The organism is Vibrio sp. 10N.286.52.F8 (assembly GCF_041468745.1).
In the GTDB taxonomy this organism is placed as follows: domain Bacteria; phylum Pseudomonadota; class Gammaproteobacteria; order Enterobacterales; family Vibrionaceae; genus Vibrio; species Vibrio crassostreae_C.
Map to the genome: position 1 here is coordinate 1 of NZ_JBFRJF010000043.1, position 57,671 is coordinate 57,671.

The 57,671-nt window shown below is 43.7% G+C and carries 37 protein-coding genes (1 of these 37 running past the window's edge); 20 read left to right on the forward strand and 17 right to left on the reverse strand.

All coding sequences use genetic code 11. The features are described from left to right. The first annotated feature begins 62 nt into the window (after positions 1–62). Entirely contained in the window at positions 63–10,583 is a 10,521-nt protein-coding gene (locus AB4133_RS18915) for a tandem-95 repeat protein (RefSeq protein ID WP_372225358.1), read from the forward strand. Positions 10,584–10,670: 87 nt separating this feature from the next. Here the strand turns inward: AB4133_RS18915 and AB4133_RS18920 are convergent, their stop codons facing one another. Beyond that, entirely contained in the window at positions 10,671–11,864 is a 1,194-nt protein-coding gene (locus tag AB4133_RS18920; protein ID WP_017059708.1) for a class I SAM-dependent methyltransferase, read from the reverse strand. Between the two features lie 128 nt (positions 11,865–11,992). Continuing rightward, the gene (locus tag AB4133_RS18925) at positions 11,993–13,396 is read right to left on the reverse strand and encodes a methyl-accepting chemotaxis protein (RefSeq protein ID WP_102319806.1); all 1,404 of its coding nucleotides are present in this window, start codon (positions 13,394–13,396) and stop codon (positions 11,993–11,995) included. An 88-nt stretch (positions 13,397–13,484) separates the two neighbouring features. Between AB4133_RS18925 and yccX the strand changes: the two genes are divergently transcribed. After that, positions 13,485–13,772 (forward strand): acylphosphatase, encoded by a 288-nt coding sequence (gene yccX / locus AB4133_RS18930; protein WP_017059706.1) that lies wholly within the window; start codon positions 13,485–13,487, stop codon positions 13,770–13,772. A gap of 59 nt (positions 13,773–13,831) precedes the next feature. Here yccX and AB4133_RS18935 read toward each other — a convergent pair whose 3' ends face one another. The 6 genes from AB4133_RS18935 to AB4133_RS18960 all read right to left on the reverse strand — a co-directional run bounded on the left by AB4133_RS18935 (position 13,832) and on the right by AB4133_RS18960 (position 19,461). After that, positions 13,832–14,161 carry a TusE/DsrC/DsvC family sulfur relay protein gene (locus AB4133_RS18935; RefSeq protein ID WP_017057205.1) on the reverse strand — a complete coding sequence of 110 codons (330 nt, stop codon included), beginning with the start codon at positions 14,159–14,161 and terminating at the stop codon, positions 13,832–13,834. 160 nt (positions 14,162–14,321) lie between these two features. Continuing rightward, positions 14,322–14,987 carry a Bax inhibitor-1/YccA family protein gene (locus tag AB4133_RS18940; protein ID WP_372126238.1) on the reverse strand — a complete coding sequence of 222 codons (666 nt, stop codon included), beginning with the start codon at positions 14,985–14,987 and terminating at the stop codon, positions 14,322–14,324. 282 nt (positions 14,988–15,269) lie between these two features. Next, on the reverse strand, positions 15,270–16,034 hold the full coding sequence (locus AB4133_RS18945) for an amino acid ABC transporter ATP-binding protein (RefSeq protein ID WP_017059704.1): 765 nt from the start codon (positions 16,032–16,034) through the stop codon (positions 15,270–15,272). Positions 16,035–16,056: 22 nt separating this feature from the next. Next, positions 16,057–17,154 carry an amino acid ABC transporter permease gene (locus tag AB4133_RS18950; RefSeq protein WP_017059703.1) on the reverse strand — a complete coding sequence of 366 codons (1,098 nt, stop codon included), beginning with the start codon at positions 17,152–17,154 and terminating at the stop codon, positions 16,057–16,059. 1 nt (position 17,155) lies between these two features. Beyond that, positions 17,156–18,361, reverse strand: a complete 1,206-nt coding sequence (locus tag AB4133_RS18955; RefSeq protein ID WP_017066316.1) for an amino acid ABC transporter permease — start codon at positions 18,359–18,361, stop codon at positions 17,156–17,158. A 71-nt stretch (positions 18,362–18,432) separates the two neighbouring features. Continuing rightward, positions 18,433–19,461 carry an amino acid ABC transporter substrate-binding protein gene (locus AB4133_RS18960; RefSeq protein ID WP_017059701.1) on the reverse strand — a complete coding sequence of 343 codons (1,029 nt, stop codon included), beginning with the start codon at positions 19,459–19,461 and terminating at the stop codon, positions 18,433–18,435. 480 nt (positions 19,462–19,941) lie between these two features. Here AB4133_RS18960 and AB4133_RS18965 point away from each other — a divergent pair, with 480 nt between their 5' ends. Then, on the forward strand, positions 19,942–20,883 hold the full coding sequence (locus AB4133_RS18965) for a bifunctional precorrin-2 dehydrogenase/sirohydrochlorin ferrochelatase (protein WP_017059700.1): 942 nt from the start codon (positions 19,942–19,944) through the stop codon (positions 20,881–20,883). A 187-nt stretch (positions 20,884–21,070) separates the two neighbouring features. On the opposite strand, the gene AB4133_RS18970 is transcribed toward AB4133_RS18965, so the two are convergent. Further along, the gene (locus AB4133_RS18970; protein WP_017063832.1) at positions 21,071–21,553 is read right to left on the reverse strand and encodes a YajQ family cyclic di-GMP-binding protein; all 483 of its coding nucleotides are present in this window, start codon (positions 21,551–21,553) and stop codon (positions 21,071–21,073) included. A 12-nt stretch (positions 21,554–21,565) separates the two neighbouring features. Then, positions 21,566–22,624: a 3-deoxy-7-phosphoheptulonate synthase gene (locus AB4133_RS18975; protein ID WP_372225360.1), complete on the reverse strand. Its 1,059-nt coding sequence runs from the start codon at positions 22,622–22,624 to the stop codon at positions 21,566–21,568. A gap of 207 nt (positions 22,625–22,831) precedes the next feature. On the opposite strand from AB4133_RS18975, the gene AB4133_RS18980 reads away from it, so the two are divergent. Both AB4133_RS18980 and AB4133_RS18985 read left to right on the forward strand, forming a co-directional pair. Beyond that, the gene (locus tag AB4133_RS18980; RefSeq protein WP_017059697.1) at positions 22,832–23,719 is read left to right on the forward strand and encodes a putative PEP-binding protein; all 888 of its coding nucleotides are present in this window, start codon (positions 22,832–22,834) and stop codon (positions 23,717–23,719) included. Positions 23,720–23,878: 159 nt separating this feature from the next. Next, complete coding sequence (locus AB4133_RS18985) at positions 23,879–24,364, forward strand: PaaI family thioesterase (RefSeq protein WP_017059696.1); 486 nt, start codon at positions 23,879–23,881, stop codon at positions 24,362–24,364. 108 nt (positions 24,365–24,472) lie between these two features. Here the strand turns inward: AB4133_RS18985 and AB4133_RS18990 are convergent, their stop codons facing one another. Beyond that, the gene (locus AB4133_RS18990) at positions 24,473–25,828 is read right to left on the reverse strand and encodes a hypothetical protein (RefSeq protein WP_017063834.1); all 1,356 of its coding nucleotides are present in this window, start codon (positions 25,826–25,828) and stop codon (positions 24,473–24,475) included. 28 nt (positions 25,829–25,856) lie between these two features. Here AB4133_RS18990 and AB4133_RS18995 point away from each other — a divergent pair, with 28 nt between their 5' ends. Then, complete coding sequence (locus AB4133_RS18995; protein ID WP_017059694.1) at positions 25,857–26,765, forward strand: S1 RNA-binding domain-containing protein; 909 nt, start codon at positions 25,857–25,859, stop codon at positions 26,763–26,765. Between the two features lie 299 nt (positions 26,766–27,064). Here the strand turns inward: AB4133_RS18995 and rsmF are convergent, their stop codons facing one another. The 4 genes from rsmF to AB4133_RS19015 all read right to left on the reverse strand — a co-directional run bounded on the left by rsmF (position 27,065) and on the right by AB4133_RS19015 (position 34,414). Further along, positions 27,065–28,486, reverse strand: a complete 1,422-nt coding sequence (rsmF, locus tag AB4133_RS19000; protein ID WP_017063836.1) for a 16S rRNA (cytosine(1407)-C(5))-methyltransferase RsmF — start codon at positions 28,484–28,486, stop codon at positions 27,065–27,067. A 149-nt stretch (positions 28,487–28,635) separates the two neighbouring features. After that, positions 28,636–31,293, reverse strand: a complete 2,658-nt coding sequence (locus AB4133_RS19005; protein ID WP_372225362.1) for an MlaD family protein — start codon at positions 31,291–31,293, stop codon at positions 28,636–28,638. After that, entirely contained in the window at positions 31,280–32,563 is a 1,284-nt protein-coding gene (locus tag AB4133_RS19010; RefSeq protein ID WP_102321147.1) for a paraquat-inducible protein A, read from the reverse strand. The genes AB4133_RS19005 and AB4133_RS19010 overlap by 14 nt, the downstream gene beginning before the upstream one ends. A gap of 54 nt (positions 32,564–32,617) precedes the next feature. Then, a complete protein-coding gene (locus AB4133_RS19015) occupies positions 32,618–34,414 on the reverse strand; it encodes an ABC transporter ATP-binding protein (protein WP_017059690.1) in 1,797 nt (598 codons plus the stop codon). Between the two features lie 89 nt (positions 34,415–34,503). On the opposite strand from AB4133_RS19015, the gene AB4133_RS19020 reads away from it, so the two are divergent. From AB4133_RS19020 to rmf, 14 genes are all read left to right on the forward strand, one after another. After that, positions 34,504–34,995 (forward strand): GAF domain-containing protein, encoded by a 492-nt coding sequence (locus tag AB4133_RS19020; RefSeq protein ID WP_372225364.1) that lies wholly within the window; start codon positions 34,504–34,506, stop codon positions 34,993–34,995. 97 nt (positions 34,996–35,092) lie between these two features. Continuing rightward, positions 35,093–35,716, forward strand: a complete 624-nt coding sequence (gene proQ / locus AB4133_RS19025; RefSeq protein ID WP_017059688.1) for an RNA chaperone ProQ — start codon at positions 35,093–35,095, stop codon at positions 35,714–35,716. A 17-nt stretch (positions 35,717–35,733) separates the two neighbouring features. Next, complete coding sequence (gene prc / locus AB4133_RS19030) at positions 35,734–37,728, forward strand: carboxy terminal-processing peptidase (protein WP_372225366.1); 1,995 nt, start codon at positions 35,734–35,736, stop codon at positions 37,726–37,728. Positions 37,729–38,050: 322 nt separating this feature from the next. Beyond that, complete coding sequence (locus AB4133_RS19035; protein ID WP_017068918.1) at positions 38,051–38,734, forward strand: hypothetical protein; 684 nt, start codon at positions 38,051–38,053, stop codon at positions 38,732–38,734. Between the two features lie 218 nt (positions 38,735–38,952). Next, positions 38,953–41,559 carry an aminopeptidase N gene (gene pepN / locus AB4133_RS19040; RefSeq protein ID WP_372225369.1) on the forward strand — a complete coding sequence of 869 codons (2,607 nt, stop codon included), beginning with the start codon at positions 38,953–38,955 and terminating at the stop codon, positions 41,557–41,559. Positions 41,560–41,778: 219 nt separating this feature from the next. Beyond that, complete coding sequence (locus tag AB4133_RS19045) at positions 41,779–41,997, forward strand: DUF2835 domain-containing protein (RefSeq protein WP_004733645.1); 219 nt, start codon at positions 41,779–41,781, stop codon at positions 41,995–41,997. Positions 41,998–42,225: 228 nt separating this feature from the next. Further along, positions 42,226–47,067 (forward strand): NAD-glutamate dehydrogenase, encoded by a 4,842-nt coding sequence (locus AB4133_RS19050; protein ID WP_372122134.1) that lies wholly within the window; start codon positions 42,226–42,228, stop codon positions 47,065–47,067. Positions 47,068–47,397: 330 nt separating this feature from the next. Further along, positions 47,398–48,408 (forward strand): quinone-dependent dihydroorotate dehydrogenase, encoded by a 1,011-nt coding sequence (pyrD, locus tag AB4133_RS19055; RefSeq protein ID WP_372225372.1) that lies wholly within the window; start codon positions 47,398–47,400, stop codon positions 48,406–48,408. Positions 48,409–48,614: 206 nt separating this feature from the next. After that, complete coding sequence (locus tag AB4133_RS19060) at positions 48,615–49,163, forward strand: cell division protein ZapC (protein WP_017063848.1); 549 nt, start codon at positions 48,615–48,617, stop codon at positions 49,161–49,163. Between the two features lie 507 nt (positions 49,164–49,670). Further along, positions 49,671–51,791 (forward strand): bifunctional 23S rRNA (guanine(2069)-N(7))-methyltransferase RlmK/23S rRNA (guanine(2445)-N(2))-methyltransferase RlmL, encoded by a 2,121-nt coding sequence (gene rlmKL / locus AB4133_RS19065; protein WP_017059679.1) that lies wholly within the window; start codon positions 49,671–49,673, stop codon positions 51,789–51,791. 25 nt (positions 51,792–51,816) lie between these two features. Next, entirely contained in the window at positions 51,817–52,077 is a 261-nt protein-coding gene (locus AB4133_RS19070; RefSeq protein ID WP_019823251.1) for a glutaredoxin family protein, read from the forward strand. After that, positions 52,055–53,971, forward strand: a complete 1,917-nt coding sequence (locus AB4133_RS19075; RefSeq protein ID WP_017068914.1) for an ABC transporter ATP-binding protein — start codon at positions 52,055–52,057, stop codon at positions 53,969–53,971. The genes AB4133_RS19070 and AB4133_RS19075 overlap by 23 nt, the downstream gene beginning before the upstream one ends. Before the next feature lie 9 nt (positions 53,972–53,980). Next, positions 53,981–55,717: a DUF3466 family protein gene (locus AB4133_RS19080; protein ID WP_372082593.1), complete on the forward strand. Its 1,737-nt coding sequence runs from the start codon at positions 53,981–53,983 to the stop codon at positions 55,715–55,717. Positions 55,718–55,878: 161 nt separating this feature from the next. Next, a complete protein-coding gene (rmf, locus tag AB4133_RS19085) occupies positions 55,879–56,052 on the forward strand; it encodes a ribosome modulation factor (RefSeq protein ID WP_017059676.1) in 174 nt (57 codons plus the stop codon). Positions 56,053–56,304: 252 nt separating this feature from the next. Here the strand turns inward: rmf and fabA are convergent, their stop codons facing one another. Together fabA and AB4133_RS19095 are read right to left on the reverse strand one after the other, a co-directional pair. Then, complete coding sequence (gene fabA / locus AB4133_RS19090) at positions 56,305–56,820, reverse strand: bifunctional 3-hydroxydecanoyl-ACP dehydratase/trans-2-decenoyl-ACP isomerase (RefSeq protein WP_017059675.1); 516 nt, start codon at positions 56,818–56,820, stop codon at positions 56,305–56,307. A gap of 70 nt (positions 56,821–56,890) precedes the next feature. After that, positions 56,891–57,671: the end of a Lon protease family protein gene (locus tag AB4133_RS19095; RefSeq protein WP_017066880.1), read on the reverse strand. Its footprint extends 872 nt past the window's final position; only the last 781 of its 1,653 coding nucleotides appear in the window; its start codon lies beyond the right edge, outside the window — the gene reads right to left on this strand; it ends in the stop codon at positions 56,891–56,893.

Genomic DNA, 57,671 nt, shown 5'->3' on the forward strand with positions numbered 1-57,671 from the left:
TGGTGTTCACCTACACCGCAAGCGATGGCACGGTCAACCAAACCAATACCTTAACCATTACCGTGACAGGCACCAACGACGGTCCAGTAGCGATTGATGACACATATGAAACTCATAGTGAGACGCTGCTCTTCTCTGAGTCCTTTGAAAACATGACAAACACAGGTCGTTGGACTGTAGTAACTGGCGACGAACTAGATGATTGGGAAGCAACAAATGGTCTAGAGATTCAGCGTGACGGTCTCATAGCTGAAGCGACAGACGGTGACTACCTCGCTGAGCTTGATGCTCATCAAAACACCGCGATCACAACAAATATTAATACGTCAGACCAAGATAGCGTGCGTGTTGAATTTGATTACAACCCTCGACGAGACGGTAATTCATCTTCTGACATGACGTTTAAAGTCGGTGACACGTTAGTTACTGTTCACGCCGATGGATCTCTATCGGGTGCCGACGGACTTAATGTCCAAATAGGGCAACCTGACGCAAATGGTTGGTATAAGATCACGGCTGAGTTCGAAGTCCAAGGGGACGTTACGGACCTTACATTTGCAGGTGCTGGAGCTTCAGATAGCTATGGTGCGTTGTTAGATAACATTACAGTGACAGGTATTAATCAATCTAAACTTGTTACTGCTGAAGACACGTCTATCACGATTTCTTTTGATGAGTTGTTGGCGAATGATACTGACATTGATGGTGATGAGCTCTCAATTGTTGTCGGTTCAATTACCTCCGCGGCTAATGGTGAACTGTTTGTCGACTACACAGACAATACAATTACATTCACACCGGATACCGACTATAACGGTGAGGCAACTTTTAAATATAAAGTGACCGATGGGAACGGTGGGGAAGATGAAGCAGAAGTTACGCTTAATATCACTCCTGTGAACGATGCACCAGTGCTGATAGGTGATTTGTTGGGTGAAGTTGATGAAGAAGGCAGCTACACCATTACGGCTGAGGACCTAGGCTACACGGACGTTGATGATACTGACACAGGTGTGACCTTCACGGTCGGCAACGCGAGTGACGGCATAATCTTAGTCGGTGGTGTTCCGTCGAACCATTTCACTGTGGCGCAGTTGGCGGCGGGTGAAGTGACGTTCAAACATGACGGCAGTGAAACCACGTCAGCGTCGTTCGATGTGAACGTTGAAGACGGCAACGAAGATGGTAGCACACCGGTAGACAGCACTTTCAACTTGACGGTGACGCCAGTGAATGATGCGCCGGAACTAACAGGCGATTTGGCGGCGGAAGTGGATGAGGCAGGCAGCTACACGATCTCGGCAGCTGACTTGGGTTATACAGACGTTGACGATACAGACACAGGCGTGACCTTCACGGTCGGCAACGCGAGCAACGGCACAATCTTAGTGAACGGCGTCGCGTCTAGTAGTTTCACGGTGGCGCAGTTGGCGGCGGGTGAAGTGGCGTTCAAGCATGACGGCAGCGAAACCACGTCGGCGTCGTTCGATGTTAACGTTGAAGACGGCAACGAAGATGGCAGCACACCGGTAGACAGCACGTTCAACTTGACGGTGACGCCAGTGAATGATGCGCCGGAGCTGACAGGCGATCTGTTGGGTGAAATGGATGAAGCAGGCAGCTACACGATCACGGCGGCAGATCTTGGCTATACGGACGTTGACGATACGGACACAGGCGTGAGCTTCACGGTCAGCAACGTGAGTAACGGCACAATCTTAGTGAACGGCGTCGCGTCGAGCAGCTTTACGGTGGCGCAGTTGGCGACGGGGAAAGTGACGTTCAAGCATGACGGCAGCGAAACCACGTCGGCGTCTTTCGATATTAACGTTGAAGACGGCAACGAAGATGGCAGCACACCGGTAGACAGCTCGTTCAACTTGACGGTGACGCCAGTCAACGATGCGCCCGTAGCCATTAGTGATTCTTACAAAAACGTTCAAGAAACCATATTGCTCACTGAGTCATTTGAAAATATGGCAAACCCAGCGGGTTGGACGGTTGTTTCTAAAGATCCATCAGAGGTATGGGACTTTACTAATGGTATAGAGATTGAGCGAGACGGCTTAATTGTTGATGCTACCGACGGTGATTTTTACGCAGAGCTAGACCCACATAAAAATACGGTGATGACGACATCAATTGATACGTCGGATCAAGACTCTTTGAGGGTAGAGTTCGATTATAACCCTCGCCAAGACGGCAACTCGTCGTCTGATATGACTTTTACTGTTGGGAATACAACTATTACGCTGCATGCGGATGGAACAGTGACTGCTCCAGAAGGCATTTCTGTAACACTAGATGGTCCGGATAACAAAGGTTGGTATCAAGTAAATGCTGAGTTTGATGTTAGTAGTGATGCTACTTTAATCGCTTTTGCTGGTGCGGGTGAATCTGATTCGCTTGGTGCGTTTATCGATAACATTACAGTTACCGGAATAGATGCACCCAAACTCATAACGGAAGAAGATCAGGCTCTTACTATTAGTGGTAGTGAGCTGTTAGCCAATGATTTCGATGTTGATGGGGATGACATAACCATTTTTTCTGTCAACGCAACCGATGCTACAAACGGTTCTGTTCTGCTGATAGATGGCAATGTCGTGTTTGAACCTAACCAAGACTTCAATGGTGAAGCGACTTTCGAATACACCATTGTTGATACTCATGGTGAAAAAAGCACTACGACAGTGACCGTTAATGTCACACCAGTAAATGATGACCCTATCGCGAACGATGATTCAAGAGCGTTAGGTGATAACCTGATCGTCAATGGTAGCTTTGAAGACTATGAATCGGTATCAAATGCCGGTTGGGGTTCTCGAATCGACCAACTAGATGGTTGGTCCTACGATGCAAGAACTGGTGCTTTAGATTCAGTTCAAGAAGGCTATGCTGTTGATGAAACAGACGGCGATCGTATGATTGATATGGAAGGTAATGGTGACAATGTAACCCTTACTCAACAAATTCAAGGTGTAGAAAGCGGTACCTTATACCAACTGTCTTTTGATACGGCAATGTACGAAAGATTGCCGAGTGCTGAGCTTGAGGTCATTTGGAACGGCGAAGTTGTTGCTACGATCACCCCTGAAAGTAACATAATGCAAACCCAGTTATTGGAATTATTAGGTGGGAGTGGAGATGGTTCAAATACCCTTTCATTTAGAGAAGTTGGCACTGAAGGCGACAAGAGTGGGACTTATCTAGACAATATCAAATTTCAAGAAGTGATTAAAAATCTTCAGACACAAGAAGATGTAACTCTCGATATACCTAGTAGCGAGTTACTTTCGAATGACTCTGATGTTGATGGTGATACGTTAATCATTTTAGATAGTTTAGTGATTGATCCAACATACGGTCAGGTTGAGTTAGTTGAGCTACAAGATGGTTCTCAGACCGTTCGTTACACTCCAGCGGATGACTTCAATGGTATCGCTACGTTTACTTACACAGTTTCTGACGGTAAAGGTGGTACTGATTCCGCCGTGGTTACGATTAATGTCACTCCAGAAAATGATGCTCCAATATTTGTCAAAGATGGAGTGCCGATTGGCGATACTGATCAAATAAGTGTATCGACTAAAGAGGATAACTCTGTATCTGGTAAGGTTACTGCAACCGATATTGACGACACTGACCTGACTTACACGGTGAGCCAACCTACAAACGGTAGTGTTGAGATCGACCCTGAAACGGGCGAGTGGAAGTACACTCCGAACAACGAGTTTGATGGAGATGATTCATTTGTTGTTGCCGTGTCGGACGGTAACGGTGGTACAGATACGGTTGTAGTGAATGTTGATGTATTACCTGTTGCTGAGCTAACAGTTACTGCTGGCCAACCAGTGACAGAAGCAGAAGATGCTTTCTTATCATTTGAAATCAACCTAGATGAGCTTGTCTCTGAGAACGTTGGTCTTGCTCTTACACTAGGGTCGGCAGGGGATACTGCAACTAAAGGTGTCGATTACGAAGACAAGATCTACGTTAAAGATGGACAAGATTATAAAGCGCTTTCAGATCAGGAGCTTGCCGATCTTATTATTGCTAGCGGCTCTGATAGCTTAGAAGTCTTCATCAAGGTTCTTGATGATAAATTGCTTGAGGGTGAAGAGACTGTAACTCTAAATGCTAGCTCAACTAGTGAGTTTGTTGAAAATGACAAACAGGACTCAGGTACAGCTAAGATTGTCGATGAGACAGACACAAACGACAAAGATACCGTTACAGTTGGGCTGACTGGTCCCGATTCAGTTATTGAGGGTGATAAGACAAGTCCATTTACGATTACGCTAAGTGAGCAAGTGCCTGAAGATAGTGTGGTTACTCTTCAGTACTCTTACACAAATGCGAGCAATGAAGATATTGTTGAAGTTATAACTGTAAACGTAGACGCAAATACAAATACAGCGACCTTTGAGATTCAAACTGAACAAGACAACGAATACGAAGTTGGACAAGAGTTTAACGTTAGTGTTGTATCCGTAACCCAAGATGGTACCGATGTATTTGAGAAGCTAGATACTTCTAGTGCTGATAAAAATGTAGCTATTGACGATAGCCATGATAACCCGCCAAAAGCTGAAGACTTCTCTATTTCTCTCAATGCAGATGGCTCTTCGCAAGTTATTTTCGATACCGGGATGGGGACTATCGAAGGTGATGGTACAGACCATATTTCTGATAATGAAGATGATAACGATAATGACGCAGATACAAATCTCGGCGTGATCATCACAGAGCTGCCTGATTCAGGAACTCTTTACTATGTCGATGGTAATAACAAGGTTGAAGTGGTAGTTGGGCAGACGTATGCAGATCCTAACAACATCGTTTATGAAGATGACCAAGAATCAACGGGCTTCTTCTTAGGTGTTGATGATACATCCACATTAGATAAAGGCCCTCATAGCACTGCAGAGTTCCATAACTGGGGTGATGAAGTAGATGCGTATACTCGCGAACTGAAGTTTGATAATGGTGATGTCGTCACCATTACCTCGGAAGGTCGAAATAACGTTGACGCTAAGCCTTTAGTGCAAAACAACAGTCAGCAAGGCCATATGGGTTTCGGTATTGCATCGACTAATCGCGGTATTCACCAAGACGAGGCGATCAACATTGATTTCTCTTCTCGTCCAGCGGACTCAGTAACGGTTGGTCTAAGTGGTTTGGGTGGTTGGTTTGCCCCAAATGCTGATGATAGTGTTCAATCAAGAGCTGAGATTACAGTCACCTTTGATTATGGTAATGGTGTCACAGAAGACAAAACCTTCCTTTATGATGACACCCACAATAATCAAAATGTCACGATTGTCGCTCCTGAAGGTGCTGAGATTGTTTCGGTGGAAGCAAGCACACAAGGACCAGGTAACTGGGAGCTGACTTCTCTTGAAGCTAAGGCGTCAGATTCATTCGAATATAAAGCGGTAGACAGTGATGGTAACGAAAGTGAAGTTAAGACAGTTACTATCGATAAGTCTGGTGACCTGAATGCGAATAACGATCCGCAAGGCTTCGAAGTTAAACTGGGTGAGTTCAGTGAAGACAACGACTCTCCATGGTCAGCCGAAGGCGCTGAGCTAAATGCTAGCTTCAATGGCCAAGATAAAGACTTCGCACACAGCGGCATTAAGATTGGTGTTGCCGGCAAAGTAGGTGGATTGGGTGCTCAGATTGAATATGATCGTGCAGAGCAGCAATCTGAGAAGTTTGAAATCAACTTAGATAGCCCTGCTACTCAGTTTACATTTTCAGTATCTAACTTGTTTAAAAACGAAGGTAATGACGGTGATTTCACTGATAACCATGAACAAGGCAGTTGGGTAGCGTACCTCAATGGCGTAGCGGTTGCAGGTGATACGTTTATTGCTGAAGACGGTAACAATAAAGGTACTTACGAAATAACACCGCTTGGTCCTGATGGTACTCCAATCGCGTTTGATACTGTGGTATTTGAAGCAACTGAGTATTCCAACCAAGCAACGAATGATAATGATGCGTCAGATTACTTCCTAACTGGTTTTAAAGCCTCTAGTGAAGGCGCGTATGCAGTGAATCAAGGCGGCATTCTTGAGATTCCAACATCGAAGCTTGCTGGCATTATCGGTTCTGAGCTTCTAAATAACGATATCGATTCAGATGGCGACAATCTACGTATTACCTATGTATACGGTGAAACGGAAGGTAATGCGTATATCAAAGACGGCATCGTATACTTTGATTTAACTGGCGATGATTTTGTCGGTGAAACAACGTTTAAATATCAGGTTACTGATGATAATGGCCAAATCGCGAGTGCTGAAGTTAATGTTATCGTCAACCCTTTACCGACTCCTTCTAGTGTTGCGTCTGTAGACCTGCTAGCAGACTCAGTAGTTGAAGGTGATGATCTTGGCTTTAAAGTAATTCTGGATTCAAGTGCACTTGTTGAGTCTGTATTGGACGTTACTTTTGGTAAGAACACGGATGCTGCGAATGATTCGGGTGAAGAAAAAGATCTCGACTTGAGTCAGGTTCGTTTTACTAATGGCGTCACCTATGATCAGCAAAGTGGAAAACTGATTGTCCCAATTGGAGTGAAGGACTTTGCAATCTTGATTCCGACAATTGATGACAGTCTCCATGAGATCGCTGAAACCTACACCGTGACTGTTGATGGTGAATCTGCAGTGGGCAGCATTACTGATAACGATGAAGCTCCAACTATCGATACAGTGAGCAACGCGGTTAATCCAAATAATGAACAAGTAATTGAAGGCGATGTAGCTGTCTTCACCGTGAACCTAGTTAACACAAGCAGTCAAGAGACTCAATTCGACTGGTCGTTAAACTCCGGTTCTGCCGAGCTCGGTGATAACAAAGATTTCACCGACAACGTAGAGTTCACTGAGGGAGTGACGCTTGTTAATGGTCAGCTTGTTGTGCCTGCGGGAGTAACGTCGTTTGACATCAAGGTACCAACTAACGAAGACGGCATTGATGAGTTAAATGAGAACTTCACGCTCGAAGTGGGTGGTAAGCAAGGTATTGCGACGATCATTGATAACGATGAAGCACCGCAAGCACAGGACTCACATGTCATTGGCGATGAGGCACAAGCCCAAGGTTCATCGATTACGTTTAAGTGGGCCGATTTCAATGTTTCTGACGCAGATTCTAGTGAATTGTCGATTGTTATCACTAGTGCTCCAGGTGCGGGTGATATGTATCTGTACAACGAATCAACTGATGAATGGGTTCTGTTAAATACTGAAACGATTGGTACAGGAGTATCAGTAAGCCAAGAGCAGATTGAACAAGGTTTCTTGATATTCAACCCAGTAAGCTATGAATCAAGTACATTAATGTCTGATGAAGAGAATGTAGCAACTGGCAATAATCAGCAAGATTATGCGGAGTTTAACTACCACAGTTCTGACGGCATCAACATCAGCTCTAGTACGACGATGTCGATTGATATTCGCCCTGATACGACACTTGCCAAGTTAGTTGTAGAAACACCAAATGTAGATTTAGATGAAGGTTTTAAGTTAGAGCAATGGGAAAACCTAGACTTTGATTACAACAATGGTAGCGGAGTGGCTCCAGACCTTGTTGAACAAGCAATCGAGTCTGCAGGTGTTGCCAACTCTTCAGAAGTTACACAGGCGCCAGACTTTGGCACTCAGAACTCTCCAGCTATCGAAAACATTTCGAGCAAACTTACTGGTTTAGTATTCCTAGTTGCTGGTGAGTCATACGTGTTTAGTGGTCATGCAGATGATTCATTTAGACTTGAAGTCGGTGGTGAAACCATGGCCTCTCAAACTTGGGGTGGAGGTGGTACCTATGAGTCTTCAGCCTTTGTACCATCGGCATCAGGTTGGTACACAATTACTGCATTCCACGACAACGAGGCTGGTCCAGGTAATGCCACTATCAGTGTCGCAGTTGGTGGCAATGAACCCGTAGACTTTAACACGGACAACTTTGATATTGTTCCTGATGTAAGTTCGCTTGAGGATAAAGTTAATATCGGGACACAGGTTGAACATGAATCCTTAGAGGGTGGTTATTACCCAGCGTTCGATATTAATGAAGGGCTGGAAGATACCTTTATCAATGTCTCTAAGATCACTACGCAGCTTGTTGATACCGATGGCTCAGAGGCGTTGAGACTCGTCGTGTCTGGTTTGCCTGAAGGTTCAATTGTTAAACTTGGAAGCCAGGAGCTTGTTGTTAATGCTGATGGTGAAGTAGACATATCTGCTTGGCTAACCTCAAATGGTACTGCGGAAACAGTGCTCGCTGATCTGATGATTCAGGTTGATGAACCAGGCACTTATAGCGTTAAGATTGAAGCGATTTCAGACGAGATTGTCGGCGATACCAGTGAGATTTCGAACGGGGCCTTCGACCTAATTGTCCATCCAGTACCTGTTGGACCAGATGCTGAAAGTAAGGAAGCCTTTGGACAAGAAGATACTGTTTTAGTGCTATCGATTGATGATTTTGGGATTGAGTCTGGCAACGATATAGTGATAACTCATCAACCACTCGATGGAGCGTTGGTGATTAACCTTGGTACTGTTCAAGAGCCAAATTGGCAGCCACTAAACTCGAGTCAGATTACATCGGCTCAATTAATTTCAGGCGTGATCGGCTTTAATCCAGATGCTAACGAATCTGGTTATGACGGCTTTAATGTTGATGGTTTAGGCAATAAATCGAATGACTACGCTGAAATTAAGTTCAAGGCTGTAAACGAGAATGGTACGTCAGAAGAGCATACGCTTACGGTAGATATTACGCCTGTGGCTGACGCTCCTGTTGTTACTATTACTATTGGTGATTTAAAAACAATTCGAGTGGAACCTAGCTTCGATACATCTGATGAACAGGCCATTAAAGATCTATTTAATAATGGCACTCTACTAGAAATGGGTAACACGGGTAACATTGTTGAGGGGCTCACCTCTAGTGGAGACTTGATTAATAACGCTGATACTACTGATGATCGTACTGACAAAGATGATTTGTTTATCGCGAAAGATCAGCGCGATCCAGATGATGTAGCATTGTCTCCCGCCCACTTTGTCGGTGATGTATCGGCGGGTACACAGGGAAGTGATACATTTATAGGAAGTGCTTATAATGACCACTTTGACGGAGGCATAGGCTCAATCGATGATCCTAACCAAGTCGACAGTGTTATTTATACAGGGGATTTATCAGATTACGTTTTACGTTGGTTCCCTGCAGATGATCATAGCGAAGTTCCATATTGGATTGTTGAAGACAAACGTTTCATTGATACGGCCGACCAAGTAGGTGCTAGTGATAAAGAAGCTGGTGATCACCTTTATGAGATAGAGCAGATTGTATTCAAAGATACGATCGTGAGTTTGGATAATGAATCTGGTACTTATCAAATTCTAGAAGAGCAAGTTCTACCGATTGATGTGTCAGTTGCGCTTGTTGATGTCGATGGAAGCGAAACCTTAAACGACAAAGTCGAACTAACCGGGATTCCTTCAGGGTTGAAACTGTATGTAGATGGAGTACTGCAAACGCCAGTCAATGGTACAAGTAATTACATACTTGCACTTGCTGTTGATGCAGCTGGAGTTGTGGGGACGGTAAGTGCTCAATTAGTATTCCCGGCGGATTATACTGGAAATCGTGATTTTGGTATTACAGTTGAAGCAGTTAGTGAAGAGCAATATGTTACGGGAGCGGACAAATTTGCAAGCTCTACGGCAACTGCAGAAATTGAGGTTCCTGAGCCCGTAACACCAACCACGATTAGTTCTTCTGGAGATGTCACCGACACGATTACCGTAGATGGAGCTGACCTTCAATGGCAGAAGCATCAATTCTCTGCTGGGAATACAGAAAATGAGAGAACATCAACGTTTGATAATACAAACACCGATTACCTTGTTGATGTTGGCAAAGGTGGTGATTACGTTCAACTAGGAGGTGGAAACGACACGGTTTACCTTGGGGGGAGTGAGTCATTAGCCAAGAACCCTAAAGACGGTGCGGCTGAGCGTGATGATTTTGTATCGGAAGGCGATAGTTATAGACCAAGTATGAATAAGAATGACAGCATCGATATTGCTTTCACTGGTGACGGTAACGATACAGTTTACGGACAAGCAGGTATCGACGCTATCGATGGTGGTACTGGTAATGACTACTTAGATGGTGGGAGTGGTGATGACGCACTTAAAGGTGGAGTTGGTCAAGATACGCTGATTGGTGGTCTCGGAAACGATATCCTTATTGGTGGTGATGACGCTGATATATTCAAGTGGGTTGATGGTGATTTAGATGGAAGTACCGATCGAATCTCCGATTTTAGCATCGCGGAAGGAGATAAGGTTGATTTGTCTGACTTATTTGCTGATGCGCCAACTCAACAACAAGTCACTGAGTTGTTAGACAACATCGAGGTTGAAGGAGGCGAAGTTAACTCCGCCATGGTTGTAGAAAAAGATGGGCAGCAAGTTAAAATTGAATTTGATGGCCTCTCCGCTGCAGACTTGACGAATAGTTTGTCTGACATCCTAGTTATTAAAGACGATTGAGTTTGCTGATACTAATAAAAAACCGAGATTGAAGAATCTCGGTTTTTTATGAACTGTAACGCTGTTTCTTAGACTGGTAATTTGTATTTAAAGAACCTTACAAGCAAAACCTTTCAGGTAGAAACCTTCTGGGTAGGCTGTGTCTGTTAGATGATCGGCTGCTTGCTCGAAGCGCTCGACGAACTTAACCGTTCGGCCTGCATCTAATGCTGCATCAGCGATGATTTTTTGGAACAAATCAGTACCCATTAAGCCAGAGCAAGAGTAGGTGAGTAGAGTGCCGCCTGGTTTCAGGATTTGCATTGCAAGCATGTTAACGTCTTTATAGCCGTTGGCGCCTGAAGTTAGGTTATTCTTGCTTGAAACAAATTTTGGCGGATCCATAATCACTACGTCAAACTTAGTGCCTTGATCACGGTACTCACGAAGCAGTTTGAAAACGTCAGCGTTTAGGAATACAGCGCGCTTTTTCGAGATATCAAACTCATTAAGTTCAGCGTTGAATTTAGCGGTATCAAGAGCAAGTTGAGATACGTCAGCGTTGATAACACGCTTCGCGTCGCCTTTAAGTGCGTAAAGGCCAAAGCCACCTGTATATGAGAAACAGTTAAGGACATCTTTGCCTTTAACGTACTTCATCGATTCTTTGCGGCTATCACGTTGGTCCATGTAGAAGCCTGTTTTGTGGCCTTCCATAATGTTCACGCTGATTTTAACGCCATTTTCTTCAATCACGATAGATTTTGGTGGCTCTTCACCATGAAGAACGCCGACAACTTGTTCTAGGCCTTCTTTCTTACGAACTGCCACGTCTGAACGCTCGTAGATGTTGCAGTCAGGGAAGCACTCTATTAACGCTTCAACCAATACGCTTTTGTTAAACTCAGCGCCAGCACTTAGCAGTTGGCAAACAAGAAAGTCTTGGTATTTGTCGATTGTGATACCTGGTAAGCCATCAGACTCTGCGGCCGTTAGGCGGTAGCCCGTTAGACCATCACGTTCGATAATGTCTTCTCGTAAAGACTGTGCGTCTTGAATTCGTTTTACGAAGAACGCCTTGTTGATCTCTTCTTTTTCAAATGTCCAAACACGAGCTCGAATTTGAGATTCTGGTGAGTAAGCCGCTTTTGCAAGCCACTGACCATTTTGAGCATATACGTCTACAGTTTCACCTTGTTTTGGTTCGCCTTCGACCTTATCGATACCGCGTGAAAATACCCAAGGGTGTTTGCGGCGTAGTGATTTATCTCGGCCTTTAGCTAGATGAATTGAAGGAGTCATAATTTACTCTGTTTGTTGAATTTGAAGGAGGGGTATTGTCGGGGAAGTGCAGGTGAAAAGCAAATAAGAAAGGGCTGCAGAAGCAGCCCTAGTAATGATTAATCAACACATTGTGGTGGATATCAGTATTAAGCTTTAAGACCTGTCAGCAAACCTTCCATCGTATCGCTTTGTTTACGAAGTTGGTCAACATTGGAATTACTCTTACTGATCATCTCGCAGATACTGTCTGACTGATGACGAATCTCTTCAACACTCTGTGCAATGTTGTCAGCGACTACGCCTTGTTCTTCAGCCGCGGTAGCAATTTGAGTGCTGCTATCTGAAATAGACTGGTTTTTTTCCGCTAATGAACCGATCTCGACGTTCACTTCTGACATCAGTGTTTGGCCTTCGTTAGCATTGTTCACCGTGACTTCCATCAGCTTGGTCAGTGATTGACTGTTACGTTGTAATGATTCAATCATGCTTTGGATTTCAACCGTTGCTTGCTGAGTACGACCGGCAAGGGCACGAACTTCATCGGCAACAACAGCAAATCCACGACCTTGCTCGCCAGCACGTGCGGCTTCGATAGCTGCGTTCAACGCTAACAGGTTAGTCTGTTCAGAAATACCGTTGATGGTTGTGACTACTTCATCGATCTGCGCCGCGTTGGCATCCAGTTCTTCTACTGCTTGTGAAGCGGACTGGATCTCTTGAGATAGGCTAGAGATAGACTCCAGTGTATTTGAAACCTTGACTTGACCGCTCTGAGCAACGCCGCGAGCGTCCATCGTTTGTGAGCTAGACGCATGAGCAAGGGTAGCGACTTCGCGAATGGTAGCCGCCATTTGTTCCGTTGCACTTGCTAAGCTATTCAGGTGTTCTTGTTGGTTACCTGAGATGTCTGAACTTTGTTGTGTTGACTGGTTCAAGTCCGAGCTGATCTGCTGCATGAGAGCGACAGACTCTTGGATTGATAGAACCATGTTTTGTTCACGCTCCGCAACTTTATCGATTGTAATCGCGATTTCACTAAACTCGTCACGAACTAAGAAGTAGTTCATGCGACAAGTTAAGTCGCCATTCGCTAGGGTGTTCAAAGCTTTGTTCATAGAGAACATCGCGCCGCCAATGAAGGTCATAATGTAGTAAACACCTAGCGCGATAAGCGTTAGGGTTACAGCGATGATAGAAACCTGAGTCGTCGATAGAGCAGACCAAAGGTTTTGGTCATGGTTAGCAACTAGGCTGAACGCTCCATTCATCACTGAAACAGAACCAGCACCGTAGCCTAAAGAGATGGTTTCAGAGCTGCTGACAAGCTGAGCTACTTGATCTTTAGTGAGTTGACCCGCTTCGATAAGCCCTTTCATCAAGAGCATTTCTTCTTGATAAAGGTGAGCAAGTAAAGAGTCCGCGGCACTATCTAAAACGAGAGTTAATATAACCAGGGCGAGAAGAGGCAATAAGAATAGTAGATAGAACTTTTCTTGGATTTTTAGGTGAATGAGATATTTGTCAATCCAACGAAATGGGATTTCTTTCATAATCGTTATACTCGAAGTAAGTCCACCAATAAGCGGTGAATGAATAGAAACTCGACTATATCATTCATATAATTTATGAGGCAACGTTATGGAAAGTTCACAATATATTTTTGTCGTGTCAGGCGTAGTTCAATGTGTTGGGTTCCGTTACCACACCAGTAGGCAGGCGCAAGCTATGGGTCTCTCAGGTTATGCAAAGAACTTAAATGATGGTCGAGTTGAAGTGTTAGTTGTCGGAGAGAGTCAGCAAATTGAGAAGTTACATGCTTGGCTCTATATTGGCCCTTCGAGCGCAACAGTAGACAACGTTGTGATGCATCAAGTTAAAGATAGTGAGCGCCAGGACGTACGCATAGGGGCGTTTAAAATACTGTAGTTGTAGCACTACAGTATTTTATATTGAACGTAACTTAATGACCTAAAGCGGGTTAGGTTTTACAAGCACTTTGCTGGTTTAGGTAAACCGGCGAGCTTGGTCGCTTGTTTTGCAGGGCCTTTTTTGAATAACTTGAAAAGGTACTTACTATTGCCTTTTTCTGGGCCGTGAGCTTTTTCCATTGCTTTAACGAGCATGCGAACCGCTGGTGAGGTGTTGAACTCTTCGTAAAAGCTCCTTACAAAATGTACGACTTCTAAGTGTGCATCTGTAAGTTCAATCGCCTCGTCTTGAGCAAGAATTTCAATCATGCCTTCTTCCCATTGCGTGTAATCCAATAGGTAGCCTTGAGCGTCGGTTTCGATTTGCTTGCCGTTATATTCAAACATGTTTAATCCAGAATCCAATTAACTATGCGGATAGGGTACATGACCAAGTTTGTCTTTCTCAACAGAAATTGTAGCTATCCAATGAAATATCGTACTTATAGATACAAAAAAGCCCAAGAGGTAGGCTCTTGGGCTAGATATTCTTCAATGATGGGAACGATTAGTCGTCGCTGCCCATGATGCCTAGGATGCTTAGTAGGCTGATGAAGATGTTGTAGATCGATACGTACAAGCTGATCGTTGCAGAGATGTAGTTTGTTTCACCGCCACGAATGATGTTTTGCGTTGTAAGCAAGATAACACCAGTCGAGAACAGGATGAACATACCGCTCATTGCCAATGATAGTAGAGGCATTTGTAGGAAGATGTTTGCAACCATACCTACAAGTAGTACTACGAAACCCGCTAATAGCATGCCATTAAGGAACGACAGGTCACGCTTAGTTGTTAGTGCGTAAGCTGATGCGCCCATAAACGCCAGTGCTGTACCGCCAAGTGCAGTTAGGATGACATCACCCATGCCTGCGCCAACGTACATGTTTAAGATTGGACCGATGGTGTAGCCTAAGAAACCTGTAAATAGGAATGTGAAGACTAGACCCATGCTGTTGTCACGGTTCTTTTCTGTTAGGAAAAGTAGGCCGTAGAAGCCAACTAGCATGATAATAAGACTCGGGCGAGGAAGGTTCATCGCCATGGATACGCCTGCTACAACAGCAGACCAAAGTAGTGTCATAGACAGTAATGCGTAGGTGTTACGCAACACTTTATTGGTTTGCAGAGCACTTTCTTGAGATGCTGTGCGTGAAAACATAGGGCTGTTCATAATCTTCCTCGTAAGGTGACTTCAATAGTTATTAGTACATTTATGGGGGTGAAAGTTCGAAAAATCAAGTCTCTCATTCCTCTTGTATACGTAAAATAATAATCAAAATAGTCGGTTAAGTGTTTCTGAAGGTGTAACAAAGCATTTCTTAAAGTGCAGTTAAGGTTCGTTGTTCAATTTTAATCGCACTGAATCGCTGTTTATAATCTTGAAAAACTAATTATAACACTGAAAACAAAGAGGCGACCTAAGCCGCCTCTGTAGTTTATGCATCATAACACATTAGTGGTGTAAGATTTGGCTTAAGAAGTTCTGCGTTCTGTCTGATTGTGGATTTTCAAAGAAATCGACAGGGTTGTTCTCTTCTATGATTTCACCGGCATCCATGAAGATAACGCGATCCGCGACCTCTTTAGCAAAGCCCATCTCGTGCGTTACACAAAGCATCGTCATGCCTTCTTCTGCAAGCTCAACCATTACGTCTAACACCTCACGAACCATTTCTGGATCGAGCGCCGACGTTGGCTCATCAAACAGCATCACTTGAGGGTTCATACACAAAGAGCGAGCGATAGCTACACGCTGCTGTTGACCACCTGAAAGCTGACCTGGGAACTTGTCCGCTTGCTCAGGGATTTTTACGCGCTCTAGGTACTTCATTGCAATCGCTTCGGCTTCTTCTTTTGGCATCTTTTTGACCCAGATTGGAGCCAGAGTACAGTTCTCTAATACCGTCAGATGTGGAAACAGATTGAAGTGTTGGAAACACATGCCGACATCTCTACGCACGGCTTCGATGTTCTTTAGGTCTTCCGTTAATTCATTACCTGAAACGAAGATATGACCTTTTTGGTGCTCTTCTAATCGGTTGATGCAGCGGATCATCGTTGATTTACCAGAGCCTGAAGGGCCACAGATAACGATTTTCTCGCCTTTTTTAACTTCTAAATTGATGTTCTTAAGTACGTGGAATTCACCGTACCACTTGTTCATGTCTTTCAACTCGATCATAAGACCTTGAGAGTTGTTTTCTGTCTGCTGCGTCATAATACGTCCTTGATCTTGTTAATTATCGTTTGTGACCGGTGTGAAGTCTGTTTTCTAGCCATATCGAATATCTCGACATGCCAAAACAAAACACCCAGAACACTAACGCGACAAATACATAACTTTCTGTTGAATACCCAAGCCATTCAGGGTCGGTATTCGCGGCTTGGCCAATTCCTAGTACATCAAACATACCAATAATCAAAACAAGACTGGTATCTTTAAACAAACCAATGAAGGTGTTCACAATTGAAGGAATCGTGATTTTAAGAGCTTGAGGTAGAATGATAAGCCCAGTCTTTTTCCAGTAGCTTAACCCCAGAGCATCAGCTGCTTCGTATTGGCCTTTTGGTATTGCTTGTAGACCACCTCGAATTACTTCGGCCATGTAGGCTGCACTGAATAGAACTACCCCTACAAGTGCTCGAATGAGCTTATCGGTTTCTGTCCCTTCTGATAAAAAGAGTGGCAGCATTACTGAAGCCATGAATAGAACTGTAATGAGCGGTACGCCACGCCAAATTTCGATGTATACGGTACACATACTGCGAATGATCGGCATCTCTGAGCGGCGCCCAAGAGCAAGTGCAACACCAATAGGGAGTGACACTACAATACCAACAAGTGCGATGACCAGTGTAACCAGTAGGCCGCCCCATTTATGGGTATCAACAACTTCTAACCCAAAGACGCCACCGTATAGCAAGCCAGCAATGATAAATGGGTAGATGTTGACGAAGAACAACCAAATCCACGTACGTTTAGGTGTTTTTTCATAAGCCAGTAAGGCTACAAAAATGGCCAACGTTGCATAGAAGAGGCGAGGTCGCCACAGTTCAGCTTCTGGGTAGAAGCCATACATGAATTGGTCCCAACGAACGCTGATAAAAACCCAACAAGCGCCTTCGCTAGTACAGGCATCACGTGTGGTTCCTATCCAGTCGGCACTGATGAATGCCCAATCCGCTATTGCCCATAATAGGGTGAAAGCAAAGTAAGCAAGAATCACAGTGACGACGCTGTTAATAGGTCCATTAAATAGATTTTTTCTTAACCAACCGACTGGCCCAACGGTATTCGCTGGAGGCGGAAGATCAGGTTGAAATTGATGTGTACTCATCTTATCTCTCCACCAACGCTACTTTGCGGTTGTATATGTTCATTAGAGCGGACGTTAATAGGCTCAAGGTTAGGTAGACGCCCATTGTCATCGCGATTACTTCGATAGCTTGTCCAGTTTGGTTAAGTGTTGTTCCTGCAAATACAGAGACAAGATCAGGATAACCAATGGCCATCGCAAGTGATGAGTTTTTGGTCAGGTTTAGATACTGACTGGTTAGTGGTGGGATAATGATTCTTAATGCTTGTGGAATAATGACAAGCTTTAGAGTTCTAGAACGTGGGATGCCTAGAGACATCGCAGCCTCAGTTTGCCCATGGTTTACCGCGTTAATACCTGAACGAACAATCTCAGCAATGAACGCTGCTGTATAGATACTTAAAGCGAGCATCAATGCAGCAAGCTCAGGGATTATCGTAACACCACCCTTGAAGTTAAACCCTTTCAACACAGGGTAATCTGCAGAGATAGGCATGCCCATAACAAAGTAAGTTATCAACGGTAAGCCTAAAATCAACGCAGCTGCAATTCGCAACATCGGTGTTTGTTGGCCGGTCAGTTTCTGTCTGTTCTTAGCCCAGATGTTGATAATAAACGTAGCGATAATACCGACAATCAATGATGCGATGACAATGCTACTGCCTTGCTCAAAGACTGGAGCAGGGAAGTACAACCCGCGTACGTTCAAGAAAATTGCTTCACCTAGACTCATACTTTGACGAGCAGAAGGCAAGGCTTGTAGAACGGCGAAATACCAGAAAAAGATTTGTAATAGCAGAGGGATATTTCGGAATATCTCAATGTAGACAGCTGCAAATCGGCTAACTAGCCAGTTTGAAGAGAGTCTAGCGATACCCATACTAAAGCCCAGCACTGTCGCTAGCATGATGCCGAGTACTGAAACCAAAGCGGTATTGAGAAGACCGATAAAGAATGTACGACCGTATGAGAAGGTCTCGTCGTATTCAATCAGTGTTAAGCCGATACCAAAACCAGCTTCTTGGGAGAGAAAATCAAAACCAGTGGTGATACCACGGGAATCTAAGTTTGTGAGTGCATTATTTACAATCGTGTAAAAGAAAGCACAAAGCGCCCCGACGGCGATAATTTGGAAAATGATGGAGCGAAAAGTGGGGTTGTAAAATAAGTTGGCACTTTTGGGCTGTGGCTTTGCCTGAGCTGGAGAAATAGTTTCATTAGGTTTCATACTACTATAACCTCAAATCCATTTAATAAATAGGGCGGAAAACTCCGCCCTAATTGATGCTTGAAAATTTATTAACGGATTGGTGGAGCGTACATAAAGCCGCCCGCATTCCATAATGCATTTACACCACGAGAGATTTGAAGTGGAGAACCTGTACCAACAGTACGCTCAAAACTCTCACCGTAGTTACCAACTTGCTTAATTACTTGGTAACCCCAGTCGTCGCGAATGCCAAGGCCTTTACCTTTAGGACCGTCTACACCAAGAATACGTTTGATGTTTGGATCTTTTGACTTAAGCATTTCGTCTGCATTTTTAGAGGAGATGCCGTATTCTTCCGCGTTAATCATTGCTGAAAGTGTCCACTTAGCAACGTTAAACCATTGATCATCATCTTGACGAACAACAGGGCCTAGAGGCTCTTTAGAGATGATTTCAGGAAGTACTTCTGCAGATTTAGGATCAGCTAGGTTTAGGCGAAGTGCGTATAGACCAGATTGGTCAGTTGTTAGTACGTCACAACGACCTGCGTCGAAACCTTTCGATGTTTGTGCTGCCGTATCGAATACCACTGGCTTGTAAGACATGCCACTGTTACGGAAGTAATCGGCTAGGTTAAGTTCAGTTGTTGTACCTGATTGAACACATACAGAAGCGCCATCAAGCTCTTGAGCACTTGTTAGGCCAAGTTCTTTCTTAACCATGAAGCCTTGACCATCGTAGTAGTTAACGCCTACGAAGTTCAGACCTAGAGCAGTGTCACGATGTAATGTCCATGTTGTGTTACGAGATAGTACGTCGATTTCGCCAGATTGAAGCGCAGTAAAACGCTCTTTTGCTGTTAGAGGTACATACTTAACTTTAGTCTTGTCACCGAGTACAGCCGCTGCAAGAGCTTGACAATACTCAACATCAATTCCTTCCCATTCACCTTTTGAGTTAGGGTTAGAGAACCCTGGAAGACCGGTACTTACACCACAAGTTAGAAAACCTTGAGATGTGACTTTGTCCAGAGTGCTTTCTGCCGCTGATGCCGATGTTGCCATCATCGCAGTTGATGCAGCTACTACTGAAGCAAGAAGTGTTAGTTTATTTGTCATTTGTATCCTTCCTTGTTAACCAGGTGACACCTGATACTCGTGCTCGTTTGAGTTTCTCTTATGTGTTGCGTTTTCTATGACCTTGTTGTTCAAATTAAACGAGTTGCATTTTGCAAATGAAACTGTGTGCGATTTAAACAACTGTTTATAAGGTTAGGAAAGGATCCGTAGTTTCACAAATGTATAATTTAAAAAGAATTTTGAATGAAATCACAAATCCGAACACAATTAGAATGACCAAATGTTAAGTGAATGTAAATAGTGCAACGGTTCACACTGTTGGTGCAACGAGATTTAGATTTTTATATTGATAATCGACTAGATAAATATTCTGAATAAACATCACAATGATGAAATATTAAACTTAAGAAATGTTGAAATTTGGTCAATAAATATTTTTATTACACTTCGATAGTTATGAATATGCTCCAAATTTGGTAGCATGGCTGAATAGTTATTGAAGTAGTCTCAAGGAAGAACATGCGTTATTTCCCAATGTTTTTGGATGTAGAAAATAAGCCAATCTTAGTGGTTGGTGGGGGTGAGGTTGCTTGCCGTAAAGTCGATAGCTTACTACGAGCGGGAGCGGATGTGACTTTGGTGTCTCCCAAGGTAGCGCCTTACTTAAAGCAGCTTGTGGACGAGAACAAGCTTCACTGGGTTCAAAACTTTTACTCGTCACAGATCATATCGAAAAATTACTTGCAGGTTTGGGCCACAACAGACAACCCAAGCTTGAATCACCAAGTGTATAATGATGCGAAAAAACTGGGCATTTTAGTCAATGTGGTTGACGATCTTCCTTACTGCGACTTCATCACACCTTCGATGATAAATCGCGGCAGAATCCAAATTGCCATCTCTAGTGGCGGGGCATCACCTGTTTTAGTAAGAAATATCAGAGAAAAACTCGAAACGGTATTGCCACAAAACATAGGTTTGATAGCAGACTTCGGTGCATCAAAACGCAATTCAATCAAAGAGTCATTCCCAACCGTCGACGAGCGTCGTAAATTTTGGGAGCGTTTCTTGTCATCCAGCTTTATCGAGCAGGTGAATGACAGAGAGCAGTTAGAGTCTTACTACCAGCAAGCGCTAACCGAAGGCATTGATAGCGAAGGGCAGGTCACTTGGATTGAATTCGAGCAAGATGTCGAGCTGTTGTCTATGAAGGCTTTACGTTTGATGCAGGAGGCAGAGCTCGTACTTTCACCGAGCGATTGTCCATTTGAATTTATCGACCTGTGCCGCCGAGATGCAGAAAGAGAGAGCTACGCCAACAGCGGAGAGCTATCAACAAAGCTTGAGCAAGCAAGAGCAGAGAAATTACGAGTGTGTGTGTTTATTCCACCAGCAAGCGTAGAGTTTAATCTGTTGGTCGGCAAAGACCTAAAATTGTCAGCAGCCCAAGTACTCAGTTGAGGTAATTGCTTCTAGTTGAAATGAGAGCTTTCTGGTTGTTTGAAATCGGCTAGAGGCTCGGAATAAAACTAAAGCTGGACCAGATAAATAAAAAGCCACTTCAAAAGAAGTGGCTTTTTGCTATTTCAAACACGACATTGTGCTGATGAATGAGCAACCCAAATAGGCGGTCACTCAAACTCAAAAATTAGTCGCGGAAGTTGTCAAACTGGAAAGGTTGACCAAGTTCACCGCCGCGAACTAGAGCCATAACAGCTTGTAGGTCATCACGCTTCTTACCGGTAACACGAACTTTGTCGCCTTGGATAGAAGCTTGAACTTTAACTTTGTTGTCTTTGATTAGCTTAACGATCTTCTTAGCGACATCAGTTTCAATGCCTTGCTTAAAGATAACCGTTTGGTGCCAAGTGCGACCTGTTTGGTCTGCCGCTTTCGCTTCCATCGCGTTAGGATCAACATTACGCTTCGTTAGGTTGCTGCGAAGGATATCGCGCATTTGCTTCAGTTGAAAATCGTCTTGAGCAGTCAATTTTACTGATTCATCTTTGTAATCAAAGCTTGCGTCAACGCCGCGGAAATCGAAACGAGTCGATAGTTCACGGTTTGCGTTGTCTACTGCGTTACGCAGTTCTACTGCTTCTACTTCAGAGATAATGTCAAATGATGGCATTGTGTTGTTTCCTTAAGCTAAGTTTCTATCTTTAATTGCTGTTGCAAGCATGTCTAGCATTGTTGCAGTATCTTCCCAGCTTAGGCATGGGTCAGTAATCGACTTGCCATATTCTAGGTTGTTAATGTCTGTCATTGGCTGGTTGCCTTCAATAATGAAGCTCTCTGCCATAATGCCTGCAATTTGGTTCTTGTTAGATTTAATTTGCTCACAAATGTCTTGTGCAACTTCTAACTGCTTACGGTGTTGCTTCTGACAGTTAGCGTGGCTAAAGTCTACAACCAAACGTTGAGGTAGATCGAATTCAGCCAGTTGCTTACATGCAGTATCTACAGATTCAGCGTCGAAGTTAGGGCCTTTATCGCCACCACGTAGAATAACGTGACCGTATGGGTTGCCAGAAGTACGGTAAACCGTCATGCGGCCGTTCTTATCTGGAGAGTAGAAGTAGTGTGAAGCATGTGCTGCACGAATTGCATCGATAGCAATCTTGATGTTGCCGTTGGTCGCGTTCTTGAAGCCAACAGGGCAAGACAGTGCAGAAGCCATTTCACGGTGAATCTGAGATTCAGTTGTACGAGCGCCAATCGCACCCCAAGTGATAAGGTCTGCAATGTACTGACCTGTTATCATATCAAGGAATTCAGTCGCGGTAGCTAGGCCAAGCTTGTTGATATCTAGCAGAAGCTTACGAGCTTTGTTCAAGCCTGTTTCAAGTGCGTATGAACCATCAAGGTTAGGATCTGTAATCAAACCCTTCCAACCTACAACAGTACGAGGCTTCTCGAAGTAGGTTCTCATTACAACGAACAGTTCATCTTTGTACTGGTCTTGAATTTTGCTTAGGCGCTCAGCGTAATCAAGTGCCGCATCTGTATCGTGAACAGAGCAAGGGCCTACGATAACTAATAGGCGCTTATCACGACCAGTTAGGATATCTTCGATTTGGCGGCGAGAATTTTTAATGCGCTCAGCAACGTCGTCAGTAATAGGGTGTGCATTGCCTAGTTCGGCAGGAGTTGGCATAGGACCCAGAGCTTGGGTTCTCAACTCATCAGTTTTTAATGGCATGTGATAGCTTTTTTATTCTATTGCGAAGTGGTTAAGATAACGGAATTGAACAGAGGAATAAACTCTATTGAGTCAAAGTTATCTCAGTTATTGCTAATATTCTTATTTTTATCAGCAGGCCAGCGTCAAATAAGGGATTTTCACTTGTATTAACAGGCAGCTATCGGTATTTTCGTTTGAACACAACATAAAAATGCTGGAGCAGCAATGACTCAAGAAAATCAAAGCACTTTGCACCCAGAACTCGTCTTAGGTGATGTGCTGCCTTCTTACAACGATAATAATAATTCTAACCACTTATACGTTTCATTATCAGAATTAGTGATGGATCGTGTCTTCTACCACCCAAGTATCGAGAGTCACTTAGATACTTTGACTGATATTGAAAAAACGTCTTTAGAAGCGATCCTTGGCGATAAAACAGTCGATGAGCATTTTGTTTCGACCTTAGTGATTGCCATTCAAGCTGCCGTTCAGCCAAATCACACTTCTGTTCGTATCGCATTAAGCAGTGCAGACAGCTATGGATTCCGTTCGCTGCTTGGCGGGAACTGTGAAGCAGAAGAGATTAACCCTGCACTAGGTGTTCGTGGCGTTGCTCGTTACGCGACACCAGAATACAGCAAGGCTTTCGCTTTAGAATGTCAGGTTATTAAGGCATTACGTGAGCAGGGCATCAACGTTGAAGTAGTTGTGCCTTACGTTCGTGCGTTAAGCGATGCCGCTAAGATTATTGACCTGCTTGCCGAGCAAGGGCTACCACGCGGCCTTAACGGTTTGAAAGTACTGTTCTCGTGCGATGTGCCGTCTGCAGTGCTACTGAGCGAACGTTTACTGCATTACTTCGATGGTGTAGTGGTAAACGTTGATAGCTTAGCGTCTTTCACTTTAGGCGTAGACAAACACAATGAAGCTCAGCAACACGCTTTTGATCCACAAAATGAGGCGGTCATTACTTTGTTGGATATGATTGTTAAAGCAACCCTGAACGCGAAGAAGCCAGTGCTGCTAGTAACTCAAGGCTTAGTGGATTACCCACGTCTACAAGGTTACATAGCTGATCTTGAAGGCGTAGAAACGGTCGTGACTGCGTAAATCGATTAGCTTGCCTGATAAGCCGACTTAAGGCGCTAATGCTTTGAGAATGAAAGAGATATCATTGTGCGATGATATCTCTTTTTTGTAACATTTTTTTGACATTCTTATCGCTAGTCGATTAACTGGTCTGATGACTAACTTGGCTAGGTAATTCGAATGTTGACCCCTCTACAAAAAGCAAATTTCTACTTAAGCATGTTTGGCTTTTTCAAAGTCCCACTTATCTGGTTGTGCCGACCAAAACTACTCGCGTTGGACAACCAACATGTTGAAGTGAAAATCCCGCTTAGAAGGCGTACTAAGAATCACCTTAACAGTATGTACTTTGGCGTTTTGGCTGTAGGTGCGGATGTCGCGGGTGGGTTTCTTGCGATGAGCAAATCTCAGCAGCAAGGTGAAAAGATCTCGTTGGCTTTTAAAGAGGTGACGGGTAACTTTTTGAAGCGCCCTGAAGGTGATGTGCATTTCACTTGTAACGACGGTGAGCTGATCAACACTATGCTGGCAGAAACCATGTCGACCGGAGAACGGGTCAATCAACCCGTAACCATTATCGCGACTTGCCCATCTTTACATGGTGACGAGCCGATGGCGGAGTTCACGCTTACGCTTTCAATTAAGAAAGTCCCTTCAAGAAAATAGCGATTAAATAATAGATTTTGGTTTAGAAGTCATGGGTAACGTTGAAGAGATAAAACAACGGTATGTGAATGGTTTCCACATACCGTTATAGAGAACTTTATAACGGCTCTATGACTCTTGAGTGATCTGCTCAATATCAACTATTTTTGAACGGTTCATAACGATCTTCCAACGGTAGTAGGTTGGTTCGTTATCATGGTTGTTCTCTTTAATGATCAGGTTGAGAAGATGACGCTTTTCTACTGATTCGCGGCTCACTTGTCCTTCATTCAAGCGGTAGATCTTGTTTGAGCCTTTATCCATCAACCGTGTCAGCGCTCTTAGGCTGATCGATAACGTTTCACGAGTCTCCTCATAACCACTCATAAAGGTCGATGTCGACATCTCAGTATGAGAGCGGTAATGCAAGATTTGCTCTTCACGTTGTACCACACGCTTTTTACGGATCGACTGAATGCGATCTGCAAGCTTAGAAAAATTTGCGTAGTCCAACCATTCCAGTTTATGGCCTACTGACTTGTTGGTCGTTGGATCATAGTAACGACGCTTCCATTTTGGCTTGCCTTTACGCAGCCAGCGCCAAAGGATGTCTCTCAAGTCATCTTTAAAGATCTCACGCAGTGCGTAAATGAAAGACATTGCCACGATGAAAGAGGCGGTAATCTCACCAAGAAAGTCACGAGCCAAGATCACAGTAGTGGTCACGACAACCATCACCAAACCGGTCGCGATGCCTTTCACGGCACGCTTAACGTTCTTACCCATCGACGTTGTCTTTTCTTTAAGCACGATAGGGTGTTCAATCAAACGACGCAGCAAACGCATCTTGTTACTCAAGCGGGTAACGTCCTCTCGAACTCTTGCTGAGTTGTAGCGGTTCAGTTTACGGTGCGCGGTCTCTTTATCACAAAGCGTTAAGAGTCGTTCTTTAATCGTTGAATACTCACTACCTCGTGGCATGTGTGAAACTAGCGATAGGAACTTTTGCTCGGTATACCAAGATAGGTAGTTATCGATATTAGCGTAGTAGCGCTTGAGATTTTCTTCGTAAGGGATGCTTCGGCGTAGCTTCTTCAAGATATCTAAAGCCAATTCAATGACTTCATCTACTTCATCAGCCGTTACGTCGTCACTATCAGTTTTATTTAAGCTGCTGACTGCTTTATCTAACGCGATAACATATTGGTAGGCAAACAGACTCAAACTGACACGATACTGTGTTGTAGATAAGCGTCCACGTTTTGCCAAGCGACTGTGTACCAAAGGTAAAAGTGTTTTGTCACTATAGTAGGCACGTTTTTGAGTGATTGAGCTGTAGAAAAAGGCACTTTCAGAAAGCACTTCAGGAGTCAGTCCAAGTTCACCGGGAATGAATAGATAAACGTCCATGTCGAGCTTTTTGGTCTTAGCCATGGCATGGTTAATTTTAAGTGTTATCGCATCTTGTTTATCAACGGTGATCAACGATGTCTCCTAGAATGTAAAAATATGAATGAAACTAGCGAAAGCATATCAGAGATCACGTATAATCTCCGCCAAATTTAAAGTAGAGACAACCTTGATGATTAATATTGGTCAAATAAACAACTTAGAAGTAGTAAAACAAGCAGACTTCGGTGTATTCCTTGACGCGAGCGACTATGGAACCGTGTTGCTGCCGAAACGATTTACTCCTGAAGGTGTTGAAATTGGTCAAAAGCTAGATGTTTTCTTATACATAGATTCTGACAACCAGATCGCTGCAACGACTGAAAAACCAATAGCTCAAGTAGGCCAGTTTGGTTTGATGACGGTTGAAGGTGTTAACAGCACTGGTGCATTCATGAGCTGGGGCGTGAAAGGTAAAGACCTTCTTGTTCCTTTCAGCGAGCAGCGTGGCCGTTTAAACGAAGGTCAGTCAATCTTAGTATATGTGTATATCGATAAAGCATCGAGCCGTATCGTTGGTACAACGAAGTTCAACAAATGGTTAGACAACACGCCTGCGACTTATAAGCAAAATGAGCAAGTCGATCTCATTATCGCTGAGCGCAGCCAGTTAGGTTACAAAGCGATCGTGAACGGTGAACACTGGGGTATGATTTTCCCATCTGACATCATCGGTAAGCTGTTCATTGGTAAAACACTAAAAGGCTACATTAAAAACGTTCGTGAAGAAGACGGTAAGATTGATTTGTCTCTTCAGAAGGTTGGTGTGGCTAAGATGGATGACTTAAGCACTAAGGTTCTTGACCTGCTTGAGAAGAAAGGCGGTTACCTGCCTTTGAATGATAAGTCTTCTCCTGAAGTTATTTTCTCTGCATTCAGAACCAGCAAAGGTACGTTCAAGAAGACAATTGGTGGTCTATACAAATCTGGCAAGATCACTATCGACAAAGAAGGTATCAGCTTAGTTAAGTAAGCGGTCCTTTCGGTTAAAAAAAAGCCCAAACCTTCCTGTTTGGGCTTAGGGGAAAGGGCTCCGAAGAGCCTACGCTAATCGTTTTAATCTTTTGACTGTTAGATTGAAGTCTAGTTTAGATTCTCTAAAGTGCGATTTTTCTTTTTGGAAATAGTGACTTGAATTGATATTTATATAATTAGCTGTTGATTTACAAGCGCTCGCACACTGACTTATATGGCCGATAGAATAGAAAAAGCCCAAACAATTAACGTTGTTTGGGCTTTTTGTTTATTAAGGTGTACTCAGTGCGAACGCTTTTAGAAAAGGTTCTTATCGCGCACGAGTTCGCGTGGTAAACCGTTCTTCACTCGGTTGCCAACCCACTTACCAAGGCCGATGATTGCACCATTGTACTTCACTAGTACTTCACCTTTTCCTGACAAGTTTTCAGGGCGAACATCGCGGCCCATGAACCATTCACGAGCATCTTCAATACTAAGCTCTACAACATTAGCTTCATTACCTGTTGCGAGCGTTGTCGCTACTTGGTGCTGCCAGCGGTAACCTTTTTTATGGGTTTCAGCGATCTTGATTCCCATGCGAGAAAAACGGAACTCACCGATCATCGGCTCTAGCGCTTCTGGGAATAGCCAAACGTCTTTGTCGCGAATCCAAACCTGAGTATCGCTTGGCAATTCGATATCGAGAGTACTCATTAGTTGTTCAGCGACTTCTTGCTGAGTTTTCTTTGATGCTTTTTCAAATGGGAATTTACCCATACGTTTTTTAACTTCTGGTGGAGTAACAGACGCTAGTTTACGGATACGTGCAACAAAGAAACCTTCAGAGTCATAGACCTGTGGGAAGATGTGAAGAAAGCCTTCTTCTGTCGTGGTTGCTTTTGCGTTGTCGAATAGTGATTCCAGAGATTCGAATTCAACCGCATCACCAAAGGTTTCTTTTAGGTGATGACACACTTGTTGGTTCTCTTCGGTGCTAAGCGTACACGTTGAGTAAACCAAAACACCATTAGGTTTAAGAGCATGGAATGCACTTTCAATCAGATCTTTTTGCGTGTCGGCAATGTCGACCACTGATTGATACGTCCAGTTCTTCATCGCATCGGCATCTTTACGAATGGTGCCTTCGCCAGAGCAGGGTGCGTCTAGCAACACAGCATCAAACTGTTCTGGTAACCAACCACCAAAAACTCGACCGTCAAAGTTACTTAGAGCGGCATTACGAACGCCACAACGTTCGATGTTAGCGTGAAGGACTTTCACACGGCTTGCTGCATACTCATTGGCAACCAATACACCGCGATTATTCATTAGCGCAGCGATTTGTGTTGTTTTAGAGCCGGGTGCAGCCGCAGTGTCTAGCACCGCTTGGTAATCAGCTTCGCCTTGGAAAAGTGCCGAGGGTGGCATCATCGAGCTGGCTTCTTGGATGTAGAAAAGACCAGACATGTGTTCTGCCGTATTACCTAGTGGCGCTTCACTTTCGTCCGCTGTAATCCAAAAGCCCGTTTCACACCAAGGTACAGGTTCCAGTTCCCAGCCTTTCTCTTTTGCTCGTACTAGGAAGTCTTCAACACTGATTTTCAATGTGTTGATTCGAATACTTTTACGAAGTGGTTTTTGGCATGACGCAACAAAAGAAGCCATATCTAGATGACTAGGCATGATTGCTTCGATGTGCGTTAGGAATTCTTCAGGAATATATACGTTAGCGTGCAAAAGAGTATCTCGATTTATTGCATTAATGCGGGGAGTTTAAAGCAAAATGAGGCCGTCCTAAACCATATTTGCAGCAAACAACAAAAATGCAGCCTAATGGCTGCATTTTGATGAAGAATTAATCTTCCAGAAACGTCAGAGAGTTCACTCTATGGACGAGGAATTGCGGTTCTCCATGATTTCCACTCATCTTCGGCTTGAGGATAGAGGTAGAAAGACTGATCTTCGCTTGCTACTGGTTGAAGTTCATTTGTCGGTGGCGTTGAGAATGTAATACCACCTCTTAACAAGCTGTCTACCGTTCCGGCTTTGATGTTTGCGCCTGACAGGCCGATAGAGACATCGACGCCCGACACGTTCCAGAACACGGTGTTTGCGCGGATTAGATACGCGTAGTCAGGTTCTATTTGAATCGTAGATATGATGCGATCAGCAAACTCGCCCAGCTGAACATCTATAACACTGCCAATTTCTAGTTCACGGAATAGGATAGGTGTACCTTCAGATACTGAGCCGCGCGTTTCGCTTTGCAGTTGGAATATCTTGCCTTCAGGCTGCACAGGTCCTTTGCTAAGCTCAAATTTCGTGTTTCTTTCACCTTTGCCCGGGTCTACGTTGATGTGTTTAGAGAGCAGCGCAGAGACGTTTTTGATGCCATTAAGGCCAATCTCAGGTTCTGCCAACCAGAAGTGACTGTTCGTCACGGCAATCTTGTCGACGTACTCAGGTAAAATACGCGCAGTAATTTCAATGCCGCCTTTGTTGAAGTTAGGAATCACCAAAGTAACCTCACCAACAGTGACACCTTGGTATTTGATCGCCATACCCTTGCTGACTTCTTGATCGCCAGAAGAGGTAATCGTAATCGCGCGGCCAAATTTTCGAGCGGATTTAGAATCTTTGTACAGCTTCCACACATCGCCAAGCTTATTGTCTATACCGGGAAGCGAATCAAAAGCAATGCCACCTTGAATTAGCGTTTTAACGGGTGCTGCTTTAATACTAATACCCGATAGCGAAGCATCAATCTCAACGCCTGAGCGGTTCCAGAAAACGGTATGTTTATTGAGTAAGTGCGTGTAACGATTTTCGATCGTGACTTTGATTCTTACACCACCATCTGCAAGCTGAAAATCCGAAATACTACCCACTTGTAGGTTACGGTAGAGCAGTGGGCTGCCTTTAGAAATTGAAGGTAACTCACTAGCAAATAACGAAAGCGTCTTTGATCCTGACTGATTAAACTTAGCGATTTCTGCTAACGATTTGCTTTGGAAAAGTTGGTAGTCAGTTCGAGCTTCAGGTTTACCTTCACTCACAAAGCTGATCGAGCCAGTAAGAAGCTGCTTTGCCGGTGGAACCGTAACACTTAGACCTGATTCGGTCAGCTCTGCGGTCGCACTGCCTGTCACAAAGAAACGGTTGTGGCTTTTGATTAGGTGCGCATATTCGTTATCGATAAGCGCATCCATAAACACTTCGTGCTTGTCAGAGCCCGTACCAACACCATCAACTAATCCCACATGGATGATAGAGCCAACGGCAATGCCTTTGTAGAGAAGTTGTGTACCGACATCTAACCCGAACGAATTGTTCGACGTTAAGCGAATCGCAACGGATTTCTCTTGTTCCTGACTGAATTCATTTTTGCGGATTGCAGTAAATCGACGCGCCTTTTCACCTTCACCCGGTACCAAGGTTAAAAAGTTACCTGTCACTAAATTGGCAATGTTTTTCATGCCAGTAAGCGACAGTTCAGCCTCTTCTAGAACGAATTTACTGCCGCTGTTTAAAAAGTCACTGAATGCCGGTTGGATAGCGGCAGATGCAACGACGTTTTCACGCCCTTCACTTAGCGATAAATCAGTGATTTGACCGATTTCAATGCCGCGATACATGATCGGAGCGCCCGTTGCACTGATCTTGTTATCATCGGGAACAGCGATCTTGATAGAGATACCACGACCTGCTGTTTTCAAATCTGGGTAAAGTTTGAATTTGGTGTTCATCTCGACAGGCTGACCTTCTCCCGGAGAGTCGACCGCAATTGAACCGCCAAGTAGCGCACTGAGGCTTTCTAAGCGCACGTCAACACCTGAAAATCCAATACTGGCACCTAAGCCACTTACATTCCAAAAACGGCTTTGATCGGTAATGATATGGCTGTATTCATCTTTAATTGACGCTTGAATGGTTACGGATTTAGCGTTGTCGTTTAGCTGGTAGTTGTAAACCTCACCAATGGGGATTTTACGATAAACGATTTGAGAGCCAACAGACACACCACCTAGATCTTTGGTCGTCAATGAGATGTTTAGACCTTCAGAAGCCAGCAAATCAGAAGGGGACGACTCTAAAGCCTGAAAAACGGTTTCTGGCTCTTCTTTAGTTTCGCTAGGATGTATAGCGATATAGTTACCTGAAACAAGTGCATCTAACCCAGAGATACCAGACAAACTAGCGGTTGGCTTTACGAGCCAAAAACGTGTGCCTTTTGATAGTAGTTTCTTCGCTTCTGGGTAGATGTCAGCATCGACATAGATGCTCGATAGATCTTTGGATAAGGTGATGTCGCGCACCATACCCACCTCTAAGCCTTGGTAACGAATCGTTGTTCGACCTGCGACTAAACCTGCGGCATCTGAAAAGTATATCTGCACACGTTGGCCTGCATCGTGGATCGATTTCATGACCAACCAACCGGCTAATGCGACGGTTAATATCGGCAGAATCCACAAAGGTGAGATGCCTTTGTTTTTCCTTACTTCTGGTGAATATGACGTTTGTGATTGGTTATCGTTGTTCATTCACTGACTCATCTTTAGAGGTGTAGTTATCCCAAATTAGCCTAGGATCTAAGCTTTCCGCTGCTAGCATCGTGAGAACAACTACGACGCCAAAAGCGACTGCACCATAACCTGGTGTAAAGTTTAAAATTTGCCCGCGGTCGACCAAGGTCATCATGATCGAAATAACGAACAGATCCATTACCGACCATTTCCCCACCCATTTCACGATGAAATAGATGGTCATACGTTGCCTGTGGTAAACGGCGCGCTTCATCTTGATACAGATTAAGATGTACGCGAGGCCCAGTATTTTCGCGACTGGCACGACGATACTGGCAATGAAAATGATCGCAGCGATGCCATACATATCGCTATTAATCAGCGAAGCGACACCGGAAATGATGGTGTCTTCTAGCCTTTGACCGTTGGTAATAAGAATAGAAATAGGAATGACATTGGCTGGCACGATAGCCACGGATGCGGCAAATAGCAGAGCCCAAGTTTTCTGTATAGAGTAGGGCTTGCGGTGGTATAAGTCATGGTGACAACGCACACAAGTATGACCGTCAGGCTGAGATAGGTGACAGTTGTGACAGTGTACGTTCTTACTCTCAGCAAAAGAGTATTCGGATTCTTTTGCCCAAGCTTCCCAGTAGCGACGTACACTGATACGGCTTACTAGTAATACGCTGAAAAGCTGCAGAAGAATCAGGCCAATCAAACCAGGGCCGACGAAAATGTCAGAGTAATCTTGCAGTTTGAAACATGAGACCGCCAAACTTACCAGAAACACATCCAACATCATCCAATGTTTGAGAGTCTGAATAATGGCTAATGCATAACGAAAGGGTGTGAAGATCTTAAGACGCAGTGATGCATGAGTGATGAGTACCGAGGTGCACACGAGCAACGGAGCGATCGAACTGCAGAACAGGATCAGCAAACCAAGTAGAGGAAAGCCTTCGCCCATTAAGGTAAAAACACCCGATGGTAACGTCGCGGGTATCATGACGCCAATCAGGCGAATACTGATGAATTCAAAAAAGTGCGATGGGATAAACAGCAATAAGCAGGTAATTGCGATTGCTAGGTTTCCAGAGAGGCTAGGGGTACCGCCTCTATAAAGCTGAGTTCCGCATCTTGGGCAGTAAGCTGATTTCCCTAAAGGGATGTCCATTTTATCTACGGGAAGTTCGCAGCCCTGGCAAAGACGCACTGAGCTGCTGTCGCATTGGTGTTTTGTTGATAAAGGGTTGGTTACGGATGGGGAGGTCACGCGACCTCCCAAGTTGAAACGTAAGTTAGGTTAGCAACCCGACTTAAAGACTCAGAGCCACAAACATCAGGCGTGCGATTGCACACTGCCGTAGAGTGTTTGATAGAGTCCTTGTTGTTCAACCAATTCACCATGTGTTCCCGTCTGTGTGACTTGTCCATCTTCTAAAACATAGATTAGATCGGCTTGTTTCACCGCTGATAATCGATGAGCCACTATCAAAGTTGTGCGATCTTTCAAAAACTCGCTCAACGCTTTATGCAGTGCTGACTCTGTTGCTGTATCGAGTGCAGATGTCGCTTCATCAAGAATAACAAACTTAGGATTGCTCAGCACCATACGAGCTATTGCTAAGCGTTGTCGTTGACCACCAGACAGTCGAACGCCATTCCTACCAATTTGTGTATCTAAGCCATTGCTCAGTTGCTTGATGACATCTTGCATTTGAGCGACTTCAAGCGCACGCCACAACGACATTTCGTCGTATTCAGCACCAAGGGTCAGATTATGCCTTAATGTATCGTTAAAGAGTATAGGTTGTTGTAAAACAACGGCAATTTGATTGCGTATTACATCAAAGCTGATGTCATCGGTTGTTTCACCGTTATAGCGAATGCAACCTGAGTCTGCTTGGTAAACCCCAATCAGCAACTGGATTAACGTAGATTTACCCCCTCCACTCGCACCGACCAAAGCGACTTTTTTACCTGCAGGGATGTGCAGCGATAGCCTATTTAAAACAGTGTTTTCTAATGTGTAAGAGAATGTAACGTCTTCGATGTCAACTGTCACTTCTTGATCTTCAGTAAATGGGTTCACTTTACTGATAGGGCGCTTCTCTTCTTCTAACTGAAGAAGATCGTTGATGCGTTGTAGTGCCGCTTTCGCGCTATACCAAGAGAATTGAATCCCTAGTAGCTCTTGGACCGGGCCTAACATGAACCACAAGTAGCCAAATACCGCGAAAATCTGACCAATGGTTAAGTCACTGAATAACACCATTAGCATAGCGACGGCACGGAAAAGCTCGAAACCTAGTAAGAACAGCAGAAACGAAACACGGCCAGCAGCTTCAGATTGCCAAGCGTATTTGTCTGCATCGATTCTTACTTGGTTTGCTTGAACCTTAAGTTCATCGAGAAAGATACGTTCTTTATTCGCCGCACGCAGTTGGTAAATGCCGTCTAAGGTTTCCACCAAACGGTTTTGAAAGCGCTCGAAAGATTGGTTTTCGTATTTCTTAAGGTGTTTGACCCTGCTGCCTAGTTTACGGGAGAAATAAATTACAACAGGATTGACCAATAAAATGAACAATCCTAAACGCCACTCTAACCACAACAGCACGATCGCTGTCCCGAACACGGTCAGGAAGCTGATGATAAATTTAGAAAGAGTCGAGCCAATGAACTTATCTATTGTCTCTATGTCTGTTATTAGGTGGGCGTTAATACCGCCACTGCCTTTGGTTTCGTATTGTCGAATACTGATGCGGCCAAGCTTATCTATCATCTTGCTGCGCATTTGATAGGTAATTGTTTTGGACACAAGCGTAAACTGGCGCCCTTGCAGAATGTTCAGCGCTTGGCTAACGGAGCGCATGATAATCACTAACAACAAAGTTAGTGCTATATAGCCAGTCGGTGTTTGTAATGAAGATGGAAGTAGGTGGTTCATCATCTCTAAGCCTGAAGCGGGCTTATCAAGTAATACTTCATCAACCATTAATGGCATGAGCAACGGGATAGGGACACTAATGAGAGTTGCAAATATGGCAATAATGTTAGCAAACAGTAATTTGGACTTGTGTTTTTTTACTTGAGTTATTAACCAAGAACGGCTAATAGTGTCTTCTGAATTGTTCATTGTAATGAGAATAAGTCCTATTTAGTTTGATGGCCGCATTCTACTGCGTTCTCTTGATAATGGAAGTCTCAATTTAATTGGAAGTTAATATGAAAATAGAACATTACCAACGCTTAACCAAACAAGCCGTTGCATTAATTGAATCAGAAACCGATCTAACTGCTAATCTTGCTAATATCAGTTCATTATTATTCATGGAATTGGATGGCTTGAATTGGGCGGGTTTCTATTTAATGAAGCAGGATTTAGCTAAGGAAAAAGACGAACTTGTACTGGGCCCTTTCCAAGGTCAACCTGCTTGTGTGCGAATTCCGGTCGGGCGTGGTGTGTGTGGAACTGCGGTTGCGACGAATACAGTTCAGCGCATTCATGATGTTCATGAGTTCGAAGGTCACATCGCTTGTGACGCTGCAAGTAACTCAGAAATCGTTATTCCGTTCTCGATTGGCGGAAAAATCGCGGGCGTTCTTGATATTGATAGCCCAAATGTTGGTCGTTTTTCTCAAATTGACGAGGACGGATTGACATTTTTCATGGCAGAAGTGGAAAAGCTGCTTAATTCGCACGCGAACAAGGCATAAATTATTCTCTTACTGTGGTTTTTCCCAAGCATCTCTCTATAATACGTAAAAATATTTTCTTAATGCTCGCGGAAAACCGCAAAAACCAGGAACCCACATGGAAAACACTGAAAAGTTAAAAAACAGCAAAGAAGTTATCGCATATATTGCTGAATGTTTCCCTAAATGCTTTACTCTAGAAGGTGAAGCGAAGCCACTTAAAATTGGTATTTTTCAAGATCTTGCTGAACGTCTAAATGAAGACGAAAAAGTAAGTAAGACTCAGCTTCGTGCAGCGTTAAGACAGTACACATCATCATGGCGTTACCTGCACGGCGTAAAAGCTGGCGCAGAACGTGTTGACCTAGACGGCAACACGTGTGGCACGTTAGAAGAAGAGCACGTTGAGCACGCTAAAGCTACACTTGCAGAAAGCAAAGCGAAAGTTCAGGCTCGTCGTAAAGAACAAGCACAGAAAGCTCGTGAAGAAGGCAAAGCGAAACCTAAGGCGAAGAAAGCTCAACAGCCTCGTCGTCAAGCGCCTAAAGCACCGAAAGTAGAAAAGCCTGTAGAAACACGCGCTTTGAACGCTGACGAATTCATCGCTGGCAAAGAAGTAAATGTGAACATGGGTACAGGAAACATGGCTGCGACCATTGTTGAAATCAATAAGGAAGATGTGCGTGTTCAGTTAGCAAACGGCCTACAAATGGTTGTTAAAGCGGAGCACTTGCGCGCTTAAAGGAGATACTCCTACGCATGAAATGCCGTTCAAAATTGACACTGATTGCTGCTAGCTTTTGTCTAGCAGCTTCAGCTCAGGCTCTTGAAGCCAAATTAGATCAGGACGATTTACCTTTACTCGTTCCTGAGGCCCAACACGAAACTGCTAGTAAACGTGTTACTTCTCGATTTACTCGTTCTCACTATAAACACTTCAATCTCAACGATGATTTCTCTCAAGCTATCTTTAATCGTTATTTAGAGATGCTGGATTATAATCGTAATATCTTCACTCAAGCTGATATTGACTCTTTCTCCTCATCATCTGTTCAAATTGATGATCAGCTGAAAGCGGGTAATAACCAGATTGCTTTCGATGTTTATAATCTTTCTATGCAGAAGCGTTTTGAACGTTTTCAGTATGCGCTGTCTTTGCTAGACACTGAGATTAAGTTTGATACCGATGAAAGTATTGAGCTCAATCGCAATGAAGCGGAATGGCCGAAAGATATCGCCGAAGTGAATGAGCTTTGGAGGAAGCGTGTTAAATACGATGCGTTGAATCTAAAACTTACTGGTAAAGAATGGCCAGAGATTCAAGAAGTTTTGGAAAAGCGTTACAACAATGCGATGAAGCGTATCACGCAATCGCATAATGAAGATGCTTTCCAAATCTACATGAACGCATTTGCGCGTGAAGTTGATCCTCACACCAGCTACCTTTCTCCAAGAAATGCAGAACAATTCCAATCTGAGATGAATCTATCTCTAGAAGGTATTGGCGCTGTACTTCAGATGACAGACGACTACACCGTTATTCGCTCTTTAGTTGCTGGTGGCCCTGCGTCAAACAGCAAACAATTGAGTGATGGAGACCGCATTGTTGGTGTTGGTCAAGATGGCGAAGAAATTGTTGATGTTATCGGGTGGCGTTTAGACGATGTAGTACAACTTATTAAAGGCCCTAAAGGGACCAAAGTTAAGCTACAGATCTTGCCAGACGGTAAAGATGCAAAAAGTCACGTTGTCACAATTGTACGCGATAAGATTCGTTTAGAAGACCGCGCTGTTAAATCAGAAGTTATCGAGAAAGATGGCAAGAAGATTGGTGTACTCGAAGTACCTAGTTTCTATGTTGGTCTTTCTAAAGATACCGATAAACTGATCACCGAGCTTAAAGAGCAAGGTGTTGAAGGTATTATTGTTGATCTGCGAAACAACGGTGGTGGTGCACTGACTGAAGCAACCGAACTCTCTGGTTTATTTATCAAAGAGGGGCCTGTTGTTCAGGTTCGTGATAGCTACGGTCGTGTCAAAGTGAACAGCGATACTGATGGTGAAATCAGTTACCAAGGTCCGTTAACGGTATTGGTGAATCGCTACAGTGCTTCGGCATCTGAGATCTTTGCAGCAGCGATGCAGGATTACGGTCGTGCAATCATCCTAGGTGAAAACTCTTTCGGTAAAGGTACGGTACAACAACATCGTTCTTTGAATCATATCTATGATTTGTTCGATAAAGAGTTGGGCTACGTTCAATACACAATCCAGAAATTCTACCGAATCAATGGTGGCAGTACGCAAAACAAAGGTGTAGTACCTGATATTGCTTACCCAACGCCAATAGACCCGGCAGATACTGGTGAAAGTGTTGAAGACAATGCTCTACCTTGGGACAGCATTGATAAAGTAAACTACTCAGTGTTACAGCGTAACGATGAGCAAATTGCTGCTTTAACAGCTCAACACCAAGCTCGTATTGCGACAGACATGGAATTTGGCTTTATCGCGCAAGATATTGAAAAATATAAGGCAGATAAAGACGATAACGACCTTTCTTTGAATGAAAAGGTACGTCAGCAAGAGAGCGATGATGCGGATGCGCTTCGTCTAGATCGTATCAATCAACGTCAAAAAGCCGCTAAGTTAGAGGCATTTAAAACGTTGGATGATATTCCAAAAGACTACGAAGCCCCGGATGCTTATCTTGATGAATCAGTTGCTATCATGCTGGATATGATCAAGAAATAAACAAAATACCTGTTATAAGGTGATTGTTTAAAGACGTACTATTTGAAAAGCGAGCTTAGGCTCGCTTTTTTTGTACCTGTGTTCTTGCCTCGAATAATGTCATGTTAACGGCATGCTTCCTCGCTTTTTAACTTGCTGCAGAACCACTGTTATTTGATTTTCGGCTGTGAAGTACACTGTAAAAATAACTAAACTTAAGTATTATTTTTCGAGTGATAATGACATTTAAGTTACTTCGCACTTAAAATTTAGTGACTTAGATCATATTTTTTCGCTTTCTATTCATTACGTGCCTAAGCTTAAAGAAAACGAGGGGACGCTTATGAAATGGATTCTACTATTTTTATCTTGTTTAAGTTTTGTGGCTTTTGGGAGCGAGGTCGCTTCGAGTAACCAACAATCAAAAAGTGATAGTAATCTATCTCATTTTGACCTTCCTTTGCTGCTTGGTGATTGGTATTTGATGAATCCTGATCCTGAGCAAGGCACTGAAAACTTTAGAGCGATCAAGCTCACTCTTGATTCAAACTACTCATTCACTATCGATATCCAAAAGAAAGACTACAGTGTCGATCATTGGGAAGGTTTGTATAACGCCAATGAAGACACGATTATTTTGGGTTTGAATACCTCAGAACCTCAGGTTTACGCGTACAGCAGTAATCACAACATGCTGAATCTTAACGGTGTTATGTTCACTAAGGCCTTGCCAAATGCATTGGCGGGAATCTGGTCAAGTGCCCAACTGTCTGGAAGCGATCTACGTGCGAGTAACATTCAAAAAATGGATTTAGTCCTTCAGCCGGACTTTATATTCATGTTCCGAGTATCAGATGAAGAAGGTGGTGAAGTCATTCGTCGCGGGGTGTATTACACAGAAGGCGATCAACTAGTGTTACTTTATGAGAACGGTGAACACGGCACTCGATATACACTGAACAGCGATGTGTTAACGCTGCAAGGTGAAGAGGGAGATATGTTTGCGGTACTCAATCGCATTCGATAATCGTGAGTTTTAGCAGTAACGGCGTACTCGTTGATAATATTGTGCACAGTTCATTTCTTAGGCGTTCCTGTCTGATTTGATTGATAAAATAGCAAAACATGGAGGCATTTTCTTACAATGCCTCCTTTTTTTAATATTCCCCTTGTTTTATTGGCGCTCAACCTTTAGATATATACAGTTAAAAAATAATTACGTATAACGATAAAAAGGAACCCGTCATGGCACATACACCTCAAGCCAAGTATCGTAAAGATTATCAATCACCATCTCACACGATTTCTGAAATCGATCTTACTTTCGATTTGTACGACTCAGCATCCATTGTTACGGCTGTTTCTAGTGTTAAGCAGGAGAAAGACAGCACGACATTAGTACTTGATGGTGAAGGCTTGAAGTTGGTTTCTGTTTTGGTTGAAGGCAACGAATGGACTCAGTACGAGCAGTCTGAAACTCAACTTACGCTGAATGACCTTCCAAAAGAATTTACTCTAACCATCGTTACCGAAGTTAACCCTGAAGGGAACAGTGCACTTGAAGGCTTGTACAAGTCGGGTGGCGCGTTCTGTACTCAATGTGAAGCTGAAGGTTTCCGCCGTATCACTTACTACATGGATCGCCCAGATGTGTTGGCGAAATTCACTACAACGGTAATTGCAGACAAAGCAGAGAACCCATTCTTATTAAGTAATGGTAACCGTGTAGATGAAGGTGAAGGTGAAAACGGTCGTCATTGGGTGAAGTGGCAAGACCCACATCCAAAACCAGCGTACTTGTTTGCTTTAGTAGCGGGTGACTTTGATGTACTTCGTGACGCATACACTACACAATCGGGTCGTAAAGTTGACCTAGAAATCTTTGTTGATAAAGGCAATCTAGACCGTGCGAGCCACGCGATGGTTTCTTTGATTAACTCAATGAAGTGGGACGAAGAACGTTTCAATCTTGAATACGACTTAGACATCTACATGATCGTAGCCGTTGATTTCTTCAACATGGGTGCGATGGAAAACAAAGGCTTGAACGTATTCAATTCGAAGTTCGTTCTAGCAAACGACCAAACTGCAACGGATACAGATTACCTAGGTATTGAAGCAGTAATCGGCCATGAATATTTCCACAACTGGACAGGTAACCGAGTGACGTGTCGCGATTGGTTCCAGTTAAGTCTGAAAGAAGGCTTAACGGTATTCCGTGACCAAGAGTTCTCATCTGATCTTGGCTCTCGCGCAGTAAACCGAATCAACAATGTTCGTATTATTCGCGGGCCACAATTCGCTGAAGACGCAAGTCCGATGTCTCACCCAATTCGTCCAGAAAAAGTGATAGAAATGAATAACTTCTACACATTGACTGTGTACGAAAAGGGCAGTGAAGTGATCCGAATGATCCACACATTGTTGGGTGAAGACGGTTTCCAAAAAGGCATGACGCTTTACTTCGAACGTCACGATGGTACGGCTGCAACATGTGAAGACTTCGTCGCGGCAATGGAAGATGCGTCGGGCATCGACCTATCTCAGTTCCGTTTATGGTACAGCCAATCTGGTACGCCGACGCTGTCTGTTGAAAGTAAGTACGACGCAGAGAAGAAACAGTACACATTAACAACTCGCCAAGTAACAGCGCCAACTCATGAGCAAACGGAAAAGCAGGCTCTGCATATTCCTCTTGATATCGAGCTGTACGCAGCTGCGGGTGAAGTTGTTGAGTTACAATGTAACGGTAAGCCAGTTCATAATGTATTAGATGTGAAAGAAGCAGAGCAAACGTTCGTGTTTGAAAACGTTTCTGAGCAACCGATCCCATCATTACTTCGTGAATTTTCTGCGCCAGTGAAACTGGAGTACAACTATTCAGATGAAGAACTGATCTTCCTAATGGTAAATGCACGCAATGAGTTCTCTCGTTGGGATGCGGGTCAAATGCTATTAGCGAAGTACATCCGCAGTAACGTTGAGAAGGTTCAACAGGGTCAAGCGTTTGAGCTTTCTGATTCTGTTGTTGATGCATTCCGTGGCGTACTGCTGAGTGATTCACTAGAGCCTGCGTTTATTGCAGAAATGCTCTCTCTACCAAGCCACAATGAAGTATCAGGTTGGTATGAGCGTGTTGATATTGATGCGGTCGCATCGGTTCTTAACTCGATGAAAGTTACATTAGCTGCAGAACTTGAAGACGAGTTAGCGGCGGTTTATCACAGCCACGCACTAACAGAATACACGATCGATCACGATTCGATTGGTAAGCGTACTCTACGTAAAGTTTGCTTAAGTTACTTAGCTCATACTGGGCAGGGTAATGACTTGGTTGTTGCGATGTATCAACAAGCGAATAACATGACAGATACGATGGCAGCAATGGGCGCGGCAAACAGTGCACAACTACCATGTCGTGAAACCTTGATGGTGGATTACAGTGACAAGTGGAAACACGATGGTCTTGTTATGGATAAGTGGTTTGCATTGCAAGGTACAAACCCAAGTTCAAACGCACTTGAAGTGATCAAAGCGTCGATGTCGCACCAGGCGTTCAGTTTGAAGAACCCGAACCGTACCCGTAACTTGGTCGGTTCATTCTTAAACATGAACCCGGTTCAATTCCACGACAAGTCTGGTCAAGGCTATGCATTTGCTGGCGAGATCTTACGTGAGCTAAACAGCAGCAACCCACAAGTGGCTTCACGTCTAATTGACCCGCTACTTAAGTTCCGTAAGTACGATGATGAACGTCAAGCTCTTATCAAAAAAGAACTAGAGACGTTAAAGAACATGGACAACCTAGCAAAAGACTTGTTTGAGAAAGTGACGAAAGCACTAGAGGCTTAAGTCAGCGCGCATTCAGGTAACTGTTTGCTAATAAGCGGTTTACTAATAAACTGTTTGCTACAACGAAAGGTCATCAGTGGTAGAGAATATCTGCCACTGATTTTTTGTTTCTGGTTCATCGAATTTTCGATAAGCTAGAGCAGCTTCAAGTTCAGTTTCACCGTCAGACATCTAAAAGTGCCAAAAAACACTGGCACTGTATATTTATACAGGTATCGTATGAATCGCTATATTTTCCAACTTAACATCTCATATCAGCAGTTTTTGGCCAGCTATTCTGGCGCCGCAAGTAAAGTTCAAGTGATAACAACAACAGGTTTACGCTTACAGTTACCTGCAACTCGGTTCAGACCATTTCTTACACAAATAGGGGTTAGAGGGCAGTTTAGGCTGACAACTGACCAAAAAAATAAGTTTATTAAGTTAGAAGCTCTGTAAACCTTGGCATGCCTAGTGAGTTAAAAGGAATCTTAATCACATAATCAAACATTTCAGCTCTTACCACCTCCAAAACAATTAACTATTTTTCAATAATGCTTTTACAATAAATGAATGCATTACCTTTGCTTAACTCGTTAGTAGAAAAGCGCTCAACGGCACGTTTCAAACACCAGATTAAGTGATCCCCCTAATAATAAAATATAATTCTAATTGTGGAGTGTGACTATGACCGCACGTGAAACTGTGGTTCCAGTTTTACTTGAAAAAGTTTACAAGCTGATTCAAGACAAACTTGACCTTGCTCATCGACCTCTCGTAACTCAACTTGCTCAACACTTGTTTAGTAACGTTTCTCACGACGATCTGACTCAGAGAAACGAATCCGATTTATACGGTGCTGTAGTTAGCTTATGGCATCACATCAATGAAAAGAAAGCCGACGAAATCTCTGTACGCGTTTTCAACCCGACGGTAAGTCGTCAAGGTTGGCAGTCTACTCATACTATCGTTGAGATAGTCGTTCCAGACAGCCCATTCCTTGTTGATTCCGTAAAAATGGCACTTACTCGCCTAGACCTTTCTTCTCACCTTATGCTTCATAACCCAACACAAATCTCTCGCTCAGATAAGGGCAGTGTTGTCGGTGTAAGCAATAACGAAGGTGCATTCCAATCGCTTTTCCATATTGAGGTTGACCGTCTTAGCAGTAAAGCTGAAATGACAGCTCTTAAAACGGAGCTACTGGATATCTTTACCGATACTAGCTTAGTTGTGAACGATTGGTTGAAGATGGTAGAACGACTTGAAGAAGTAACCAATCAAGTAGAAAAGCAGAAAGAGAGCATTCCTGTAGATGGCCAACGTTTTGATGAAACGTTGGCGTTTCTTCGTTGGTTAGGTGAACACAACTTTACATTCATGGGTTATAAGGAATATGACCTAGTTTCAGTTAACGGCGACACTGAACTGCAACCGACCAAGGAGCAAGGTCTTGGTTTGTTTGCGAACTCAGATCGTGTACGTAACGTTAAGCTATCTGAGTTTTCTGATTCGGCACGTCTTGAAGCGAAAAAGCCTTATGTGCTTATCGTAACCAAGGGCAACACGGCTTCACGCATTCACCGCCCAGCTTACAACGATTACATTGGTATTAAGAAGTTCGATAAGAACGGTAAGGTCATTGGTGAGCACCGCTTTACTGGTCTTTACACATCTGCCGTTTATAACCAAACCGTTGAAACGATTCCTCTTGTTCGCGAGAAAGTAGAACGTATTTTGGATGCGAGTGGTTACCGTGAAGGTTCATACTCTTACAAAGCGCTGCACAACATTCTTGAAAACTACCCACGTGATGAACTGCTGCAAGCTCGAGAAGAAGAGCTACTAGAAGTCGGTACGGGCGTAGTACAAATGCAAGATCGCGATCTCCTGCGTTTGTTTGTTCGCAAAGACCCGTTTGGTCGTTTCTTTAGCTGCATGGTTTACGTAACAAAAGATCGTTACAACACTGAGCTTCGTCGCCAAACACAGCGCATCTTGAAACAGTACTTTGGTTGTGAAGAAGAGGTTGAATTTACAACGTACTTCTCTGAAAGCCCGCTAGCAAGAACGCACTATATTGTTCGTGTTGATAACAACAACATGGATGTGGACGTGAAAACAATTGAGCAAAATTTAATGGAAGTATCGTCTACGTGGGATGACCGTCTGTCTGAATCTATCATTGCAAACTTCGGTGAAAGCAAAGGTCTTCCATTGTCGAAAGAGTACATGCGTGCATTCCCACGTTCGTACAAAGAAGACATGATGCCAGGTTCTGCTGTTGCCGACATTGAACGTTTAGAAGCGCTAAGTGAAGACAACAAACTGGGTATGCTTTTCTACCGTCCTCAAGAAGAAGCGGCAGATTCAAAAGCCGTTCGTTTGAAGTTGTTCTACCACAGCGATGAGCCAATTCACCTTTCTGATGTTATGCCAATGCTTGAAAACTTTGGCCTACGCGTTATCGGTGAATCTCCATATGAAGTGCGTAAAACCAACGGTGTGACCTATTGGATCCTTGATTTCTCTATGCTGCACAAGAGCGATAAGACCATTGATCTTCGTGAAGCTCGCGATCTTTTCCAACAAGCCTTTGCGGCAATCTGGGCGGGTGAGTTAGACAGCGATGGTTTCAACCGCTTAGTACTTGGCGCTGGTCTTTCTGGCCGTGAAATCTCAATCTTACGTGCTTATGCTCGTTACATGCGTCAAGTTGGTTTCCCATTCAGCCAACAATACATTGAAGACACATTGTCTCATTACCCAGAATTAGCGAAAGGGCTAGTGAGCCTATTCGGCAAGCGTTTTAACCCGAAACTGAAGGGCAGCGTAAAAGGCCAACAAGATCTTATTAAGAAGATCACTGAACAGTTGGATCATGTAGAAAGCTTGGATGATGATCGTATCATTCGTCGCTACATGGAAATGATCACTGCAACGCTTCGTACTAACTACTACCAAGTAGACGAGAATAAGCAGTCTAAACCTTGGTTGGCTCTGAAAATGAGACCAAGCGAGATTCCAGATATCCCTGCGCCGGTTCCTGCGTTTGAGATCTTCGTTTACGCACCAGACATTGAAGGTGTGCATTTACGTGGCGGTAAAGTAGCACGCGGTGGTTTACGTTGGTCAGACCGTCAAGAGGACTTCCGTACTGAGATTCTAGGCCTAGTTAAAGCGCAACAAGTTAAGAACACGGTTATCGTACCGGTTGGTGCTAAAGGTGGTTTCGTTTGTAAGCGTCAACACATGATGTCTGGCCGAGACGAGATCTTTGCTGAAGGTCAACGTTGTTACAAGCGCTTCATCCGTGCATTGCTAGACGTTTCAGACAACATCATTGAAGGTGAGGTTATCCCACCTAAGAGCGTTGTTCGTCACGATGAAGATGACCCATACTTGGTTGTTGCAGCCGATAAAGGCACCGCGACATTCTCAGATCTAGCGAACTCAGTAGCTGAAGAGTACAACTTCTGGCTAGGTGATGCGTTTGCATCGGGTGGCTCTAACGGTTACGACCACAAAGCCATGGGTATCACGGCGAAAGGTGGCTGGGAATCGGTTAAACGTCACTTCCGCGAAATGGGTATTAACTGTCAAAGCACAGACTTCACTGCCATTGGTGTGGGTGATATGGCGGGTGACGTATTTGGTAACGGTATGCTGCTATCTAAGCACATTCGCTTGCAAGCTGCGTTTAACCACATGCACATCTTCATTGACCCGAATCCAGAATCAGCATCAAGCTGGGTAGAGCGTGACCGTCTGTTTAATCTGCCTCGTTCAAGTTGGGAAGATTACAATAAAGACCTGATTTCTCAAGGTGGTGGCATCTTCTCTCGCCGAGCGAAGTCTATCTCTTTGACACCTGAAATTCAGAAAATGCTGGGTACCAAGAAAGCATCGATGGCACCAAACGACTTGATCAAAGCGATCTTGTCTATGAAAGTTGATCTACTTTGGAACGGCGGTATTGGTACTTACGTTAAGTCTTCTAGTGAGACTCATACCGATGTGGGTGACCGTGCAAATGACGTGCTACGTATCGATGGCCGTGACCTGAAAGCTAAGGTTGTTGGTGAAGGCGGTAACTTGGGTATGACTCAATTGGGTCGTATTGAATACGCTCTAACGGGCGGTCGAGTTAATACTGACTTTGTCGATAACGTTGGTGGTGTAGATTGCTCGGATAACGAAGTTAACATTAAGATCTTCTTGAATGGCTTGGTGTCTAATGGTGATCTTACCGTTAAGCAACGTAACCAAGTTCTTGAATCTATGGAAGATGAAGTAGGTGAAATCGTACTAGACGACGCTTACTGCCAAGCTGAGTCTATCTCTGTTACTGAGCATCAAGGTGTAGGCTTAGTGAAAGAGCAAATCCGCTTTATCCACACAATGGAAAAAGCCGGGTACTTAGACCGTGGTTTGGAATACATCCCAGATGACGAAACGCTGCTAGAACGTGAGAAGCAGGGCCAAGCACTAACAAGACCAGAGCTATCAGTATTGATCGCTTACGGTAAAATGGTTCTAAAAGAAGATCTTGTGAGTGATGACATTGCGAATGATGAGTTCCATGCTCAACAACTGATGCAATACTTCCCAACAGAGTTACGCCGTAACTACTCTCAGCACATGGATAACCATCCACTTCGTGCAGAGATCATTGCGACTGCGCTTGCTAACCAAATGGTTAACGAGATGGGCTGTAACTTCGTGACTCGCTTGCAAGAAGAGACGGGCGCGAACATTGTTGATATTGCGAATGCTTACGCGGCATCACGTGAAATCTACGGCCTGGGTAAGGTATTGAAGAGCATCCGTGAACTGGACAACATCTCAAGTTCTGAAGCTCAATACGAATTGCTTTACCATGTACGTCGTACGCTTCGTCGTCTAGCACGCTGGTTGCTAAGAAACCGTACCGGTAAACAGTCAGTGAATGCATTGATTGAGCTTTACCAAGGTGATGTCGTCGCAATTACTGAGAAGCTGGATGAAAACCTAGTGGCTTCAGAAGTAGAAGAGCATCAAGCAATGGCTCAAGTATGGATTGACCAAGGTGTAAACGCTGAGCTGGCTAATTCAGTGGCTCGTTTGTCTAGCCTGTACTCAGCACTGGATATATCTACAGTGGCTCGTGAAACGGGTAAAACAGTACAGCAAGCGTCTAAGCTTTACTTCAACCTAGGCGACCGTTTGTCACTGCACTGGTTCTTGAAGCAAATCAATGGCCAAGCTATAGACAACAACTGGCAAGCACTGGCGCGTGCAGCATTCAGAGAAGATCTGGATTGGCAGCAACGCCAGTTAACTGGTCAAGTACTTAACTGTGGTTGTGCTTCAGATATCGATGTGATTAAAGCGCTTGATGACTGGATGGAAAGTAACTCTGTTTCTCTACATCGTTGGGAAAGCATCCTAAACGAATTCAAAGTAGGTTCTGTTCATGAGTTTGCTAAGTTCTCAGTAGCACTGCGTGAATTGATGCTGTTGAATCTAAACTGCATGTCAAAAGACTAGTTACTAGATAAGACGAAAAAGTATAAGGGCAGGCCAAAAGGTCTGCCTTTTTCGTTTCGGTAAAGTGGAAACAATAGGCCTAACGACTTTTGAAGAACAAACTTCGACGCAAACGTTGTTTGTTGTTAAGTGACCTGATGGCTGTACTAAGGTTGAGATTAGAAATGGCTTAATAACTTGAAGAAACGATAACGTTTGCTTAATAATGAAGCTCATTCGTTAGCAAACTTGATTATCTTACCCTTACAGACAGTAATAGATTGAATAGTTGGGTAAATAAGTAAATAATAGCGCCCCGTTTACACGGGGCTTTTTTCTATCGGAGGCACAATGCTTTACCGTCTAGCCAGAACTGGCTTTTTCCAACTTGATGCCGAAAAGGCACATGATCTTGCAATTCAAAATTTCAAGCGCTTCACAGGCACACCTATTGATCTTTTGTATCGCCAACAATTACCTCACCGACCTGTAGAGTGCATGGGTCTTACTTTTAAAAACCCAGTTGGCCTTGCTGCTGGCCTAGATAAAAACGGCGAATGTATTGATGCATTTGGCGCAATGGGTTTTGGTTTCGTAGAAGTAGGAACAGTGACTCCACGTCCGCAAGCGGGTAACGACAAACCTCGTTTATTCCGTCTTGTTGAAGCTGAAGGTATCATCAACCGCATGGGTTTTAACAACCTAGGCGTCGACAACCTTGTTGAGAATGTTAAGAAGTCGAACTACGATGGCATCTTAGGCATTAACATTGGTAAGAATAAAGACACACCAATTGAAAAGGGCGCTGAAGATTACTTGATCTGTATGGAGAAGGTATATCAATACGCTGGTTACATTGCTGTGAACATCTCTTCACCAAACACTCCAGGACTTCGTTCTCTACAATACGGCGAAGCTCTAGACGATCTATTGTCTGAACTTAAAACGAAACAATCTGAACTGGAAGAGAAGCATGGTAAATATGTTCCTCTTGCTCTTAAGATTGCTCCGGATCTAAGCGACGACGAAATTCGCCAAATTTGTGAATCATTGATCAAAAATAAGATCGATGGTGTGATCGCAACAAACACAACATTGGATCGTTCAATCGTTGAAGGTATGAAAGATTGTGATGAAGCGGGTGGCCTAAGTGGACGTCCTGTTCAATCTCGTAGTACTGAAGTAGTTCGTAAACTTCACGAAGAGCTGGGTGACAAACTGCCGATCATTGGAGTAGGTGGTGTTGACTCGTATGTTGCTGCAAAAGAGAAAATGATGGCAGGCGCTAAGCTTGTACAAGTTTACTCTGGTTTCATTTACAAAGGTCCAGGCCTTGTAGGTGACATCGTTAAAAATCTTTAAACGGCAAGACGCTTTTATTTCTGAAAAGCGACAATCTGGCATCGTCTTAATAAAAGAGACACTGTAACTCACTGAGTTGTAGAGAAAAGCGACAAGAAAGAGGAATTCATTTCCTCTTTTTTTTTGCCTATTGCTCAGTAAAATTACTGTAATTGAAGGTAATTTTGCGTTTTACCTAATGGAATGGTTCAACAGTGTGAGACGAAATGATGCTTAAACCTAGCGATACATGGAGTTGGTATTACGATGAGCAGCAATGTTCATTAATGCTAAACCTCGGAGAGGATATGATTTTCAAAACGAATCTGGTCCGCAATAAGCTGGTGGACTGCGCGTTTCGAGATAATGAATTCACCGTTGATGACGCATCTTCATACCAAACCTTCAAAGAACAAATTTCTGGCTTAGAACTGTCTGAGCCTCGTCAAGCTGAATTAGCACTCTATTGTGTGGCAGCAAAGCGTTTCCATAAGCCTGTACAGCCCAAGAGTTGGTTCTTCGACTCACAAGGTACTGGCCATGAATATCCTCAAGAAGGGGATATTGTACAAATGAATAACGAGCATAGCTTAGGGTATTTCATTGTATTAGAAGTGGGAGAGTGTGCGAGCCTATGTGCATTTGTTGACCTAGAAGAGTTCTTGTTAACGCCTTCAAAAGGACTGCGATTTGGAGACTCAATCAAGGTGATGCACGATAGAATGGTAGACGCGAACGCTATCCTTCATCAGACACACATAGCGATGGTAGGTTAACCTCTAATCTAGCACATCATTTCAACCACGCATCGCAGCACACAAACGTATAAACCTTCCTCAGAATCGGCTCATTAGCCGATTTTTTTGTGCCTAAAAAACCTCATCCTGATAAATACATCACGGCTTAACCATTTAAATAGTGAACTTACGACTATTTTTTCACCTTAATTTCTGCCCGTTTTCATCGCCAGAAGAGTAAATCTACCGTCTTTATTCCCTGTTTTTGGTCTTTTGTAGTTAAATTTCATCCATAAATCTCATTTGGTATATACCAGTTTTGAGGTGAATATAAATTCACATTGCTACTTTGGTTAATAAGTGGTCAGAAATGAAGTTGGTTTGATAAGTCTTATGTTCTAAGGGGATGTGGGTAAGCGATCGCTTCAACACTGCGCGTTTGCTAGCCAGTTAGAAGAAAGATTCAATGAAAAGACGAGTTTAGTGTGATGCTCTAGTAACAAATTCAGGTATAATCGAGCTCATTTTTATCAATAAAAGAACACTATGAATCAATATCTAGCGGTTACCTCAAATGGCCTTGAGAATTTATTAGTTGAAGAACTAACCCAACTAGGGATTACAAACGCAAAACCTGTTCAAGCAGGTGTTAAATTCAAAGCCACCAATGAGCAAATTTATCGTTGTTGTTTGTGGAGCCGTTTGGCTTCTCGATTTGTACGTGTCCTTTCTGAATTCACTTGTATGGACGACATGGATTTGTACCTATCAACCACTGCGGTTAACTGGGTAAATCAATTCCATAGCTCTAAGCGTTTTGTTGTTGACTTCAATGGTACGAACAACGAAATCCGTAATAGCCAATACGGTGCGATGAAAGTAAAAGATGCCGTTGTTGATTGCTTTGAGAAGAAGTCTTTACCTCGTCCTTCTATTAGCAAAGAGAACCCAGACATTCGTATCCACGTTCGTTTACACCGTGATAAAGCGATTCTTGGTGTTGATATGGTGGGTAGCGGTCTTCACCAACGTGGCTACCGTCCAGAATCAGGTCGTGCTCCGCTGCGTGAAACACTAGCTGCTGCAATCCTTCTTCGTAGTGGTTGGGACGCAACTAAGCCTTTCCTAGATCCAATGTGTGGTTCAGGTACGTTAGTGATTGAAGCGGCGATGATGGCTGCAAACATGGCTCCAGGTGTTAAACGTCAGAAGTGGTGTTTTGAATCACTAGAAGATTTCGAACCAGAGCTATGGGCTGAAGTGAAAGCTGAAGCGAACGTTCAAGGTCGTCGTGGTGTTAAGAAAGTGGAATGTAAGTTCTATGGCTACGACAATGATGAACGTATGATCAAAACTGCGCGTGACAATGCTCGTCGTGCCGGTGTTGAAGAGTTGATTGAATTCGAAGTAGGCGATGCTGCAAAGCTTAAGCGTCCTACAGAGTTTACTGATGGTGTGATTGTTTCTAACCCGCCTTACGGTGAACGTCTTGGTACCGAGCCGGGTCTTATTGCACTTTACACAGCATTCGGTGCACAGCTTAAAGCTGAATTTGGTGGCTGTAACGCATCTATCTTCTCTAGCTCAGACGAGCTACTAAGCTGCTTACGCATGCGTGCAGATAAACAGTTCAAGTTGAACAACGGTGCGTTACCGTGTCACCAAAAGAACTACTCAATTTCAGATCGTCCGATGTCAGAGCGTCCATCAGGCGAGCAAGAACAATTGATTGCACCTGATTTCGCGAACCGTCTTAAAAAGAACATCGGTAAAATTGGCAAGTGGGCTAAGAAAGAGCAATTAGATTGCTACCGTATCTACGACGCTGACCTACCAGAATACAATGTAGCGATTGATGTATACCCAGGTCACCTTGTGATTCAAGAATACGCAGCGCCTAAAGATGTACCGGAAGAGAAGGCAAAACGTCGCTTAACCGATATCATCCGTGCTTCTATTCAAGTAACAGGCGTAGAAGCAAACAACGTTGTGCTTAAAGTTCGTCAGAAACAGAAAGGCCGTTCTCAATACCAGAAATTGGCTCAAGACTCATCGAACTTAGAAGTGAACGAGTATGGCGTTAAGCTGATTGTTAATCTTCATGATTACCTAGATACCGGGTTGTTCCTAGATCATAAGATCACTCGTCGTCGTATCGGTGAGATGGCCGCAGGTAAGGATTTCCTAAACTTGTTTGCTTATACAGGAAGTGCATCTGTTCATGCTGCTGTGGGTGGTGCTCGTTCTACAACTACTGTTGATATGTCTAATACCTACCTAGAGTGGGCGAAAGAGAACATGGAGCTTAACGGTCGTGTTGGTCGTCAACATCAGTTTGTTCAAGCTGACTGTCTACAATGGCTAGCTAAAGAGCAGGGTTCTTATGATCTGATCTTTATCGATCCACCTACGTTCTCTAACTCAAAGCGTATGGATCAATCTTTCGATGTTCAACGTGATCACATTCAGCTGATGGAAAACCTTAAACGTCTTCTTCGTGAAGAAGGCACGATTGTGTTCTCTAACAACAAGCGTCACTTCAAAATGGACTTGGAAGCTCTAGATGAGTTAGGTCTTAAGGCTCAGAATATCTCAGCGAAGACACTTCCATTGGACTTCTCTCGCAATAAGCACATTCATAACTGCTGGTTGATTACACATAAATAGTTAAGAGATCGTATAAGGATATATAGTGCTGACTCTCTACAGTACAGAAGGGTGCCATCTATGTGAGATGGCATTCCAACTCACGGAACAGTTAAACATTAGCCATCACGTCAACGTTGTTGACATTGCATTTGATGATGAGCTCTTTTCCCGTTACGGGGTCACTATTCCGGTGCTCAAATTTGAAAGCTCTGACCTTTCTCAAAGCTCAGAGCTTAACTGGCCATTTGGCTTGTTAGAACTTAATGATTGGTTAAAGAAGAATGGCATTACTTACAATTCATAATGGGCAATTAGCGTTTGGTGATCACCCATTATTAGATCGTGCGGACTTCGTGCTGCAAGAAAACGAACGTGTATGTTTAGTAGGGCGCAATGGCGCTGGTAAGTCGACATTGATGAAAATCCTATCTGGAAACATCATCATGGACGACGGTAAGATGCAAATCACGCAAGATGTGGTTGTGTCTCGTCTAGAACAAGATCCACCGCGTAATGAACAAGGTACAGTTTATGACTATGTTGCTGGTGGCCTTGCTGAAATCGGCGAACAGCTGAAGATCTATCATGATCTTCTGGATCTCATCGCGACAGACCCAAGTGAAAAGAATCTAAACCGCCTTACTCGCGTTCAAGAACAACTGGATCATGCTAATGCATGGCGTTTTGAAGATCGTGTAAGTAACGTATTGGCAGCACTTAAGCTGACTGCTGAAACCAAACTGACAGATTTGTCTGGTGGTTGGCAACGTAAAGCGGCACTTGCTCGTGCGCTTGTATGTGACCCTGACGTGCTTCTACTCGACGAACCGACTAACCACTTGGATGTTGCAACCATTGAATGGTTAGAGGGCTTCCTGAAAGACTTCCGCGGTTCAATCATCTTTATCTCGCATGACCGTGCGTTCATTAAATCGATGGCAACACGTATTGTCGATCTTGATCGCGGTAAATTGAGCTCTTTCCCGGGCGATTACGAAAATTACCTTGTTGAGAAAGAAGAGGCGCTTCGTGTTGAAGAAATGCAAAACGCTGAATTCGATAAGAAGCTTGCTCAAGAGGAAGTTTGGATTCGTCAGGGCATCAAAGCTCGTCGTACTCGTAACGAAGGCCGTGTTCGTGCGCTTAAGAAGCTACGTGAAGAACGTTTGAACCGTCGTGAAGTGCAGGGCAAAGCGATTATCCAAATCGACGATGGCCAGCGTTCAGGCAAGATTGTATTTGAAGCTGAGAATCTTAACTTTGGCTTTGAAGGCAAAGAAATTGTTAAGGACTTCAGCTTCAACATCATGCGTGGCGATCGTATCGCTCTGATTGGTCCTAACGGTTGTGGTAAGAGTACGGTACTTAAGCTGCTTCTTGACCAGCTTAAGCCTGATTCAGGTCGTTTGCATTGTGGTACTAAGCTTGAAGTCGCTTACTTTGACCAATACCGCGAAATTCTAGACCCTGAGAAGTCTGTAATTGATAACCTCGCGGATGGTAAGCAAGAAGTGACCGTAGGTGGCCGTGAGCGTCATGCTCTAAGCTACTTACAAGATTTCTTATTCTCTCCAAAACGTGCTCGCACTCCTGTTAAAGCACTATCTGGTGGTGAGAAAAACCGTCTGTTATTGGCGCGTATTTTCCTTAAGTCGAACAACTTGTTGATTCTCGATGAGCCAACCAACGATCTAGATATCGAAACTTTGGAACTTTTAGAAGATTTGCTTGCCAACTATCAGGGTACGCTGCTTTTAGTGAGTCACGATCGTCAGTTTGTTGATAACACAGTGATGACAAGTTGGATCTTTGAGGGTAATGGCGTTATTGAAGAATTTGTTGGTGGTTACCACGATGCTCAGCAGCAAAGAAAGCAAGCATTAGAGTACCGACAGGTTGAAAAGCCATCAAAGCCTGAGAAAGTAGTTGAGGAAACTCCCAAAACTGCGCCAGTTAAGGCTAAACCTAAGAAGTTATCGTATAAGCTACAACGAGAACTAGAAGCGCTTCCAATGCGTTTAGAAGAATTGGAAACTCAAATTGAAACTCTTCAGGAAGAAGTCAACGATCCAAGCTTCTTTTCAAAATCTGTAGAGCAGACACAACCAGTATTAGATAAGCTATCTGCAGCAGAGCAGGAGCTTGAAGTTGCTTTTGAGCGCTGGGAAGAGCTCGAGGCACTACAACAGGAAAGTTAAGAAGTAATAATGACTTGTACTAAATTTAAATTAACAACAGTTGCAGCATTAGTTTTTGCTGCAACTAATGCCAATGCTGCGCTTTACAAGGTCGTTGAAGTCACTCCTTCAATTACAGGTGCCTCTGAAATCTATGGTGTGGCGATTCAACCTGGTGTTGCGACAGACGGAACGAATGAGCTTGCGTTAGGTTGCTTCGATTCAGCTGCAACCAACTGTACCGATAGTGCATTTAAACTTGCTGGTGAGACTCGCGATACGCTTGAAGCGGTAAGTTATCGTGAAGAAGTACCATTCGCAATGGATGCACCATTTCAGTACATTCAAGAGCGTGATGATTTCGAAAACTATTGTTATCGAGAGCTGAGATATTCTACATGTGAAAGTTGGGCTGAAAACCGTTGGAATGACACTTGGAGTAAGGAAAGAAATGACCTTACTCATGTCAATGCGAAAGCCTTTGTTGAAGGTGGCGAAACCTTTGATAGCCGCAATACGGTAATTAACTCGCTTTATATAAACGATGCCGATGAAGTTGAGCCTTTGGGGGTTAAATCTGAAGGTGGTATTCGTAATAACGCGATGTTCACAACTACACCAAATGGGCCAACAGGCACTTCGGAAACTCGTGCATGGCACGCTATCAAAGCAAGTAACGACAAAGTTTACAATGTAGGTAGTGTATCTACGGAAGGAGCTAAAACGGATACGTCAGATACAACGTTTAGTTCAAAGGCGGCTATTTGGGATGGCACAATAACGAAAGAGATCGACTGGATTAGATCTGGTAACGCTCAACAGGGCGATTATTTTGCCCAAGGCAGCATGCGTTCAATTGTTGAATCGGACTCTCTTTTTTATGGTGTAGGCTATAATACTGCTGATGGAAACGGCGATCTACAAGATATGAATGCAAGTGTCTTTGTGAGTACTTCACTCGATCTCGCTACGGCAACGTGGACAACTACACAAATTAGCGGTGCAGAGGTTAAGTCTGGTTCATCTAACGATGATGCTAGATACAGTAACTCAGTAGCAACCGATATTAACGACAACTTGTTTGCAGTTGGATATTCAAAACGTAACGGTTATGTTCCTGAAAATGGTAGTGCCGGTAATAAGCCTTTTATTGTAACGGATGCTAAAAACCCAACAGCAACGTATTTGTCTGGCGGTATCTTCTTCAGTGGCTCAAGCGGTGAAGCTAAAGCGGTAAATAATTACAATGAACTTGTTGGCCAGATCGATGCGGAAACGACGCGTGAAGTCGATGGCAGCGAAAGAAGACATAGAGGCTTTATTTACCCTTACGATCTCCCGTCTTCAACTGATGAACGCCGTGTTGATATTTTTGGTGGTAAAGCATGGTGGTTAGATGACTTAACAAATGATGGTGATGCGTCTAGTCACAATAACCAATTTAGAATCATTGATGCGACGGATATCAATGATGCTGGCGTGATTTCAGCAACGGCTATCAAATGTACAGTCGACGGTAATGATAAGCCTTATGACACAACATCACACAACTCATACTGTGGTGGTGCCTCATCTAACGCAGTCGAAAAGGTTGTAGCTGTTAAGCTTATCCCAATCAAGGGAGCAAGGTATGACACTGGCTCTGACATTGATAGCGTAGTAACTCGTAGCACCGACACCGAGAAAGTTGAGCGCCAAGGTGGTAGCCTAGGTTGGTTAACTTTGACTGTGCTTGGTCTATTAGGGTTCCGCAGAAAATTTAAATAATTTTATCTCTTGAGCCCGAGTTCACAATTCTGAACTCGGGCTTTTTTTCGCCTTGAGAAAAGTGAAAATTTGACCGATTCTTAAAGTTGGAGTCACAAAAACTCCGTAAAGTTGTAATCATTGTATGTTAGTAAATGGAACACCCGTATGAGGACTGCACTATGAAGAGACAAAAGCGTGATCGACTAGAACGAGCACAATCTCAAGGCTACAAGGCTGGTTTAAATGGACGGTCGCAAGAAGCTTGCCCATATAGCCAAATGGATTCTCGGTCTTATTGGTTAGGTGGATGGCGTGACGCCAAAGATGACAAGCAATCAGGTCTCTATAAGTAGATAGGGCGTAAAGAATTCAAGGTCAGGGCTCCATTGTCTGTTGATTACAACGGCTGGAGCCTTGTTAGTTTCAGACGAGTGATAAGCTCCCCAGAGCTATAAAGTATTATAGTTTCGCTATCATAAGCGTATCGCTGGTGGATTTATCCTGTTTCAAGCTTAATACGGGATACTTTAATGCACTATAACTAAATTTATTGGAACGAAAATAAAGCAGCCATGGGCTGCTTTACTAAAAATCTAACTATTAGATTAGAATGCTGACGTATCTTGGAAAAGGCCAACTTTCAAATCTTTAGCAACGTAGATCTCTTTACCATCAACAAGTACGCGACCATCCGCAAGGCCCATAACTAGACGACGGTTAACAACACGCTTCATGTGGATCTCGTAAGTTACTTTTTTCGCTGTAGGCAGAATTTGACCAGTGAATTTCACTTCGCCAACCCCTAGAGCACGACCTTTACCTTCGCCGCCAACCCAACCAAGGTAGAAACCAACCAGCTGCCACATTGCGTCAAGGCCTAGACAACCAGGCATTACAGGGTCACCTGGGAAGTGACAATCGAAGAACCATAGGTCAGGAGTAATATCCAGCTCAGCAAGAACTAAACCTTTACCGTAATCACCTTCAGTTTCAGACATCTTAGTGATGCGATCCATCATTAGCATGTTCGGTGCTGGTAGTTGAGGGCCTTGTGGCCATAGTTCGCCTTGGCTTGATGCTAGAAGCTCTTCGCGAGTGTAAGAATCACGTTTGTTTTGCATTATCAATTACTCCGATTTTTGATAGGTGCATATTAGTGAACAGGTGTACGCTAAACAAGTCCGATCAGTACTAGACAAACCAGTTTTTAATGCGTCCAACGATTCCAATAGGGTGCTCATGTCTTTCAAAGTTTTCAATACGTTCCGCGATTTTACTCAGAACGCTTTCTTGTTCATCGTCTCTAAATGGTTTGTTCATAATGAGAGGAATTGCTTCGTCTACATTAGACACAGACCAAATATGGAATTCTTCATTCTTAATGCTTTCAATAAGGTCAGGCTTTAGTGCAAGATGCCTTAAGTTCGATCTTGGAAGGATCACACCTTGTTCGCCTGTTAAGCCGTTGTGCTTACACACATGGTAGAAGCCTTCGATTTTCTCGTTTAGCCCGCCAACAGCTTGCACACGTCCAAATTGGTCAACTGCACCTGTAACCGCAATTTGTTGATTGATAGGGTATTCAGACAAAGCACTAACCAGAGAACACAACTCCGCAAGAGAAGCACTATCGCCATCTACTTCGCAGTAAGACTGCTCAAATACTACGGAAGCTGCGTATGGTAATGGATCTTCAAGGTTTAGTGCGCTGCTCACAAATGCTTGCATGATCATCATGCCTTTAGCATGAAGATTACCACCCAGCTCGGCTTTGCGCTCAACATCGGCAATATCACCATCACCAAAGTGAATAACACAGGAAATTCGTGCAGGTTCACCATACGATATTGGGTGTCCCGGTACATCGATGACCGTCAATCCATTAACTTGACCAACTTGTTCACCTTCAGTTTCGATAATGACTTGGCCATCACGAATATCATCAAGGGCGCGTTCTGGTAGATAAGATTCA

Bases quoted from the DNA above. Each gene is read 5' to 3' on its own strand.
- AB4133_RS18975 (WP_372225360.1), bottom strand. From the start codon at position 22,624: ATGCCATTAAAAACTGATGAGTTGAGAACCCAAGCTCTGGGTCCTATG.
- AB4133_RS18985 (WP_017059696.1), top strand. From the start codon at position 23,879: ATGTTGACCCCTCTACAAAAAGCAAATTTCTACTTAAGCATGTTTGGC.
- AB4133_RS19080 (WP_372082593.1), top strand. From the start codon at position 53,981: ATGACTTGTACTAAATTTAAATTAACAACAGTTGCAGCATTAGTTTTT.
- AB4133_RS18965 (WP_017059700.1), top strand. From the start codon at position 19,942: ATGCGTTATTTCCCAATGTTTTTGGATGTAGAAAATAAGCCAATCTTA.
- rmf (WP_017059676.1), top strand. From the start codon at position 55,879: ATGAAGAGACAAAAGCGTGATCGACTAGAACGAGCACAATCTCAAGGC.
- AB4133_RS18950 (WP_017059703.1), bottom strand. From the start codon at position 17,154: ATGAGTACACATCAATTTCAACCTGATCTTCCGCCTCCAGCGAATACC.
- AB4133_RS19015 (WP_017059690.1), bottom strand. From the start codon at position 34,414: ATGAACAATTCAGAAGACACTATTAGCCGTTCTTGGTTAATAACTCAA.
- fabA (WP_017059675.1), bottom strand. From the start codon at position 56,820: ATGCAAAACAAACGTGATTCTTACACTCGCGAAGAGCTTCTAGCATCA.
- AB4133_RS18945 (WP_017059704.1), bottom strand. From the start codon at position 16,034: ATGACGCAGCAGACAGAAAACAACTCTCAAGGTCTTATGATCGAGTTG.
- AB4133_RS18970 (WP_017063832.1), bottom strand. From the start codon at position 21,553: ATGCCATCATTTGACATTATCTCTGAAGTAGAAGCAGTAGAACTGCGT.
- rlmKL (WP_017059679.1), top strand. From the start codon at position 49,671: ATGAATCAATATCTAGCGGTTACCTCAAATGGCCTTGAGAATTTATTA.
- AB4133_RS18955 (WP_017066316.1), bottom strand. From the start codon at position 18,361: ATGAAACCTAATGAAACTATTTCTCCAGCTCAGGCAAAGCCACAGCCC.
- AB4133_RS18925 (WP_102319806.1), bottom strand. From the start codon at position 13,396: ATGAAAGAAATCCCATTTCGTTGGATTGACAAATATCTCATTCACCTA.
- proQ (WP_017059688.1), top strand. From the start codon at position 35,093: ATGGAAAACACTGAAAAGTTAAAAAACAGCAAAGAAGTTATCGCATAT.
- AB4133_RS19035 (WP_017068918.1), top strand. From the start codon at position 38,051: ATGAAATGGATTCTACTATTTTTATCTTGTTTAAGTTTTGTGGCTTTT.
- AB4133_RS18980 (WP_017059697.1), top strand. From the start codon at position 22,832: ATGACTCAAGAAAATCAAAGCACTTTGCACCCAGAACTCGTCTTAGGT.
- AB4133_RS19020 (WP_372225364.1), top strand. From the start codon at position 34,504: ATGAAAATAGAACATTACCAACGCTTAACCAAACAAGCCGTTGCATTA.
- AB4133_RS18920 (WP_017059708.1), bottom strand. From the start codon at position 11,864: ATGACTCCTTCAATTCATCTAGCTAAAGGCCGAGATAAATCACTACGC.
- prc (WP_372225366.1), top strand. From the start codon at position 35,734: ATGAAATGCCGTTCAAAATTGACACTGATTGCTGCTAGCTTTTGTCTA.
- pyrD (WP_372225372.1), top strand. From the start codon at position 47,398: ATGCTTTACCGTCTAGCCAGAACTGGCTTTTTCCAACTTGATGCCGAA.
- AB4133_RS19075 (WP_017068914.1), top strand. From the start codon at position 52,055: ATGGCATTACTTACAATTCATAATGGGCAATTAGCGTTTGGTGATCAC.
- AB4133_RS19060 (WP_017063848.1), top strand. From the start codon at position 48,615: ATGATGCTTAAACCTAGCGATACATGGAGTTGGTATTACGATGAGCAG.
- AB4133_RS19050 (WP_372122134.1), top strand. From the start codon at position 42,226: ATGACCGCACGTGAAACTGTGGTTCCAGTTTTACTTGAAAAAGTTTAC.
- AB4133_RS18940 (WP_372126238.1), bottom strand. From the start codon at position 14,987: ATGAACAGCCCTATGTTTTCACGCACAGCATCTCAAGAAAGTGCTCTG.
- pepN (WP_372225369.1), top strand. From the start codon at position 38,953: ATGGCACATACACCTCAAGCCAAGTATCGTAAAGATTATCAATCACCA.
- AB4133_RS18995 (WP_017059694.1), top strand. From the start codon at position 25,857: ATGAAACTAGCGAAAGCATATCAGAGATCACGTATAATCTCCGCCAAA.
- AB4133_RS18935 (WP_017057205.1), bottom strand. From the start codon at position 14,161: ATGTTTGAATATAACGGCAAGCAAATCGAAACCGACGCTCAAGGCTAC.
- yccX (WP_017059706.1), top strand. From the start codon at position 13,485: ATGGAAAGTTCACAATATATTTTTGTCGTGTCAGGCGTAGTTCAATGT.
- AB4133_RS18960 (WP_017059701.1), bottom strand. From the start codon at position 19,461: ATGACAAATAAACTAACACTTCTTGCTTCAGTAGTAGCTGCATCAACT.
- AB4133_RS19005 (WP_372225362.1), bottom strand. From the start codon at position 31,293: ATGAACAACGATAACCAATCACAAACGTCATATTCACCAGAAGTAAGG.
- AB4133_RS19045 (WP_004733645.1), top strand. From the start codon at position 41,779: ATGAATCGCTATATTTTCCAACTTAACATCTCATATCAGCAGTTTTTG.